Origin of the sequence: Novosphingobium acidiphilum DSM 19966, from assembly GCF_000429005.1 — a bacterium.
GTDB lineage: Bacteria > Pseudomonadota > Alphaproteobacteria > Sphingomonadales > Sphingomonadaceae > Novosphingobium > Novosphingobium acidiphilum.
In genome coordinates, this window is the sequence record NZ_AUBA01000001.1 from 1 (window position 1) to 56,222 (window position 56,222).

Sequence of the window (56,222 nt, forward strand, 5' to 3'; positions counted from 1 at the left end):
GTTTTCTTTGCCAAAGCCCAGACGCTTGCCGATCATCAGACAGCCGACCATGCCGGCGATCCCGGCGTTGATATGCACCACGGTGCCACCGGCAAAATCCAGCGCGCCCCAATGGTTCAACAGGCCCGCCTCGTTCGGGCTGTCCTTCATGAAATCGGGCCCGCCCCAGTACCACACCATGTGGGCGATCGGGTAATAGGCCAGCAACGACCACAGCACGGTGAACACGATCAACGGCGAAAATTTCACGCGTTCGGCAAACGATCCGACGATCAGCGCGGGCGTGATCATCGCAAAGGTCATCTGGAACACGAAATAGGCCAGTTCGGGCACATAGACGTTGTTCGAAAACGTGGTTGCCGCGGTGCTGGCGTCGATCCCGCGCATCAGCGCCTTGGAAAATCCGCCGATATAAGGCGTCAGGCCCGGGGTCATGCCGGTGGTAAACGCCAGTGAATAGCCGACCGTGGCCCACAGCAATCCGCACACCGACACGATCATGAACACCTGCATCAGCACGCTGAGCATGTTCTTGGTGCGCACCAGCCCGCCGTAAAACAGCGCCAGGCCAGGCACGCTCATCATCAGCACCAGCGCCGACGACAGCAGCAGCCAGGCGGTATCGCCCTTGTTGATCATCAGCGCCTGGTGCGCAGCGTCCGGCGCCTTGATCAATGCGGTTTGCGCGAAAGTCGAGGTGGCAAAACCGAGTGCCAGGCTCGATGCAGCGATACAGCTGCCAAATTTGCGGATCATTGCAGATTTCCTCCAAAGGCTGACACCGGTCATAGCGCGGCGTCCCCGGTCTCGCCGGTGCGGATGCGGGTGGCGCCGGCCAGGTCCAAGACAAACACCTTGCCGTCACCGATCGCGCCGCTGCCCGCGGCGTGCTGGATCGTTTCGACCACTTGCGCGGCCATGTCGTCGCTGATGGCGATTTCGATCTTCACCTTGGGCAGCAAGTTGGTGGTGTATTCGGCACCGCGATAGATTTCGGTTTGCCCTTTTTGCCGACCAAAGCCCTTGACCTCGGAAACCGTCATGCCCGCGACGCCCAGGGCGCCAAGAGCTTCACGGACCTCGGTGAGCTTGAACGGCTTGATGACGGCGATGACGTATTTCATCCCTACCCCTTTCTAGCCAATCGGCCGTGCGACCGATCCTATTTGGTTAAGCAATTTTTGTGCCGTTTTGGAACTGCATCAGAAATTCAACGAATTTTTAAATGCGATTAACCAAAAGTAACAAATTTGCCGAAGGAGTTTGCGAGAAAATTGCGCAGTTGCCCAATTTATGAGCAGATGCCGCGGGTGCCCGTCGCATCAAAAAGGGCGCCCGAACCGGTGGTTCGGACGCCCTTCGCGCGGCGCCTGTGCGGACGCCAGAGACTTATGCGCTATAGTACATGTCGAATTCGACCGCCGAAGGGGTCGTTTCCCAGCGCGACACTTCGGGCCATTTCAGTTCGATATAGGCTTCGATCTGGTCCTTGGTGAAGACCCCGCCATCCAGCAGGAAGTCGTGGTCGGCCACCAGACTGTCGAGCGCTTCGCGCAGCGATCCGCAAACCGTCGGCACCAGCGACAGTTCTTCGGGCGGCAGATCGTACAGGTTCTTGTCCATGGCTTCGCCCGGGTGGATCTTGTTCTTGATCCCGTCGAGGCCGGCCATCAGCAGCGCGGAATACGCCAGGTAAGGATTGGCCATCGCATCGGGGAACCGGAATTCCACGCGCTTGGCCTTGGCGCCCGCGCCATAGGGAATGCGGCACGAAGCCGAACGGTTGCGCGCCGAATAGGCGAGCAGCACCGGCGCTTCGAACCCTGGCACCAGCCGCTTGTAGCTGTTGGTGGTGGGGTTGGTGAACGCGTTCAGCGCCTTGGCATGCTTGATCACGCCGCCGATGAAATACAGGCACATGTCCGACAGGCCGGCATAGCCGTTGCCGGCAAACAGCGGCTTGCCGCTGTCCCAGATCGAAATGTGGGTGTGCATGCCCGACCCGTTGTCGGCCTTGATCGGCTTGGGCATGAACGTCGCGGTCTTGCCATAGGCGGCGGCGACCTGGTGGACGACATACTTGTAGATCTGCATGCGGTCGGCGGTCTGCACCAGCGTGCCGAAGGTCAGGCCCAGTTCGTGCTGCGCCGCAGCGACTTCGTGGTGGTGCTTGTCGCAGGGCAGGCCCATGTCGATCATCGTGCGCACCATTTCGGCGCGGATGTCGACCAGGCTGTCGACCGGTGCAACCGGGAAATAGCCACCCTTGGCGCGCGGACGGTGGGCCAGGTTGCCGGCTTCATACGTGCGGTTGGTGTTGGTCGGCAGTTCGATGTCGTCGATGCGGAAACCGTTGCCGTCATAGCCGTCGTAAAACTTCACGTCGTCGAACACGAAGAATTCGGCTTCGGGGCCGACATAGACGGTGTCGCCGATGCCGGTCGATTTCAGATAGGCTTCGGCGCGCTTGGCGGTCGAACGCGGATCGCGCGAATAGAGTTCGCCGGTCGAGGGCTCGACGATGTCGCAATTGATGATCAGCATCGGCGAAGCCGAGAACGGATCGACATAGACCGAATCAAGGTCGGGCTTGAGGATCATGTCGGATTCGTTGATCGCCTTCCAGCCTTCGATCGACGAACCGTCGAACATCAGGCCGTTTTCCAGTTCATCTTCACCCAGAACCGATGCGACCATGGTCAGATGCTGCCACTTGCCCTTGGGGTCGGTGAACCGCAGATCGACCCATTCGATCTCTTCGTCCTTGATCTGGGCGACAATGTCCTTAGCTGCTGCCATTGCTGGTCCTTCTTGAGTTGCCCGACAAGTCGGGGCTGTCACATGAATGTGGTGATGGTCGTCTTAAACTGGACTTGCCCGATGCCGGGCCGGTCAGATCGCGTCGTCGTCGCGTTCGCCGGTGCGGATGCGCAGTGCGCTTTCAACGGGAATTACGAAAATCTTGCCGTCGCCGATGCGACCGGTCTGTGCCGCATTGGCAATCGCCTCGACCACGCGGTCGACCAGCGCGTCGGGCACGACCACCTCAAGCTTGACCTTGGGCAGGAAGTCGACGACATATTCGGCGCCGCGATACAGTTCGGTATGGCCTTTCTGGCGCCCGAAACCCTTGGCCTCGGTCACGGTGATGCCAGAGGCACCCACTTCGTGCAGGGCTTCCTTCACTTCATCCAGTTTGAAGGGTTTGATGATCGCTTCGATCTTCTTCACTCGATCTGACCCCCGAAGGCCGATCCGGATTGCGCCTGCGGGGTGCATCCGGACCTGGCGTTATCTGCCCATGGCACGATCATCGCATGCGGTTTTACCGGGCGAAAGATCGCACGCGGTTTTGCTGCGCGAAGAATCGTGTCTTCTTCAAGTCATTGTTCCTAGGCCATCACCGAACGTCGCGAAAGCCGCAAATTCACCTAACGGGCAAGAAAAGAAGACAAGTTGTGCGCCGGGCATTGCGCAAATTGCGTGCGCATGTTGCAAAACTGCGCATTGTTTGTGCAGTTGCTGATTATAAATTAAGCACGCCGGCTTGTCACGCGTATGGCGGCTGATGGCGGCCAAGCGGACTGGCCGTGAAGATCTCGACACCGGTTTCGGTGATGCCGATCGAATGTTCGAATTGCGCCGACAGCGAACGATCGCGCGTGACCGCCGTCCACCCGTCGTCAAGGATCTTGCACCCGGGCTTGCCCAGATTGATCATCGGTTCGATTGTAAAGATCATGCCGGGGCGCAGTTCGGGGCCGGTGCCGGCCTTGCCCGCGTGCACCACTTCGGGGGCATCGTGGAACAGCCGTCCGACGCCATGGCCGCAAAATTCGCGCACCACGCCATAACGCTGGCGTTCGGCATGGGCCTGGATCGCCGCGCCGATATCGCCCAGCCGCCCGCCGGGGCGCGCCGCCTCGATCCCCAGCATCAGGCATTCATACGTCACGTCGACCAGCCGCCGCGCCTTGAGCGGCACATCGCCAACCAGAAACATCCGGCTGCTATCGCCGTGCCAGCCATCGAGCAGCGGGGTCACGTCGATGTTGACGATATCGCCATCGCGCAAAGTCTTGTCCGAGGGAATGCCGTGGCACACCACATGGTTGATCGAGATGCAGCACGAATGGCTGTACCCGCGATACCCCAGCGTGGCCGGTATCGCGCCCGCCGCAAGGGTCATGTCGCGCACCACCGCATCCAGATCGGCGGTCACCGCGCCCGGAACCACCAGCGGTGCCAGCGCGTCAAGGATTTCGGCAGCAAGGCGCCCTGCCTTGCGCATGCCGTCAAACCCGGCCGGGCCGTGCAGTTTGATCGTGCCGTCACGCGGCTGGATATCGGTTTCGTCGGCGATTACATAGTCGGTCATGGTGACCATGTAGCGATTGTCACGCGATCTGGCGAGAGGGGGCGATTGCACTTTCCTGTTGCATGGGGTTAGACCGCAGTGATGAGTGACCGGCACGCAGTGATCCAGCCCGACCGCGGGCAAAAGGCAATTTCGATCCATCCGGTGGACAAGGCGGGGCTTGATGCGCTGCTTGCATCGCTGGCCGAAGGACAACGCGCGGCATTGTCCGCGCAGAAATTCGAGGCCGCACCGGGTGAGGTGGCGATCGTGCCCGATGGGCAGGGCTGGTTCGCGCTGGCCGCGATCGAACCGCGCGAGGCGCTGGGCACATGGTGTCTGGCCCGGCTGGCCGAAACCCTGCCCGGCGGGACCTATCGCATCGTTGCCCATGCAGGCCAGCCTGCGGTACCCCGCCTGGCCGCCGCGCTGGTCGGCTGGGCCGCTGCGCATTACCGGTTCGATCGCTACAAGACCGACGGCGCCGGTTCCGAGCCGCGCGTGCTGCTGTGCACCGAGGTGCGCGCGATTAACCCGGCCCTGGCCGAAGCCGGCGCGATCGCCCTCGTGCGCGATCTGGTCAACACGCCGGCCGAAGACATGGGCCCGGCGCAGCTGGAAACCGAGGCGCGCGCGATGGCGCGCACGTTCGGCGCCGAAATCCATGTCGTGACCGGCGATGTGCTGGAACGCGATTATCCGATGATCCACGCGGTCGGCCGGGCGGCATCGCGCCACCACGCGCCGCGCCTGATCGAGATCGAATGGGGCGATCCGCGCCATCCGCGCGTGGCCATTGTCGGCAAAGGCGTGTGCTTTGACAGCGGCGGGCTGGATCTCAAGCCCAGTTCGGGCATGGCGCTGATGAAAAAGGACATGGGCGGCGCGGCGCATGCGCTGGCGCTGGCGCGGCTGGTGATGGAACACGCGCTGCCGGTGCGGATGCACGTGCTGGTGCCTGCCGTGGAAAACGCGGTGGCGGGCAATGCCATGCGCCCGGGCGACATCCTGCGGTCGCGTGAAGGTCTGTCCATCGAGATCACCAACACCGATGCCGAAGGCCGGCTGGTGCTGGGCGATGCGCTGACCCGTGCCTGCGAGACGACGCCGGCACTGCTGATCGATTTTGCCACGCTGACCGGGGCTGCGCGCGTTGCGCTGGGCCCCGACCTGCCGGCGATGTTTGCGCGCCACGATGCAACCGCTGCTGCGCTGATCAGCGCCGGGCTGGAACGCGACGATCCGGTGTGGCGCATGCCGTTGCACGACGGGTATCGCGAATATCTGAAGTCGGATGTGGCCGACATGGTCAACAGCCATGCCAACGGCTTTGCCGGGGCCACAGTCGGCGCGCTGTTCCTTGACCGGTTTGTCGATGCGGGCATCGACTGGGTGCATTACGACACCTTTGCCTGGCGCCCGGTGGCCAAGCCGGGGCGGCCCAAAGGCGGTGAAGCGCTTGGCTTGCGCGCGGCATGGGGCCTGTTGCTGGCACGTTATGGCGGGGTTTGACTTGAACGGCGCCGGCAATTCCCCTACGCGGCGCGCTTTGCCGTTGCGGGACACCGGACCCTTGAGCGTTGACCTTTTGCCTTATGATCCATCGCTCGCGCTGACCGAACGCGACTTTGCCCTGTCGCGGCCGTCCGAGGCGTTTGATCCGCTGCATCGACCGGTGCGCGGCGATCTTGCCCATATCCGCTGTGCCGGCCGTATTTTCGTGCCGCACTATGCCGTGCCGATGCCGCACCGGTTGCTGGCAGCGGCCGATCTGTTGCGCGCCGGCCGTGCCGATGGCGAAGTCCTGTTCAGTCTGCTGCAAGGCACGCTGTTCAACGTGCTCGACATGGCCGGTGGCTGGGCCTGGGGTCAGGTCGGCGAAGACGGGCTGGTCGGTTATCTGCCCATGGCAACCCTGGCGGCAACATGACCACAACGGTGTTCATCGACGGGGCGGCGGGCACGACCGGGCTGGAAATCGCCGCGCGGCTGGAAGGGCGCAGCGAATTTGCGCTGATCACGCTGACCGATGACCGGCGCAAGGATGCCATGGCCCGGGCCGAGGCGCTGAACGATGCCGACGTGGTGATCCTGTGCCTGCCCGACGATGCCGCGCGCGAGGCGGTCGGACTGATCGCCAATGATCGCACACGCGTGATCGATGCTTCGACCGCACATCGCGTGGCCGATGGCTGGACTTATGGTTTTCCCGAAATTGTCGGCCGCGATGCTGTCGCCGCGGCAACCCGCATCGCCAATCCGGGCTGTTACCCGACCGGGTTCATCGCGCTGATCGCGCCGCTGGTGCGGGCAGGGCTGCTGCCGGTGGCCTGGCCCTACAACTGCCATGCGGTTTCGGGCTATTCGGGCGGAGGCAAAGCGCTGATCGATCGGTTTGCGCGCGAACCGGGCATCGCGTGGCGTGGCTATGCGCTGGATTTCGGGCACAAGCATGTGCCCGAAATGCAGGCCTATGCCCACCTGGCCATCGCGCCGCTGTTTGCACCCGCAGTGGTGCCGGCCTATCGCGGCATGGTGGTCGAAGTGCCGCTGCCGATCGAGATCATCCCCGGCGCGCCCGATGCGGCGCGGCTGCGCGAAGCGCTGGCGGCATTTTATGCCGGGTCAGCCGTGGTGACGGTGGCGCAAACTGCGCCGGAAAGCGGTGAAATCGTGCTGCGCGAAGGCGTGGCGCCGTGGGATGGGATGCGCCTGCACGTGATCGGCAGCGAGGATGGCCGCCAGGCCCGCCTGGTGGCCGAACTCGACAATCTGGGCAAGGGCGCCAGCGGTGCCGCGGTGCAAAGCCTGAACCTGATCAGCGGGCTGCCCGAAACGGCGGGACTGTCGCTCTAGCCCGCCTAGACCCCTTCCAGCGCGTAACCTGCCGAACGCACCGTGCGCACCGGATCCGGCGCGCCGGGAATGGCGATTGCCTGGCGCAGGCGGCGGATATGCACATCGACCGTGCGCAGTTCGATATCGCTGCCGCTGCCCCACACGGCATCGAGCAGTTGCCCCCGCGAAAACACCCGCCCCGGGTGTTCCATGAAATGGCGCAGCAGGCGGAATTCGGTCGGGCCGATCTTGATCTGTTCGCCCTGGCGGCTGACCCGGTGGGCGGTGGGATCGAGCGACAGATCGCCCACGGTAATCGTCTCACCCGCCAGCGCCGGCCGCACGCGGCGCAGCACCGCGCCGACACGCGCGATCAGTTCGCGCGGTGAAAACGGCTTGGTAACATAATCATCGGCGCCGATTTCCAGGCCGCGCACGCGATCATCCTCGTCGCTGCGCGCGGTCAGCATGATGATCGGCACATGCGCGGTTGCCTTTTGCCGGCGCAGACGGCGGCAGACTTCGATCCCGCTGGTCCCGCCGATCATCCAGTCGAGCAGAACCAGATCGGGCGTGTCTTCGGCGGCCAGCAACAGCGCTTCATCACCATCATCGGTGGTGCGCACGTCATAGCCTTCACCGCGAAACCGGTATTCGACCAGTTCCGCCAGCGCGGTGTCATCCTCGACCAGAAGCAGCTTGGGCGCGGACATCGGATGTTCCCTTCAACCCGGGGCAGCGCGCCCCGCAGGCCCTTCGCAGACACGAGCAATGTTACGGTGTCATGACGACGGTTTCAGGCGGGTGGCGGCACGTCCTCGCGTTCGGGCAGATAGGTCCCGGTTGCGGCAAAGTGTACCATTTCGGCAATGTTGGTGGCGTGGTCGCCGATCCGTTCGATATTGCGCGCTACAAACATCAGCTGCGCAACGCTGCTGATCGTGGCCGGGTTCTCGACCATGTATGACACAAAATTGCGAAACACGCTGTCGTAAAAGGCATCGACCTTGGCATCGCGCTGGACAATTTCGGCGGCAGCGACGGGGTCCCGCGCGGCATAGGCGGTCAGCACGTCATGCACCATGTCGCCGGCCAGTTCGTTCATCATCGGCAGCAGGGTCAGGGGTTCGAACCGTTTGCGCCCTTCGATATGACCAACGCGTTTGGCAATATTCTTGGCATAATCGCCGATCCGCTCGATCACGCCTGCAATCTTGAGTGCGGCAATCACTTCGCGCAAGTCGTCGGCCATCGGCGCACGCAGGGCAAGCACGCGCACCGACAGGCGGTCAACCTCGCTTTCCAGAAGATCGATGCGGCGGTCGCGCGCAATCACGCCTGCGGCCAGATCCTCGTCGCCATTGACCAGCGCCTCCATCGCCTCGGCAATCGACAGTTCGGCCAGGCCGCCCATTTCGGCGACCAGGCCGCGCAGCCGGGTCATGTCTTCATCGAAGGCTTTGACGGTGTGTTCGGCAACCATGGGGCGGTCGATCTCCTGCGCGGGTGTCGCTGGCAAAGTGTTGCGGTGTTTTGACAGATTCGTGAAGCGGCTCGCCCGGTTTGTGATGCGCGTGGAACGGCGGTTTGACGCAATATCTGTTGGTAAGCCGGTGTCAGGCCGTCGCGCGGTCGGGTTGTGCGGCCAGGCCGGGCAGCGGCGAGGCGGCGACAATGCCAAGCCGGATGGTCACGGTGGTGCCGATGCCCAGGCGGCTGGAAATATCCAGCCGCCCGCGGTGGCGCTCGACGATGTGTTTGACAATGGCCAGGCCCAGGCCCGTGCCACCGGCCGCGCGGCTGCGGCCCGGATCCGTGCGATAGAACCGGCGGGTCAGGTGCGGGATGTGGTCGGCATGAATGCCTTCGCCATGGTCGGTCACGCTCAGCACGGCTTCATTGCCGATGCGCACCACGCGCAATTCCACCGCGCGGGCCGGATCGGAATATTTCATCGAATTGTCGACCAGATTGCGGATCACCTGGTCCAGCTGCTGCCGGTCGCCCTGCACCAGCACATCTTCTGCCTCGACCAGGATGCGGTCTTCGCCCGAGGTTGCGGCAACTTCGCCTCCGATCGAGGCGGCCATCTGCCCCAGATCGATATGATCGCGCGGCAGGTCGTGTTTTTCCGCCTCGATCCGCGACAGCGACATCAGATCCTCGACCAGGTGCTGCAACCGCTTGGCCTCGCGCAGGACGGTGTTGTGAAACCGCGCGGTGGTTGCCGCATCGATCCGCGCATCGGGATCGGCCAGGGTTTCGATATAACCGATGATCGACGCCAGCGGCGTGCGCAATTCATGGCTGGCATTGGCGACAAAATCGGTGTGCGCGCGGCTGATATCGGCCTCTGCCGTGCGATCGACCAGCTCGATCAGCGAAAAGCGATCGTCCACCGCGACCCGGCGCACCTGCCAGATGCTGCGTGGTCCGGTCAGTCCGCGCACTGTCACGCTGCCTTCGCGCGTGTCGAGCAGGGTAATCGCCTCGGGATGGCGCAGTGCGACGCGCGCGTCCTGGCCGATGATATGCCCGCCCAGCTCGTCGCGCGCGGCAGCATTGGCAGCCGCAATGCGCTGTCCATCCAGCATCATCACCGGCACGCCAAACGGCTCGATCAGGTCGATCATCGCCTGGCGCGACATTGCCGGTTCTTCGGCCACCCGCACCTCGACCGTGCGTTCGGGCCGCGCCAGCCACAACGTGCCCAGCCACAGCACCAGCACGATGCCGGCGGTGATCAGTCCGGCGCCCGCCAGGGCCATGCCGGCGGTGGCCAGAACCGCCAGCGCGGTGCCGGTCCAGGGCAGTCGGGGGGAAGGGGGTGCGGCGTGGATTGTCATGGCATCACGATCATTACAGGTGATCCCGCGTGGTACCAGTGCTTCATGACCGTATCGAGGCACGTTGCCGAATTGCAATCAAAGCCCGGCGCGCAAACCCATGGCAAGACACACAATTGCCGCGATCAGGGCGATGCTGGAAACCACGCCCCACGACACCAGCGAAACCTTGTCGAGGTCGGTCCGGCGGATCTGTCGCTGATCGCGCACGATGCCAAAGATCGCGATCAGCCCGGCAATCGCCGCGATGACCAGAAAGGGATGTCCGGCGATGGTGGTTTGCATATCCATGGTGGCGTGCCGCTGGGCCTCAAAAGGCGAATGGTGACCCCTACGGGAATCGAACCCGTGTTTCAGCCGTGAAAGGGCCGCGTCCTAACCGCTAGACGAAGGGGCCAAAATGGCGTGCCAATGCTGGTACCGCTGACCGGGCCGGCCATCGAACCGGACAGACAGATGGTGACCCCTACGGGAATCGAACCCGTGTTTCAGCCGTGAAAGGGCCGCGTCCTAACCGCTAGACGAAGGGGCCAAAGCGCGTGGCGCCGTTGGGCAGGCCGCGCCTCTATTGGCTCTGTTCTGGCGCGTCAACCCCAATTTGACAGCAACTGTCATCACTGTGCGCGGCCGCCCCGAGGGGTATGGTCAATCGGCGAACGCCGCATCCTCGACATGCAGTTCGGCGGCCGGCCGGCTGGCCCAGTCATCGACGCGCGCGCGCCCGGCCAGCCAGAACCGCCGTCCCTTGTGACCGTGCAGCAACGCCTGGCCCAGATCGGTGGTGGCCGCGCGAAACGCGATCGCCTTGAACGAGCGGCCGTCGTTGCCGGTTGCGACCATGCGCACATGATCCTGGCCCACCGTATCGCATTTGACCAGCCGCACCGGGCCGACGGCCACACGCGGGCCGGGCCATCCGATCCCGAACGGTCCGGCGGCATCGAGCATGGTCACCAGATCGGGTGTCAGCCCCCCCGGAGCCAGCGACAGGTCGATCAGCAGGCTTTGTGCAGTGCGCGCCTGGGCAATGTCACGCGCCAGTCGGTCATCGAGAAACCTGCGCAAGCCGTCAAGCTGCCCCGATGCGATCGTCAGGCCGCAGGCCATGGCATGGCCGCCACCCGCGATCAGCAGCCCTGCGGCGCGCGCGGCAATCACCGCCGCGCCCAGATCCACCCCGGCGATCGATCGTCCCGAACCCTTGCCGTTGCCGGCCTCGTCGGCGTCGAGCGCGATCACCAGTGTGGGCTTTCCGGTCTTTTCCTTGATGCGGCCGGCAACGATGCCGATCACGCCGGGATGCCACCCCGAACCCGCCAAGACGTTGACCGCGCAATCGCGCGCGCCAACCAGTTCGATTTCCGCGGCTTCCTGTACCGCGGCCTCGATGGCGCGGCGTTCGTCGTTGAGCACCGACAGTTGCGCCGCAATCGCTGCCGCCTGGTCGGGATCGAGCGTGGTCAGCAATTGCACGCCGAGCGAACTGTCGCCGATGCGGCCCGCGGCATTGATACGCGGGCCAAGTGCAAAGCCCAGATCGCTGCACGTGGGGCTGCGCGTCAGGCGGCTGGCATCGATCAGCGCGGCCAGCCCGGTGTTTTCGCGCCGCGCCATGACTTTCAGGCCCTGGGCCACCAGTGCGCGGTTCAGCCCGCGCAATTGCGCCATGTCGGCAACCGTGCCCAGCGCGACCAGATCGAGCAGGGCCATCAGGTCGGGCGGGGTGCCCGTGCCGAAAAATCCGCCGGCGCGCAGGACACGCGATGTTGCCACCGCCAGCAGGAACGCCATGCCGACCGCGGCAAGATGGCCGTGTGCCGCCGCCTCGTCGCTTTCATCCAGGCGGTTGGGGTTGACCAGCGCAACCGTGATCGGCAGCTGCGCCGAACACTTGTGGTGATCAACCACGATCACCTCGACATTGGCGCGCGATGCCATGGCCAGCGCGTCGTGCGCCATGGCGCCGCAATCGACGGTGATCACCAGTTGCGCGCCTTCGGCACCCAGCCGCACCAGCGCCTCGCCCGTGGGGCCATAGCCTTCGAGCAGGCGATCGGGAATATAGGCGCGGGCATCGCTGCCGCACATCCGCAAAAACCGGATCAGCAGCGCCGCACTGGTTGCGCCATCGACGTCATAATCGCCATAAACGGCAATCGCTTCGCCCGCGATGATCGCCTGCGCCAGCCGTGCCGCAGCGGTTTCCATATCGCGAAAGATCGCTGGATCGGGCAGGAAATCGCGCAAGGTCGGGCGGCGATGACGATCAAGTTCGGACCGGTCGATCCCGCGCGACAGCAACAGCTGGTCGACCATGTCGTCGCCTGCGGCCTGGGCGATGGCGCCGGGATCAGCGGGTTCGCCCATGTCCATATTCCCGCCGCGCCAACGCCAGGCCAGACCCGATAGCGATCGTTCGATGGTGGTAATGGATCTGTTCATGGTGCCGGTTGTCAGGGGTGAAGGCCACCGACTAGGCCAAGTTGCCGGCGCAGACAATTGGCGACGCCCGTTTTCCGGCAGATCGGCGCGTTGGCAGACCGCCCGGGCTTGTCAATGCGACGCGGCGATAGTGACAAGCGGGGCGCATGTGCTAGAGCACTGCCTGGCAAACAGCAGGGGGCGCCGCGGCATCGATGGCGAACAATCCGGACCAGTGGCGATCGAGTATCGACGGGCCCGCGTGGCCGTGCTGATCGTATGGCACAGCCGCACCGGCGCGGCCCACGCCATGGCGCACAGCGCGTGGCACGGCGCGTGCGCGGAACCCGGCGCCAAGGCACGACTGATGCCGGCGACAGCGGTGGGCCCCGACGATATTCTGGCTGCGCGCGCATACCTGTTTGTCTGCCCGGAAAACCTGGGCGGTTTAAGCGGCGAAATGAAAGCGTTTTTTGATCGTTGCTATTATCCCGTGCAGGGCCGCATCGCCGGCCGCGCCTATGCCACGGCGATTGCCGCGGGCAATGCCGGCCAAGGGGCCGAGACGCAGATCGACCGGATCGTGACCGGATGGCGGTTGCGCCGGGTGGCGCCTTCGCTGATCGTGCGCCTGGGTGCCGACACGCCCGAAGCGATCGCCGCGCCCAAGATCGTGTGCGGTAACGATCTGGAAAGCTGTCGGGATTTGGGACGGTCGCTCGCCACAGGCTTGCAACTTGGCATTTTCTGACCTTTTGATTGACAGTTCGCAGCAAGGGATTGCCCAGGCGTGGCGCCCCGAAGCGAAGGCAGGGCAGGAACGACACACGGTGGCAGCAGACAGACACGATCGCGACGGACGCGCGTACGCATCGGCGCTGGCGCCGGTCGTTGCGTTGCTGTTTGATCCGGGCCAGCGGCCAGGCGCAGACACGATTGTTGCGCTGTCGCAGGCCCGGGGCCGCTTTGCGGTGGCCCATCGGGATGCAGGCGCGGGGCAGGTCGAACTGCGATGCGACGGGCTGGGGTTTGATTGTCATGGTCTGGCGCCGACGCAGGCGCTGCGCATGGAGACGGCGCTTGCCCATCTGGCCCTGCCGGATGATTTTCAGGTTACCGAGCATGATCTGATCACGCTGGCGCCGGGCCAGGCGCTGGCCGGTGCGCGGCAATTGCTGCCGGTGGTGCGGATCCTGGGCGGACTGGTGATCGCGCTGGGCGCGTTGCCGGGTTTGCGTGCGGTGGCGTGGCTGCCGGCGCGGCTGGCGATGCCGCCGGCGTGGTTTGGGCAAGCGGTTGGCGCATGGCTGAATGGCGGCCCGTTTCCGGCACTGGCGCTGACCGGGCTCGATCGCGTGGATACCGGTTTTGCCAGTCGCGGGCTGGGCTTTTTTACCGGCCAGGAATTCCATTGGGCGGGGCACGGCGGGGCATTGCAGGAAAGCGACGCGCGCGGCGCGGTGCGGCTGACCGACTGGCTGGTGGCGCATGGCCGGATCGATACCGCGTGCGAGGTTGAACTGGCCGGTTTTGGCACGGTGCGCGTTGCACCCGATGGTCCCGATCGCCTGCAGGTGCACCGCCTTTAGAACCGATTTGGTATCAAGCCGTGCCCCGCGTGTTTCGGCAATGGTTTGTTTACGCCTGCACGGCAGCGTGGCCCCGGGACACTTGGGGTAACTTAGGGATGACCAGTCGACCAGCGGCGCCGCGCAAGGCACTGGCTTTCCGCGCGGTCAACGTGCCGGGAAGCGCAGGATACTGCGCAGGCTTGCAGCGGCATCATGTGCTGCCCCGGCAAGTGCTGGATACACCCGGCATTCATGCACTGATCGACGCCGTCGGGCCGGACAGCGTTGGCTTTCACGATTTTCGCCGCAACGGCCTGTTGCTGCCTGCCACCGATGAAGAAGCGGTGCGGTTGGGCCTGCCGCTGCACCGCGGACCACACCAGTGCTACAACGAACTGGTGATCGAACGCATGGGCCAGATCGAAGCCGGCTGGCGCAAGCGGCGGCGCGGTGGCCGGGATGACAGCGCGCTGGTCGAGGCGGTGCTGCGGATCGACCTGTTGCAGCGCGCGCTGCGCCGCCGCCTGCTCGATCCGGCACATTGGCGCAGCATGCCGCTGCACGCGCGCGACCCCGCGCTTGATTTCAGCCACCTCGACCGCATGGCCGAGGCGTTGTGGGCGGCAACCGAGACGCGGGCGCCCTATCCCTGAAACGGTGCCACATTGGCGGCAAGCGCTGCCGCCGCGGCATGATATTCCGCCTCGAAGCGATCGACCCTGTCGGCCACGCTTTCCACCTGTGTGATCGTGCCGATACCCTGACCCGATCCCCAGATATCCTTCCACGCCTTGGCTTCGGTATTTCCGCCCGATCCGAAATTCATCTTCGACGGATCGCTGACCGGCAGATTGTCGGGATCAAGCCCGGCATTGGCAATCGACGAGCGCAGGTAATTGCCGTGCACCCCGGTGAACAGGTTGGAATAGATGATGTCGTCGGCGCCCGAATCGACAATCGCCTGTTTGTAGCTTTCCGCCGCGCGCGCTTCGTTGGTGGCGATCCAGGCAGAGCCGATATAGGCAAAATCGGCGCCCAGTGCCTGTGCCGCCAGGATCGACCGGCCGTGGCCGATCGCGCCCGACAGCGCGACCAGGCCATCGAACCAGGTGCGGATTTCCTGCATCAGCGCAAATGGCGATTGTGCGCCGGCATGCCCGCCGGCACCTGCGGCCACCGGGATCAGTCCGTCGGCGCCCTTTTCGATCGCCTTGCGCGCAAAGCGGTTGTTGATCACATCGTGCAGCACGATCCCGCCCCAGCTGTGCGCCGCCTGATAGACATCTTCGCGCGCGCCGAGCGAGGTGATCAGCAGCGGCACCTGCCACTTGCCGCACAGTGCGATGTCTTCTTCCAGCCGGTTGTTGGTCTTGTGCACGATCTGGTTGACCGCAAAGGGTGCTGCGGGGCGATCGGGATGGGCGCGGTTGTGCGCGGCCAGTTCCTCGGTGATCTGGTGCAGCCATTCGTCCAGCTGGCTGATCGGGCGCGCATTGAGCGACGGGAAGCTGCCGACAACCCCCGCCTTGCATTGGGCAATCACCATTTCCGGCCCGGAAATGATGAACAGCGGCGATGCGATCACCGGCAGACGCAGATTGGCAAACAGCGGGGGCAGGGGCATCGGCGCACTTTCTTAATTGATCGATTAAATCGGGCGATAACCGCGACGGAGGTGGCTTGTCAATTCATCCCGGCAGGATCGCTTCGATGCCATATGTGCGTGCGGCAGTGCCCGCAAACAGCGCATGTTTCTCGTCCGCCGAGGCGCCTGCGCTCAAGCGTTTGAAGGCGTTCCACAATGTTGCGTAATCTGCGCCCCAGCGATCGACCGGAAAATTGCTTTCGTACATCGCCCGGGCCACGCCGAACGCATCGATGCAGGTTTCGATATAGGGCCGCCACAGCGTGGCCAGCGCCTCGGACCCGGTGCCGCCGGCGGGGCCCTGTTCGGGCATCGCGCAAAACGCCATGGCCAGGCCGCCCAGCTTGACCGATACATTGGGCAATGTGCCCAGAATGCGGATCTTGTCGCGCCAGGTATCGAACCGTTCGTGCAGCCGCCCGCGATAGCTGGCGATGCCCAGCGGCGTACCGCAATGATCGAGTACGATGGGCTGTTCGGGAAAGGCGCGCGCGAGCGAAATCAGATCATCAAGCTGCGGCTCAAGCAGCCAGGCATCGAACGTCAGGCCAAGCGCGCCCAGATGGCGGAACCCGGCGCGAAAGGCGTCGTCGCAGTAAAGCCCCTGCGGCGCGTGGAAGGGCGGGCCCAGCACGTCAGGATCGGCATCCCAGGCGGCTGCGTGGCGAATGCCGCGAAACCGGGGCGATGCGGCCTGCAGCGCCTCGAGCACGGGCCGCGCGGCATCACCGGTGGTCAGGTCGGCATGCCCCATGATCGCGGCACAAGGGCGGTAATTGCCGTAAAGCCCGCTGGCGCCCTGCGCCGCCACGCCGTTGACGAATGCAACCTCGCCCACCGTTTTGAACGCGGGATCGCGATCGGCGTCATAGAACGCGCCGCATTCCATATAGACCGTGCCGATCACGTTGTGCCCGGTGGTTACTTCGGAATGCAGTTCGTCAAAGGTGTAATAGGGCGACAGCTTGATCGCCGCGATGAACGGGTGATCGGGCTCGGGAAAATGCGCCAGCAGCGGCCGCAGATCCCACAGATGATGATGCGGATCGATGATCGGCAGATCGGGTTCGAGAATTGGTTCAGGCATGGTCACTCCCGCGGCATGGCCCTTGGGCTCTTGCACGGGGGTTATGGCTGAAATGGCGGGCGTCGCAAGCCGATTTAACTGCCTGATTGAATGGCGGCGCGGCGCGGCGCGCGCCGCCATTCATCGCATCATCCGTGCGCGGCGTTGGCGGCCGACAGGATCGCGCGCACGCTGGCGGTGGCAACATCTTCGTCGATGCCCACGCCCCACACCACTTTGCCGTCTGGCGTTGCGCATTCGACATAGGCTGCTGCGCGCGCATCGCTGCCACCGGCCAGCGCATGTTCGGAATAATCGCGCACGTCGATGGCAATGCCGAACCCGTCGTTAAGCGTTGCCACCACCGACGAGATCAGCCCGTTGCCGCGCCCGCTGACCGATTGCACATTGCCATCGACCGCGATCTTGCCGGCAAAAACGCGCGTGCCGTCGCTGGCCTTGGCCTCTTCGTAATCGACCAGCGTGAAGTGCTGCGGATCGTCCAGCCGATAAGCCTGGCGGAACACGCCCCAGATATCGTCGGCATGCAATTCGCGGCCCAGTTCATCGGCCAGCGCCTGTACATGGCGGCTGAAATGGCCCTGCATTTTCTTGGGCAGTTTCAGCCCCTGGTCCTGTTCCAGCACCCAGGCAAAGCCGCCTTTGCCGCTTTGCGAATTGACGCGGATTACCGCTTCATAGCTGCGGCCCAGATCGGCCGGGTCAATCGGCAGATAGGGCACCGCCCACAGCTGATCGTTGCGCTTTTCCTGCGCGGCAAAGCCCTTCTTGATCGCGTCCTGGTGGCTGCCCGAAAAGGCGGTGAACACCAGATCGCCGCCATAGGGGTGACGTTCGTGCACCGGCAGCTGGTTGCAATATTCCACGGTCTGGATCACATGATCGATGTCGGAAAAATCCAGTTCCGGATCAACACCTTGGGTGTACAAATTCAAGGCAACTGTGACCAGGCAGCAATTGCCGGTACGCTCGCCATTGCCGAACAGGCAGCCTTCGACACGGTCGGCGCCGGCCATCATGCCCAGTTCCGCCGCGGCCACGCCGGTGCCGCGATCGTTGTGGGTGTGCAGGCTGATCACCGCGCGATCGCGGCCGGGCAGGTTCTTGCAGAAATATTCGATCTGGTCGGCATAGATATTGGCCGTGGCCGCCTCGACCGTGGCGGGCAGGTTGAGGATGATCGGTTTTTCGACCGTCGGCTGCAGGATCTCCATCACCGCTTCGCACGCGGCCAGGCTGAAATCGAGCTCGGCGGTCGAAAAGGTTTCGGGGCTGTATTCGAAATGCCAGTCGGTCTGGGGAAAGCGTGCGGCCTGGTCGCGCAGATGCGTGGCGCCGGCCCGCGCGATATCGAGGATCTGCGCCTGGGTCATGCCGAACACCACGTCACGCCACAGCGGCGAGACGGCGTTATAGACGTGGACGATAGCCTTTTTTGCGCCTGCCAGGCTTTCGAACGAGGTCTTGATCAGATCCTCGCGCGACTGGGTCAGCACTTGCACGATGACATCGTCGGGGATGCGGCCCTGATCGACCAGGCCGCGGATGAAATCATACTCGGTGGCGCCGGCGCTGGGAAAACCGACCTCGATCTCCTTGATCCCGACTTTGAGCAGCAGATCGAAAAAGCGCGCCTTTTTCTCGGCATCCATCGGGTCGATCAGCGACTGGTTGCCATCGCGCATGTCGGTCGACAGCCAGCGCGGGGCGCGGGTGATCGTGCGGTTTGGCCATTGCCGGTCGGTCAAGGGCACTTGCGGAAAGGGGCGGTATTTGACCGAAGGGTCTTTCAACATGGACATGGGATGATGCTCTGGCACTGGAAGGATACGGATCTGTGCCGACGGGGCCTGTCACTCGGGCCGGTCTGGCGTTGCGCATGGAACCCCTGGACGCCGTCTGCGCCGCACACGACGCGTCAGCTCACGCCCAAGGGCGGATAAGTCGCAGGGTTAGGTCCAGCGTGCGCGTCATAGCGCCAAGGCTATGGTCAATCGCGCAACGCTTGTCCAGAATGAATGCAGCATAAAAACCGGGGAATGGCCTGATGACCGACGCGATCGAACCCTTCCGCTACATCGTGCCCGATGGCGCCATCGCCGACCTGCACGCCCGGATCGATGCCACGCGCTGGCCCGAGGCCCAGACGGTGGACGACTGGTCGCAAGGCGTGCCGCTGGCGATTTTGCGCGAATTTGTCGAGACCTGGCGGCACGGCTACGACTGGCGCCCGACCGAGGCATGGATCAACGCGCAAGGGCTGTCGACCACCACGATCGACGGGGTGGCGATCCGGTTCCTTCACGTGCGATCGCCGCGTGCCGATGCCGTGCCGCTGATCCTGACCCACGGCTGGCCGGGATCGATCCTGGAATTCCGGGGGGTGCTAGGCGCCTTGACCGATCCCGCCGATGGTTCGCCGGCGTTTCACTGTGTGGTGCCCTGCCTGCCGGGCTATGGCCTGTCGGGCAAGCCTGCGACCAAAGGGTGGGGCGTCGACGCGATTGCCCGCGCCTGGGGCACGTTGATGGCGCGGCTGGGTTATGCGCGCTGGTTCGCGCAAGGCGGCGACTGGGGTGCGGTGGTGACCACCCAGATCGGCCGGATGAATGTGGCGGGCTGCGCGGGCATCCACCTCAACATGCCGGTCGCGCGGCCATTGCCCGAAGACCTGGCCAATCCGACGCCGGCCGAACAGCGCGCGCTGGCCGCGCTGCAGCATTATCAGCAATGGGATTCGGGCTATTCCACCCAGCAACGCACGCGGCCCCAGACCGTGGGATACAGCCTGGTCGACAGCCCCGTCGGCCTGGCCGCGTGGATCTACGAAAAGATGTGGGCCTGGACCGACAACCAGGGCCGCCCCGAAGACGCGTTGAGCCGCGGCGCGATCATCGACAACCTGATGCTGTATTGGCTGACCGCCAGCGGTGCGTCGTCGGCGCGGCTTTATTGGGAAAGCTTTGGCAGCTTTGCCCCGTCCGACATCACGATGCCCGTGGCGTGCAGCAATTTTCCCAAGGAAATCCTGCCTGCGCCGCGCAAATGGGTCGAACGCCATTGCACCAATCTGGTCCATTGGGGCGAAATGCCCAAAGGCGGGCACTTTGCCGCGTGGGAACAGCCGGACCTGTTTGTGGGCGAGTTGCGCACGGCGTTTGCCTTGATGGGGTGAAGACGCGCGCCGCATGTGTCGGTGGCGCTTGCAAAAGATTGATTTGATTGGCGTGTGCGGCTGATTATGCTGCGGATGTAACCAACGGGGGATGCAATGGCTGGCAAGGGTTTTGTGCGCGGCGCTTTGGCGGCGTTGCTGGTGTCGGCGGCGGTGCCGGCAATGGCGGGTGACATCGCGGTGCATGCCGGACGGCTGATCGACGGCACGGGTGCCGTGCCGCTGCAAAATGTGACAATCGTGATCCATGGGGATCGGATTGTGGCGGTCGAGCGGGGGTTTACCGCGCCGGCCGGTGCGACGGTGATCGATCTTTCACAAGCGACCGTGTTGCCCGGGCTGATCGATTGCCATGACCATATCACGGCCTCGTTTCACAAGGGCGATCCGATCCGCAACGCGGTGACGCGCACCAGCTATGACGACGAAGTGGACGGGATCAACAACGCGCGGGCCGAACTGCTGGCGGGGTTCACCACGATCCGTGATGTAGGGGCGGTAACGCCGGTGGTGGTGGCCATCAAACGCGCGGTCAATGCCGGGTTGATCCCGGGCCCGCGCATGTGGGTGTCGGGCGAGGCGCTGGGACCTACCGGCGGCCACGGCGATCCTGCCAACGGGCTCGATCCCGAACTGTCGCACAGCCATTGGACCGATTCGGTGATCGACAGCCCGGAAGAGGCGCGCAGGGCCGTGCGCCGGTTGCGGCGCGAAGGGGCCGACCTGATCAAGATCATGCCGTCGGGCGGGGTGATGTCGATCGGCGATGACCCCAAGGTTCAGCTGATGACCGATGACGAGATCAAGGCGGTGATCGACACGGCGCATGGACTGGGCATGAAAGTGGCGGCGCACGCGCATGGTGAAGGGGCGATCAACCGCACGATCGAACTGGGCGTGGATTCGATCGAGCACGGATCGTTTGCCGATGCCAGGTCCTACGCGCTGATGCGGCAACATGGCACATACCTGGTGCCGACGATGCTGGTCGGTGCGCGGGTTGAGCAACACGCGCGCCTGCATCCAGAGGATCTGAACCCTTCCACCGCGGAAAAGGCGCTGGTGATCGGACCCTTGCTGAAGCACAATCTGCACGACGCCTATGCCGCGGGGGTAAAGGTGGCGTTCGGCACCGATACCTTCGGGATGAGCGCGCACGGCGAAAATGCGCAGGAATTCGGCATCATGGTGTCGGCAGGAATGACGCCGATGGACGCGATCCTGGCGGCAACGCGCAACGCGGCCGATCTGATCGGCGATACGGCGAATATCGGATCGATCCAGGCGGGACGGTATGCCGATCTGGTCGCGGTATCGGGCGACCCCTTGCACGACATCACGGTGCTGGAACACGTCGGGTTCGTGATGAAAGGCGGCACCGTCTACAAAGCTGACGGAAAGCCGGTGGCGAACTGAACCGAGGCAAGGACAACCGCGCCTGCCCGCCGGATGCCGGGCGCGTGACCAAAGCAAAAAGGGGGGGGCAGCCGGCCGGCCGCCCCCCCCCTTTTTTTGATGCACCGACAATCAGTTCTTGGCGGTGTCGACCAGCTTGTTGGCGCCGATCCACGGCATCATGGCGCGCAGCGCGGCGCCGGTCTGTTCGATCGGGTGCGCGGCGGCGGCCTTGCGCGCGGCCTTGAGCTCGGGCTGGCCGGCGCGGTTGTCGAGCACGAAGTTCTTGACGAAGCGGCCCTGCTGGATGTCGGCAAGCACGCGCTTCATTTCGGCCTTGGTTTCGGCGGTGATGATCCGCGGGCCGGTGGTGATGTCGCCATATTCGGCGGTGTTGCTGATCGAATAACGCATGTTGGCGATGCCGCCTTCATACATCAGGTCGACAATCAGCTTCACCTCGTGAAGGCATTCGAAATAGGCCATTTCGGGGGCATAGCCGGCTTCGACCAGCGTCTCGAACCCCGCCTGGATCAGGTGGGTCAGGCCGCCGCACAGCACGGCCTGTTCGCCGAACAGGTCGGTTTCGCATTCTTCCTTGAAATTGGTTTCGATCACGCCCGAACGGCCGCCACCGACGCCCGAGGCATAGGCCAGCGCGATGTCGTGCGCGTTGCCGGTGGCATCCTGTGCCACCGCGATCAGGCAGGGCACGCCGCCGCCTTTGACATATTCGCCGCGCACGGTGTGGCCGGGGCCCTTTGGTGCGATCATGATCACATCGACATCGGCGCGCGGCTCGATCAGGCCAAAGTGTACGTTAAGGCCGTGGGCAAACGCCAGTGCCGCGCCGGGGCGCAGATTGGCATGGATGTCGTCGGCATAGATCGCGGCCTGGTGTTCGTCGGGCGCAAGGATCATCAGGATATCGGCCCAGGCCGCCGCTTCGGCATTGGCCAGAACCTTGAAGCCGGCGCCTTGCGCCTTGGCCGCGCTGGCCGAGCCGGGGCGCAGCGCGATGGCGACGTTCGTGATGCCCGAATCGCGCAGGTTCTGCGCATGCGCGTGGCCCTGGCTGCCATAGCCGAGGATGGCGATCTTTTTGTCGATGATCAGATTGAGATCGGCGTCGGCGTCGTAATAGACCTTCATGTCGGTTCCGTTTCTTAAGGCAAGTTTATGATATACACGTAAAATCAGATGGCGGTGTTGCCGCGGACCATGCCGACGACGCCGGTGCGGCCCACTTCGACCAGGCCCAGCTCTTTCATCAGTGCGACAAACGTGTCGATCTTGTCGGGTGATCCGGTCAGCTCGAAGACAAAGCTCGAGGTCGTGGTATCGACCACTTTGGCGCGGAAGATTTCGGCCACGCGCAGCGCCTCGACGCGGAAATTGCCGGTGCCGGCCACTTTGATCAGCGCCAGTTCGCGTTCGATATAGGGGCCGACTTCGGTCAGATCGACCACCTTGTGCACCGGCACCAGGCGTTCGAGCTGCGCGCGGATCTGGTCGATGATCGACGGCGGCCCGTGCGTGACGATGGTGATCCGGCTGACTTCGTGGTTGTCGGTGATGTCGGCCACGGTCAGGCTGTCGATGTTGTAGCCGCGCGCGGTAAACAGCCCGGCGATCTTGGCCAGGATGCCGGCTTCGTTGTCGACAGTGATCGTCAGGACGTGGCGTTCTTGCGCCTCGGCGGTCTGGGTGTTCATGGGTTGGGGTTCTTTCAGACCAGTGCCTTGGCGGCATCGTCCATCGTGCCGGCAACGTCGTCGCCGTAAAGGATCATGTCGGTATGCGCCGCGCCCGACGGGATCATCGGGTAGCAATTGACTTCCTTGACCACCAGGCAATCGACAAACACCGGGCCGGGATGGTCGATCATCGCCTGGATCCCGGCATCGAGTTCATCCATCGAGGTGATGCGGATGCCTTTCCAGCCATAGGCCTCGGCCAGCTTCACGAAATCGGGCAGGCTGTCCGAATAGGAATTGGAATAGCGGCTTTCATAGGTCAGTTCCTGCCACTGGCGGACCATGCCCATCCATTCGTTGTTCAAAACAAACACCTTGACCGGCAGGCGATATTGCGTGGCCGTGCCCAGTTCCTGGATGTTCATCTGGATCGAGGCATCGCCGGCAATGTCGATGACCAATGCATCGGGCAGGCCGGCCTGCGCACCGATCGCGGCGGGCAGGCCATAGCCCATCGTGCCCAGGCCGCCCGAGGTCAGCCATTTGTTGGGGCCGTGGAACTGGAAATACTGCGCTGCCCACATCTGGTGCTGCCCGACCTCGGTGCTGATCACCGGGTCGCGATCGCGGGTCAGGTCATACAGCCGCTCGATCGCCTTTTGCGGCATGATCTCGTTGCCGCGATCGGGATAGGCCAGGCTTTTGCGCGCGCGCCAGCCATCGATGCGTGCCTGCCAGTCGGTCAGATCGGCCGCGCTGTGACCGGCCTGCAACCAGGCGTCGATCATCTGTTCCAGAACGATCGCGCAATCGCCGATCACGGGCAGATCGACGCGCACCGTCTTGTTGATCGACGCGCGGTCGATATCGACGTGGATCTTGCGCGAATACGGCGAAAAGGCGTCGAGCCGTCCGGTCACGCGATCGTCGAACCGCGCGCCCAGCGCGATGATCAGATCGGCCTTGTTCATCGCCATGTTGGCTTCATAGGTGCCATGCATGCCGAGCATGCCGAGCCACGCCGGATCGCCTGCCGGAAACGCACCAAGCCCCATCAGCGTCGAGGTCACCGGCGCGCCGGTCAATTTCTGCAATTCGCGCAACAGGCGGCTGGCCTGCGGCCCGGCATTGATCACTCCGCCGCCGGTGTAGAAGATCGGGCGTTCGGCCGCGGCAATCATGGCCACGGCATTGGCGATATCGGCCGCAGGCGCCATGGTCTGGGGCGCATAGCGCGTGCGGCGCTGCGGCGCCCGGCCGTTCCATTGCGCCAGCGCGATCTGCACATCCTTGGGAATGTCGATCACAACCGGGCCGGGGCGGCCGGCCGTGGCGATATGAAACGCCTCGTCGACGATCGCGGCGAGTTCTGAGGCGTCCTTCACCAGATAGTTGTGCTTAGTGCAGTGGCGCGTGATGCCAACGGTGTCGGCTTCCTGAAAGGCGTCGGTACCGATCAGCGCGGTCGGCACCTGGCCGGTGATCACCACCATCGGGATCGAATCCATGAAGGCATCGGCAATGCCAGTAACGGCATTGGTGGCACCGGGGCCCGAGGTGACGAGCACCACGCCGGGCTTGCCGGTGGCGCGGGCATAGCCTTCGGCGGCGTGGGCGGCGCCTGCTTCGTGGCGGACCAGGATATGGCGAATGCGTTCTTCGCCGAACAGTGCGTCATAGATCGGCAGCACCGCGCCGCCGGGATAGCCGAACACGAATTCGACGCCCTTGGCGACCAGGCTTTCAACCAGGATTTCGGCGCCGCTGCGCTCGGTGCTCACAGTACTCGTCCTCAATTGCGCGAACGATCGGGGCCGGCTGGTCCCGCGTGTCGCGATGGCATACCCTGCCGAATGAAAAAGGTGCGGCCCGGCACACTCTGTGGCGCACCGGGCCGTCTCTCCCACTCGGGCACCCGAAACCCAGCCAATACGGGGATTTCGAGCAATTGACGGCCTGCTACTTGACACAATCATTCATGTCAAGCGGCTAAATTTGAAATAATCCTGCTATATTGTCGTTGTCAATGTAATTTTCATTCGCAAGCCGCGGCCACGCGGCCGGCATCTGGTGCCGCAACCAGGTGTATTGCCGTTTGGCATAGTTGCGCGTGGCCTGTTGTCCGTCGGCGATCGCGGTGGGTGCGTCGCACGTGCCTGACAGGAACGCGGCCACTTCGCGCACACCGATCGCACGCATCACCGGCAGTTCGGGATCAAGCCGCCGCGCCAGCAACGCGCGCACTTCATCGTGCGCGCCGTGGTGCCACATCGTGGCAAAGCGACGGTCGCAGCGGGCATAGAGCCAGTCGCGGTCGGGCATCAACACCACCGCGGACAGGTCGATGGCCCCGGCAATACCGCCTTCGCGCACGTCGTGCCAAAACGCCAGTGACCGGCCGGTGGAACGGATCACTTCGAGCGCACGCGCCACGCGGGCCGCGTCGGCGGGCGCAAGGCGGCTGGCGCGGTCGGGATCTTCGCGCGTCAGCGCCGCCCACGCCTCGGCCACGGGCATCGCGCGCACGGTGGCGCGAATCGCAGGATCGATCGGCGGGATCGGGGCGATTCCGTCGAGCAGCGTGCGAAGATATAGCCCGGTGCCACCCACCAGGATCGGCAATGCACCCTGGGCATGCGCGGCGGCAATCTCGGCCCGCGCGGCATCGGCCCAGTCGGCGGCCGAGCAGGCCTGCGCCCCGTCCCACGCGCCGAACAGGCGGTGCGGCACGCCGCGCATGTCGGCATGTGTGGGGCGCGCGCTCAGCACCGACAGATCGGCATAGACTTGCGCACTGTCGGCGTTGATCACGACGGCCTTGTCCACGCTCTGCGCCAGGCGCACGGCACAATCGCTCTTGCCGCTGGCGGTGGGCCCTGCGATGAGCGCGACAACCGGCTTCGGTCCATCACGATGCGTCAAACGATGTAAGGAAATTTCGGTGCTCATTGCCCGCCTGATAGCAGACCCTGAGACACTTGGAGACCGGCTTGCGGTCGCCATGGAAGAAATCGAGGAAACCGGTGCCGAAGTGCTGGGCGCGGGCATGCTCGAAACCAACCCCGACGTGCTCGAACTGGAAATCGAGGATGGTGATGCCGGCGCGGTGCGCCGCGTGCTCGATACGCACTTTGCCGATGCCGACATGCTGTTGGCCGAAGGCCCGATCGCACTGCCGCGCCTGTTCGTGTCGGATATGGATTCGACCATGATCGGGCAGGAATGCATCGACGAACTGGCTGATTTTGCCGGATTGAAGGACCAGGTGGCCGCGATCACCGAGCGCGCGATGCAGGGCGAACTGGATTTTGCCGCAGCGCTTCACGCGCGCGTGGCGCTGCTGGCGGGCTTGTCCGAACAGGCGATTGCCGATTGTCTTGACCAGCGCATCAGGCCGATGGACGGCGCGGTAACACTGGTGCGCACGCTCAAGGCGCATGGCGCGCACACTGTGCTGGTTACAGGCGGGTTTCACCAGTTTGCCGACACGATTGCCGCCGCGTTGGGGTTTGACCGCGTGGTGGGCAACCGCCTGGCGGTGGACAACGGCCTGCTGACCGGTGCCGTGACAGGCGATATCGTCGACAGTGCGGTCAAATGCGCGGTGCTGGTGGATGAAGCGGCCCGGCTGGGCGAGGGGACGGTCAGCCTGGCCACCGGCGATGGCGCCAACGACATCGCGATGATTCGCGCCGCCACCCACGGAATTGCATTTCGCGCCAAGGCCAAGGCGCGCGAGGCCGCCGACGGGCGCATCGATCATGGCGATTTGACAGCGATTCTGGACCTTTACGGAATTTCGCGTGATGCCTGGGTCACACATTGACGATATATTTACATCAATGTTAGTATTGGCTTCGGAACCCCAAGGAAGAAGTCCGGCCATGAATGCGATCCCGTTTTCGGTCGAAGCCGACCTGCCGATCTATGATCACCGCCGCCCGGTGCTGCGCACGCGTCCGCGCAAGGCGTGGAAGCATTTCCGCGAACTGCTCAAGGACAAAGAGCGCACCGACGAGGTGTTCCGCATTTTCGAGGCGCTGCCATGGCGCGGCTTTACCGCAGCCGGCGTGAAATTCCTGTCGAGCGAACGCGGCCAGGCGCTGCGCGCGCGCGAACCCTATCTGCCGGCCATCCTGGATGACCATGCCGCGCTGCGTCGCATGCCGGCAGGATCGCTGGCGCACGCCTATTGCGATTTCATGGAACGCGAAGGGCTGAGCGCCGCCGGGCTGGTCGAGGAATTCGAAAAGTTCGCGCATGACAAACCGCGCTTTCAGGACCAGTTCCTGTGGTATCTGAACCGCGGCCGCGACGTGCATGATCTGTTGCATGTGCTGACCGGCTATGGCCGCGATGGTCTGGGCGAGGCCTGCGTGCTGGCGTTTACCTATAGCCAGCAGCCCAGTCCCGCGCATCTGTTCATCGGTTATATGGCCGGGCTGAACATGAAAAAGACGGTCAAAAGCAGCGCACCGGTGCTGCGCGCGGTGCGCGAAGGCCAAAAGCTGGGCAAGGCGTGCCCGCGCCTGATCGAAACATCGATCACCGAACTGCTGCCATTGCCCATCGACGAGGTGCGCCGCCGGCTGAACATTACCCCGCCGCGCCAGTATCACGAAGCGCACCGGGTGTGGCGCGCGATGGGGATTGATCCCTACGACATGCTTGGCAAAAACCCGCCGGTGCCGAACGTGGATATTGCGCAGGCCGCCTGACGCTTGTCCTGCCCCTGGCGGGCAGGGATCAGCTATCCATCCAGTCGCGGAAAAACGCGTCGTGGCGGGCCTTCAGCGTGGCGATTGCCACGCTGAACCCGGTGCCTTCGATCGCGTTGCCGCCGGTCGTGCCGATGCGGCGTATCGCGATACCCGCGGCTGACAGGTCGGCATCGGCCGGTGCGGTTACCAGATAGCGGCTCTGGTCTTCGCCAAACGCGCTGGACGCGTCGCTCAGGCCTGCGACGGTGCAGCCGATGCCGCCGGCCATGGCCATTTCCGCCAGCGCCACCAGCACGCCGCCATCGGCCACATCATGCACCGCGCTGACCCGGCCATCGGCAATCAGTTCGCGCACGAATTCGCCGTTGCGGCGTTCGACAGCAAGATCCACGGGCGGGGGGCTGCCCGCTTCGCGGCCCAGAATTTCGCGCAGATACAGCGATTGGCCCAAATGACCACCCTGTTCGGGCCCGCCAATCAGCCAGATCGTTTCGCCCGCGGCCTTGAACCGGATCGTGGCCATCGTTGCATGGTTCAGCATCAGGCCGACCCCGCCGATGGCAGGCGTGGGCAGGATCGCGCTGCCGCCACCGGTTGCCTTGGATTCGTTGTAAAGCGACACATTGCCCGACACGATCGGATAATCGAGCGCCCGGCAGGCATCGCCCATGCCGTTCAGCGCCTCGACGATCTGCGCCATGATTTCGGGGCGCTGCGGATTGGCAAAATTCAGGCAATTGGTAATCGCCAGCGGGGTTGCGCCCACCGCACAGATGTTGCGCCAGGTTTCGGCAACCGCCTGTTTGCCGCCTTCATACGGGTCGGCATAGCAATAGCGCGGGGTGCAGTCGGTGGTCATCGCCAGCGCCTTGTTGGTGCCATGAACTCGCACGACGGCGGCATCACCGCCCGATTTCTGCAAGGTGTCGGCGCCGACCTGGCTGTCGTACTGCTGCCAGATCCACGCTCTGCTGGCCAGATCGGGGCAGCCGATCAGCGCCACGAGGTCCGCGCCCAGATCGGTGCTGGCAGGCACTTCGCCCAACGCCGGCACAGCCGCCCAGGCCTTGTAATCGGTCAGCGACAGGTGCGGGCGATCGTACAGCGGCGCTTCGTCGGCCAGGGGATCGAGCGGAATGTCGCAGACCACTTCGCCGTTCCATTCCAGCACCATGTGCCCGGTGTCGGTCACTTCGCCGATGACGGCAAAATCAAGTTCCCACTTGCGGAAGATCGCTTCGGCCATCGGCTCTTTGCCGGGCTTCAGCACCATGAGCATGCGCTCCTGGCTTTCCGACAGCATCATTTCGTACGGCGTCATGCCGGTTTCGCGGCAGGGCACCATGTTCATGTTCAGCCGGATGCCCGCGCCGCCCTTGCTGGCCATTTCGACCGAGCTTGAGGTCAGCCCGGCGGCGCCCATGTCCTGGATCGCGACGATGGCGTCGGTGGCCATCAGTTCGAGGCACGCCTCGATCAGCAGCTTTTCGGTAAAGGGGTCGCCCACTTGCACGGTGGGGCGCTTTTCGTCGCTCTTGTCGTCGAAATCGGCGCTGGCCATGGTTGCCCCATGGATGCCGTCGCGCCCGGTCTTTGATCCGACATAGACGATCGAATTGCCAAGCCCGGTGGCGGCCGAATAGAAAATCCTGTCGGTATCGGCCACACCCACGGTCATCGCGTTGACCAGGATATTGCCGTCATAGGCCCGGTGGAAATTGGTTTCACCGCCCACCGTCGGCACGCCGACGCAATTGCCATAGCCGCCGATACCCGCAACCACGCCCTGCACCAGGTGCTTCATCTTCGGGTGGTCGGGGCGGCCAAAGCGCAACGCGTTCATGTTGGCCACCGGGCGTGCGCCCATCGTGAACACATCGCGCAAGATGCCGCCAACCCCGGTTGCCGCACCCTGGTAGGGCTCGATGTAACTGGGGTGGTTGTGGCTTTCCATCTTGAAGATTGCGGCCTGGCCATCGCCGATATCGATCACGCCGGCGTTTTCACCCGGTCCGCAGATCACCCAGGGGGCTTGCGTGGGCAGCTTCTTGAGGTGCAGCCGGCTCGACTTGTACGAACAGTGTTCGGACCACATCACCGAAAAGATACCAAGCTCAACCAGATTGGGCTCGCGACCCAGCGCGTTGAGCACGCGGGCATATTCGTCTTCGGTAAAGCCGTGGGCGGCGACGGTTTCGGCGGTGATCTGTGCTGACATGGGCGAGCGCTCTAGAGCAAAGCGCGCCAAAGTTGCACCCGGTTTTTTACGCCCCGCCGAACCTGCGTGCCACAGCCGTTGCCACGCTGGCGGCAACCGCCGTGGCAAAACTGCCCCAGGTGATATCAACCAGCGTCAGCCAGGTGGGCCAGCGGGCCAGCGTGGCCTGATTGGTCAGGTCATACGTCGCATAGCACAAGCCGCCCAGCAGCGCCGCGTTGAGCGCCGCTGTCCCCACGCCATCGGCCATCCCCGGACGCACCGCAAACCACACCATCCCGCAAAGATAGATCAGATAGAACACCGCAGCCGGGCCGCCGCGGAAATCGGCCGCGAGCAGATCGCCCAGCGCCGGGCGATAAACCCGCGATCCGGCAAACGACAGCCAGCAGGCATCCAGTGCGCCAAACGCCAGCGCGGCCACGCCATATGCGATCACCCATTTCATCGTCGCTTCTCCGCCTTGCGCAATTTGTGCGTGTGCATGGGCTTGACCGTGTCGGCACGGGGCGTCAATTGTCCCCTTGATGAACAACCCCACCGATATTGCCGCGCTTTCGTTCGAAGATGCGCTCAAAGCCCTTGAAGACGTCGTCCGGCGACTGGAAAGCGGTGAGGCGCCTCTGGATGAATCCATTGCGCTTTATGCCCGGGGTGATGCGCTGCGCGCACATTGCCAGGCGCGACTCGATGCAGCGCAGGCCCGGATCGAGGCCGTGGTGGCCGATCGCGACGGGCAGGCCGTGGCCACGCGGCCGTTCGACGAACAGAGCTGATCGCCATGGCACTGGACGATCGCTCTGCCACGCTGCTGCACGATGCGCTGGCGCGGATCGCACAGGAAGTGGACGCCTGTTTCGATACGGTTCTGCCGGTGCCGGGCGATCCGCGCGACCGCCTGATCGAGGCGATGCGCTATGCCGCCATCGGCGGGGGCAAGCGGTTGCGCCCGCTGCTGGTGGCATCGGTTGCGGGCCTGTACGGGGTTGATCGCAATGTGGCGGTGCGCGTGGGCAGCGCGATCGAGGCGATCCATGTCTATTCGCTGATCCACGACGATCTGCCGTGCATGGACAACGATGCGCTGCGCCATGGCAAGCCGACGACGCACCTGGCGTTTGATGAAGCCACCGCCGTGCTGGCGGGCGATTCGCTGCTGGCGCTTGCGTTCGAGATCCTGTCCGACCCCAATCTGATCGGCGATCCGTTTACCCGCATCGAACTGGTGCGCACTTTGGCACTGGCAAGCGGCGCGCAGGGCATGGCGGGCGGGCAGATGATGGACATCGTTGCCGAAACCACCGCGTTCGACCTGTCGACCGTGACCCGCCTGCAGCAGCTCAAAACCGGTGCGCTGCTTGGCGCGGCGGTGGAAATGGGCGCGATCCTGGGCAAGATTGCGCCCGAGGCGCGCACCCATCTGCGCGGGTATGCCCGCGATATCGGCCTGGCCTTCCAGATCGTCGATGATCTGCTCGATGCCGAAGGCGACGAGGCGGCGGCAGGCAAGGCGCTGCGCAAGGATGCCGACGCGGGCAAGCAGACCTTTGTGTCGTTGCTGGGGGTCGAACGCGCGCGAGCGCAGGCGCACCACCTGACCGATCAGGCGATCCAGTACCTGGCCTCGCACGGCGAAGAGGCCGACCTGTTGCGCGCCATCGCCCGGTTTATCGTCGAGCGCGACCGCTAGAAGCTTTTGCAGGCATCGCGCCGCCACAGCATTGGAGAGGATGTATCATGACCGTCAACAGGGAACGGGTCGGGGTCTATCCGGGCACGTTCGATCCGATCACCCGGGGGCATCTCGATATCATCCGCCGGGGGGCCAAGCTGGTCGACCGGCTGATCATCGGCGTGACCACCAACATGTCGAAAAACCCGATGTTCACACCCGAAGAACGCATCGCGATGGTTCAGCGTGAAGTGCTGCAACAGGGCATCGCCAATGTCGAGGTGACCGGGTTCAACGCGCTGCTGATGAAATTTGCCGAACATCAAGGCGCCAGCGTGATTATCCGCGGCCTGCGCGCTGTGGCCGATTTCGAATACGAATATCAGATGGCCGGGATGAACCAGCAGCTGAACAACCGTATCGAGACGGTGTTCCTGATGGCCGATGTCAGCCTGCAGCCGATTGCTTCGAAACTGGTCAAGGAAATCGCGCTGTTTGGGGGCGATATCACCCATTTCGTGCCGCCGGCGGTGCGCGATGAAGTCGTTGCGCGGGTCGAGGCGCAGGGCCGGCTGGGCGATTATTGACTCTGCCCGCAGGGCCAGGTTCGGGCAAATTTGTTCATTGCAGGCTCAGCCCGGCTCGCCTATCGGCAGGGGCACAGATTTCGACAGGATGGTTCTTGATGCGCTTTCGCCTGCTTGCCTCTCTTGCGCTTGGCGCCGCGATCGTTGCTGCACCGGCCTTGGCCCAGCAAAAGGAAACCAAGACCGAGGTCAAGCCTTACAAGGTTGATCGCGTCGTCTCGTCCAGCAAGGTCGATTACTCCATCGATCTGGATGAACGCCATGATCCCGAAAACGTGCTGGTGCTGTATCTGTCAAACGGCGGACGCATCGCCATCCGGCTCAAGCCGCAGTGGGCCCCGCACCATGTCGAACGGATCAAGACCCTGACCCGGCAGGGCTTTTACGACGGTCTGATCTTTCACCGGGTGATCGACGGGTTCATGGCCCAGACCGGTGATCCCACCGGCACGGGTTCAAGCGGGTCAAAGCTGCCCGATCTGGATGCCGAGTTCAACGATGTGCCGCATGGCCGCGGTACCGTGTCGATGGCGCGCACCGATGAACCCAATTCGGCCAACAGCCAGTTCTTCATCGTGTTCTATCCCAAATCGGCGCTCGACCGGAAATACACCAATTTCGGCCGGGTGATTTCGGGCATGGACGTGGTCGACCGCATCGTGCGCGGCGAACCGCCGGCGCACCCGACGCGGATCATCCAGGCCTCGATCGGTGCAGACAACAAGCCGGCGCCCGCGATCCCGGTTGAAACAACCGCACCTGCCAAGATCACGGCCGACATGCTCAACCGTTCGACGGCGCATTGATCGATCGCTGCCGGCGATAAGTCATGCGTGTTGACCTGTTCGATTTTGCGTTGCCGACCGATCTGATCGCGTTGCGTCCGGCGCGGCCGCGCGATGCTGCGCGGCTGTTGCATGTGCCTGGCACTGGCGATCCGGCCGATTGTGGCGTGCGCGATCTGCCGCGCCTGTTGCGCGCGGGCGATGTGTTGGTGTTCAACGACACCCGCGTGATCCAGGCGCAACTCGAAGGCCACCGGGGCGACGCGCGGATCGGTGCAACGCTGCACAAACGGATCGATCTGCGCCGCTGGCAGGCCTTTGTGCGCAATGCCAAGCGCCTGCGCGTGGGCGAAACCATCGATTTCGGGCAGGGCGTTACCGCGCGTGCCGAATCGCGCCACGATGACGGCAGTTTTACACTGGCCTTTGCCGGCGACGAACCGGTCGAAGTCCTGCTGGAACGCGCCGGGCGCATGCCGTTGCCGCCGTATATCGCGGCCAGGCGGCCAACCGATGCGGACGATGCGCGCGATTACCAGACGATGTTTGCCGCGCGCGACGGCGCGGTGGCCGCACCGACCGCGGCGTTGCATTTCACGCCCGATCTGCTCGATGCGCTGGCCCGGGCCGGGATCGGGCATGAAACGCTGACGCTGCATGTCGGCGCTGGCACGTTCCTGCCGGTCAAGGCCGACGACACCCACGACCATGCGATGCATGCCGAATGGGGCCGGATCGAACCCGATACGGCCGCCCGCCTGAACGCGGTGCGCGCCAATGGCGGGCGGATCATTGCGGTGGGCACCACCAGTCTGCGCCTGCTGGAAAGTGCTGCGGGCGATGATCGCGTGATCCGGCCGTTTGCCGGCGATACGTCGATCTTCATCACGCCGGGATATACGTTTCGCGCCATCGACGGGCTGATGACCAATTTTCATCTGCCCAGATCGACGCTGTTCATGCTGGTCTCGGCGCTGATGGGGCTCGACCGGATGCAGGCGGCCTATGCCCATGCCATTGCCGGGCGCTACCGGTTCTACAGCTATGGCGATGCCAGCCTGCTGATCCCCTGACCGGTCTTTTTTTGAATCCTGCCCCAGTTCGGATATGCCTGATCCCATGACCCGTTTTGCGTTCCAGATCCACGCCACCGACGGCAAAGCGCGCACCGGCGTGATCCGCATGCAACGCGGCGATATCCGCACGCCCGCCTTCATGCCGGTGGGCACCGCAGCCACGGTCAAGGCGATGAAGATGGAAGATGTGCGCGCAGCCGGCGCCGACATCATCCTGGGCAACACGTATCACCTGATGCTGCGCCCCGGCGCCGAACGCATGGCGCGGCTGGGCGGATTGCACAGGTTCGGCGGCTGGGACCGGCCGATCCTGACCGACAGCGGCGGGTACCAGGTGATGAGCCTGGCCAGCCTGCGCAAGATCACCGAACAGGGCGTGACCTTTGCCAGCCATCATGACGGCTCGCGCCACATGCTCAGCCCCGAACGCTCGATGGAAATCCAGCGTCTGCTGGGATCCGACATCGTCATGGCGTTCGACGAATGCCCCAGGATCGACCAGCCGCGCGATGTGATAGCCAGGTCGATGGACATGTCGATGCGCTGGGCCAGGCGCAGCCGCGATGCGTTTGATGCAGGGGGCGAACACGCGACGCGCGCGGCGCTGTTCGGCATTCAGCAGGGCGGGCTCGACGAACGACTGCGCGCCGAAAGCGCAGGCGCGCTGGCCGCAATCGGCTTTGACGGTTATGCCATCGGCGGGCTTGCCGTGGGCGAGGGGCAGGAGGCGATGTTTGCCACGCTCGATTTCGCGCCCGGCCAGTTGCCCGACACCGCACCGCGCTATCTGATGGGCGTGGGCAAGCCCGACGATCTGGTTGGTGCGGTCGAACGCGGGGTCGACATGTTCGACTGCGTGTTGCCGACACGGTCGGGGCGCAATGGCCAGGGCTTTACCTGGAACGGCCCGGTCAACATCCGCAACGCGCGTCACGCCGAGGATTGCGAACCGCTCGATCCACGCTGCGCCTGCCCGGTCTGCGCAAAATACAGCCGCGCCTATTTGCACCACCTGCACAAGGCTGGCGAAATGCTGGGCGCGATGCTGCTGACCGAACACAACATCTGGTTCTATCAGCAGCTTATGGCGGGCATGCGCGCGGCCATTGCCGAGCGGACATTCGCTGCCTTTGCCGCCGATTTCCGGCGCGACTACTTGTCCTGAGCTTGTTGCAGAACCGGCAGCGGCGGTTTTTCCGCGCCGGGCAGGGTTGCGCCCATGGCGCGGGCCAGCGTGGGCGCGATCGCGCGCATGTCGATTTCACCCAGATCGCGGCCCTTGGCAATGCCGGGGCCCGCGATCAGAAAGGTTGAGCGCATTTCCGGCGCAGCGGGGAAATAGCCGTGCATGCCCTTGTAGCCGTTTGACGGCAGCACCAGCGGCAATCCGCTGCTCAGGAACGGAGCGGCCACCGCGCCGATTTTCAGATTGACGTAGAACGCGGCCCGGGGATTGCCACCGGCGGCAACGATCGCCGGTTCGCTGATGACCTGGGCGATCTTGGCGCCCGGATCGGCCGCGAGCCGTGCCAGCAACGCGCCGACTTTGGCCCGCAGCGCCGCATCGTCGGGCCGCGCCAGCACGATCGCAAACGAGCCGCCGGTGGCCCAGGGCATCGCTTCCCAGCCGCTGATCTTGCCAGCGGCATCGATTGTGACCAGGCCGGCATCGATGAACGGGCGGAACAGGTTGATCGCGGTGTCGACGCTGGCAAAGCCGTGGTCGCTGACAACCGCAATCACCGCGTCGGGGTGGAACTGGCGTTCGATCGCGATGATTTCCCCGACCATGGCGTCGATCGCTTCGAGCGTCTTGTGCGCTTCGTTCGATCCGGGGCCGGTCAGGTGCTGCTGATGATCGAGCGCGGTCAGATAGACGGTCATGAAACCGGGCTGGTGGTGGCGGATCAGCGACTGGGCAAACCCGGCGCGCAGTTTGTCGGCGGGCAGGGTTTCATCCTTGCCGTCGGCATAGCCTTCGCGGCGCTGGCCTTCGAGTTCGACGATCAGCCCCGGCGTCGCCAGCGCGCGCACCAGCTTGCGATCGTCGGGATGGCCGGTGCGCCAGATCTGCGGCAGGTTCCAGGTGATGTGCCGCGCGCCGACCGAGACCGGCCAGTGCACATTGCCCGTGGTCATTCGCGCCAGAAACGCCGCGTCCCACAGCGTCTGCGCCTTGTCATCTTCGGCATACCAGTACCAGCCACCGTCGTTGATGTTCATCGGATCGAAGGTGGTGTTGGCAACAATGCCATGCCGGGCGGGCGAAACGCCGGTGATCAGCGTGGTGTGGCTGGGATAGGTCAGCGTGGGCAGCACGCCTGTCACCCCCTGGGCATAACTGCCGTTGGCCAGAAACGCGGTCAGATTGGGCAGGGTCAGCCCACGCTGGCGCGCCAGCAGCACATCGGCCGGGCGCAAACCGTCGATCGAGATCAGCAGCACCGGCCGGGCCAGCGCCGGCAGCGGACACAGCATTGCCAGCGCAAGCATGGCACGAACGATCAAACGGGTAAACGGCATCGCGAATCTCTCCCTGATCGACCGCTGATCAAACAAAAAGGCCCGCCTGCCAAGAGGCAAGCGGGCCTTTTGTGATTGTGTTGCCGCGCGCGATCAGTCTTCGGGTGCGATCGTGACTTTCAGGCCGTCAAGCGCATCGGTGATCGGCAGCTGGCACGACAGGCGCGACGTTTCACCGCGGTGCTCAGAGCTGTCGAGCAGGTCGTTTTCATCATCGCTGAGCGGGGCCAGCTTGTCGGCAAAGGCCGGATCGACAAACACGTGGCATGTCGCGCACGAGCAGCAGCCGCCGCACAGCGCCAGCAGTTCGTCAAAGCCGTTGTCGCGGATGGCTTCCATCACGGTGGTGCCGGTCGTGGCATCGATGGTCTTTTCCTCGCCCGCGCGATTCACGACAGTCAGCTTTGGCATGGTCCCAAGTCTCCGTTGTGTGGCCCGGCGTTTCGGCAAGGATGGGCCCTTTGCCGCGCGCGTGCTGTGTGCATTACCGGGCGCGGCTGGTATCGACCGCGCGTGACTTTGGCAAGACACCGCCTTACGCAGGGCAAAAAGGATGGCCGAATGGGAATAGCGATGCTTGAGAACCTGCCATGGGATTGACCGCCGACCAGATCCGCGTCGGGTTGGACCATGTCGCACGCCACAGCATGCCGATGGCAGCCGCGTTGCAGCGCGTGGGATATCCCGAACCGCGCATCCGCGTGCGCGGCTGGCACACGTTGTTGCGCACGATCGTTGGCCAGCAGGTCAGCGTGGCCGCCGCTGCTTCAGTGTGGAACAAGCTGGAAGGCCTGCTGGGCCAGGGGATGGACCCGCACGATGTGCTGGCCGCGTCGTTCGATGATCTGCGCGCCTGCGGTCTTTCGCGGCAAAAACAGGGCTATGCCCGGTCGTTGTGCGAACTGGTGGCAGACGGCGCGATCCGGTTCGATGCCTTGCCCGACGATGACGAGGCAGCGATTGCGCAGCTGACGCAAATCAAGGGTATCGGGCGGTGGTCGGCGGAAATCTATCTGCTGTTTGCCGAAGGCCGGCCCGATATCTGGCCGGCGGGCGATCTGGCGGTGCAAGTGGGCCTGGGCAAATTGCTGGGGCATGCCGAGCGCCCCGATGAACGCACCACACGCGATCTGGCCGAGATCTGGCGCCCGCATCGCGGCGCGGTCGCGATCTTCACCTGGCATTGTTACAACAACCCGGCGCTGTGACAGCGCCCGGAACCGACGGGACACGCGACATGACGGGCACAAAGGCCATTTTCATCACCGGCGGCGGATCGGGCATCGGCCGCGCCGTGGCGTGCAAATTCGCCGCCGAAGGCTGGTTTGTCGGGCTTGGCGATATCAGCGAAGACGGCATGGCGGGCACCCGCGCATTGTTGCCTGCGGGGCGCTGTTTCAGCGTGCAGCTGGATGTGCGCGATCGCGGGCAGTGGGACGATGCGCTGGGCGCCTTTGCCGAAGTGGCAGGCGGCATCGATGTCGTGTTCAACAACGCCGGCATTCCGATCGGCGGAGCGCTGGTCGACTGTTCGCCCGAGGAAATCGAGCGCACGCTGGATATCAATCTGAAGGGCGTGCTGTTTGGTGCGCAGGCGGCCTGGCCGTGGCTGAAAAAGCGCGCGCCCGGGTCGTGCCTGCTCAACACCGCCAGCGCGGCGGGGATCTATGGCGTGCCTGGCGCGTCGGTCTATTGCGCAACCAAGTTCGGGGTGCGCGCAATCACCGAATCGCTTGACGGGGAATGGGCCGCCGACGGCATCATCGTGCGCGACCTGATGCCCGGCTTCATCGAAACCCCGCTGCTCGACATCGCGCCAAACCGCAAAAGCAACGAGGCGATTCGCGATCGCGTGACCACTGCCGGGCTGGAGATCACGCCTGTGGCCACGGTGGCCGACGCCGCCTGGGCCGCGGTCCACGGCGAACGCCTGCACACGCTGGTAGGCAAGACCGCGCGGCAGGCCAGTTTCTTCGCCCGTTTCCTGCCTGGCATGATCCGTAGCCGCAACAAGGCGTCGGGTCGTCCGTTGGGCTAGGGTCAGATCAGGCCCTTCGCCTTCAGCGAGACATGGCCTTCGCGGCCGATGATCACGTGATCATGCACGGTGATGCCCAGATGGCGGCCCGCCTCGATGATCTTTTGAGTCACCTGGATATCGGCGCGGCTGGGCTGGGGTGATCCCGACGGGTGGTTGTGCACCAGGATCAGCGCGGCGGCGCCGATTGCCATGGCCTTGGCAATGATTTCGCGGGTGTAGATCGCCGATTCGTCGAGCGTGCCATCGCTGACCACCTGGTCGAGCAACAGGCGGTTCTGCACATTGAGATACAGCACGCGGACGCGTTCGTGCGTCAGATGCGCCATGTCGATATGCAGATAATCGATCAGCGCCTGCCAGCTCGACAGCACCGAATCCTGCTGCACCGTCGTCAGCGCCAGACGACGCGCGGCGATGCCGGCAATCTTCAGCGCGGCGGCGGCGGTTTCCTTGATGCCCGAAACCTGCATCAATGCGCGCGGTTCGGCGTTGAACACCCCCGCCAGCGATCCGAACCGTTGCAGCAGCACACGCGCCAGCGGCTTGACGTCCTTTTGCGGGATCGCGGTCATCAACAGGTATTCGATCAGTTCGTGATCGGCCAGTGCATCGTCGCCGCCATCGAGCAGCCGCTGGCGCAATCGCGCACGATGGCCCGACGGATCATGCCCGGTTTCGCGCAGGCGGTCGGCGCGTTGGCCTTTGTCGGGTGCTGGCTGGGCGCCGGATGCGGCAAACAGGCTGGGTTCATCGCTCATCGTCATGGTGATTGCCCAAGCCGGGCATCTGCGCAAGAAGGGGGACGATGGCGGACGATACCGATTTGGCGGATGATGATCGCAAACCGCATCGCAGTGGCCGTGTGCGGCGCATCGCGCTGGTCGGTGCGGGCACGGTGGCGCTGGTGCTGGGCGGGGTATGGGGCGCGCGTGAACGCATCGCTGCCAACCTGATCGACCGCGAACTGGCCAGCCTGCAACTGCCGATGCAGTATCGCATCGTATCGATCGGGCTGGGGCGCGAACTGCTGGGTTCGGTGGTGGTCGGTGATCCGATGCATCCCGATCTGACTGTCGACCGTGTCGAGGTGGTGCTGCGCTATGGGCTGGGCGGGCCACAGATCGATCGCCTTGCGCTGATCAAGCCACGCCTGCACGGCCGGGTGATCGATGGGCAGGTGCATCTGGGCGCGCTCGACCGCGTGCTTTACGCCCCGTCGTCGGGTGAACCGCTGCGCCTGCCCGAATGGTCGCTGGTGCTGTCGGATGCGCGCGGGCGGATCGACAGCGATTTTGGCCCGCTGGCCTTTTCGGCCGATGGCCAGGGGCGGCTGTCGGACGGGTTCGCCGGCACGGTGGGTGTGGTGATGCCGCAGGCGCATGCGGGTGCATGCGATGCCGTGCGCACAACGCTGTTCGGTCACGTCACCACGCAGGCCGGCAAACCGCGCATCGACGGGCCCTTGCGCAGCGGCGGCGTCCGTTGCGGCGATACGCGGCTGGACAGGGGGCGGATCGATCTGGCGATTGCGGGCGATACCGCGCTGTCCAGCTGGTCCATCGGCGGACGTCTGGCCTTGGGAAAAATCGACAGCGGCCACCGCGCCAGCCTGATGGCGCTGGGTGGCGAGGCGGGGCTGCGCTGGCAGGCCGGGCAAAGTGACCTTTCCGGGCGGATCACGCTTGACCTGCACGGGCTGACCGCGCCGCAGGTGCGGCTGGACCAGGCGCGGTTCGACGGGATGCTGCATGCCCGCGGCCTGGCGGGGATCGATCTGCGCGGCGATATCGATGGCAAGGGTCTGGCGCGGGGCACTGTCGCGATCGCTGCGATCGACCGGATGCGCGGCCGTGCCCGTGGCACGCCGGTTGCGCCGTTGCTCGATCGCGCCGCCATGGCGCTGGCCCGGCAAGAGCCCGGCAGCCGCGTGGCAGGATCGTTGGGCCTGCACGTTGATGCGGCGGACTGGCGGCTGGTCATGCCGATGGTGCAAGTGCATGGCGGCCAAGGCGGGCAGAGGCTGGCGCGGTTTGATCGCCTGGTACTGACCGGAGGTGCAGGCAAATTTGCGCATCTGGCCGGATATTTCACCACCGGTGGCGGCGGTTTGCCCGCCATCACCGGCGCAATGACGGCAGGTGGCGCGTCGGGCGCGCAGCTCCGGATCGCCATGGCGCCGTATACCGCCGATGCGGCCTCGCTTGCGGTGCCGGACATGGTGGTGACACCAGCCGCAGGCGGCGCATTCGGCTTTGCCGGCACCGTGGCGCTGAGCGGGCCGCTGGGGCAGGGGCGGATCGACCGGCTGGTTGTGCCGGTCGACGGCGCACTGACCGGCAACGGGCAGCTTGCGTTGCTGCGCCATTGTGTAACGCCGCGGTTTGACCGGCTGCGCACCGGTTCGCTTGATCTGGCGCATGGCGCCGTCAGGTTGTGCCCGGTCGGCGGTGCCATGGTCCGGGCCGGCGCCAACGGAGTAGCGCTGGCCGCCACCATGCCCGGGCTGGCAATGGCTGGCACCTCCGCGGATGCGCCGGTCGGCCTGCGCACCGGGGCGGCGCGGATCGCCTGGCCCGGCACCAGCACGGTCGATGCGCTGGATGTGACGATGGGGCGGGGCGCCGATGCGCAGCATGTGCATGTCGACAGCGTATCGCTGGGGTGGACCAACGGCGTGGCGGGCGGCACCTTTGCCGGCGGCAATCTGGCATCCGCCGCGTTGCCGGCAAAGCTGGGTGCGGCGGGCGGGGCCTGGCAACTGGATGGCGGGCATGTAACCGTATCGGGCGGGACATTGCTGATCAGCGATACGGCGATCCCGGCTCGGTTTGCCCCGGTTGGCGCGCGCGACGCGATGATGACCTGGGCCGATGGCGCGGTCACCGCCAGCGCGCGGCTGATCGCGCCGCATTCGGGCGATGGCCTGGCGCGCGTGACGCTGCGCCATGATCCGGGCAGCGGCCGGGGCCATGCCGAGGTGACGATACCCGGGCTGACCTTCCGCACGCCCGATCCCAAAACCGGCACAAGGGGGCTGCAGCCAACCGACCTGTCGGACCTGGCCAAGGGTATCGCCGCGCTGGCCAATGGCACGATCACCGGGTCGGCGAAATTTGACTGGAACACCGCCGCGCCCGGTGGCGGTTTGACCGGCAGTGGGCGCATTTCAAGCGACGATCTTGATTTTGCAGGCGACCTCGGGCCGGTCGAAGGCCTGGCGGGCACGATCGAATTCACCGATCTGATCCACCTGGTCACCGCCCCGCACCAGCATCTGAAACTGGCCAGCATCAACCCGGGGATCGAGGTCACCAATGGCGACATTGACCTTGATCTGCACGAAGGGCTGGTGGTGCGCCTCAACCGCGCACGTTGGCCGTTTGAAGGCGGCACAATCGATCTCGAGCCGACCGAGTTGCATTTCGGTGTGGTTGAGCCGCGCCGGTTTGCCGTGCTGGTGACAGGGCTTGAGGCGGGGCGTTTCCTGCAGCACATGAACATGTCGAACCTGTCTGCCACCGGCATGTTCGACGGGCGCCTGCCGCTGGTGTTCGACGCCAATGGCGGGCGGATTACCGGGGGGCAACTGGTCAGCCGCGCGCCCGGCGGCAATGTCAGCTATGTTGGCGCGCTGAGCTATCGCGACCTGTCGCCGATGGCCAATTACGCGTTCAAGATGCTGCGTTCGGTCGATTACCACACGATGACGATCGGTCTGGAGGGGGATCTGTCGGGCGAAGTCGTGACCAAAGTCAGTTTTGGCGGGATCAGCCAGGGCCAGGGGGCCGAACGCAACGTGATCACGCGGCAACTGGCACGGTTGCCCATCCGGTTCGATATCAACGTGCGCACACAGTTCTATCAGCTGATCAATACGTTGCGCTCGCTCTATGATCCGTCGCTGATCCCCGATCCGCGCGACAAGGGCCTGATCGATGCGCAAGGACGCCCATTGCACCACCACGGTGCGGTAACCGTGGGCTCGCCCACCGCCGCCGGGACAGGCGGCATCATTCAGCATCAAGCAAGCGGGGCCATGCCATGAATGCAGCACAATCGTTATGTTACGTCCGGTCCGATCGTCGCGGGTGGCGCCTGGCCTGTGCGATCGCGCTGATACCCGGGCTGGGCGGGTGCATCACGGTCAAGGCGCCGAACACGCCGATCGTGATCGAGCTGAACGTGACGATCAAGCAGGAAGTGCTGTATCGTCTGTCGGGCGATGCCGCCCAGACGATCGACAAGAATGGGGATATTTTCTGATGGTCCACACCACACGCCCGCTTCGTTCCGCGCTTCGCGTCGTTCCGGCGCTGCTGCTGGCGGTGTCCTGGCCCGCGTCGGCGCAGACGCGCGATCCGGTCTATGCCGCCGCCCGCGCCCAGGGGCAGGTGGGCGAACAGGTCAATGGCTATCTGGGATTTGTCACCCCGCCGTCGCCCGAATTGCGCAAGGTGGTGGAAGACATCAATATCAAGCGCCGCGCGTTGTATGCGCAAAAGGCCCAGGATACCGACGCCACGATCGAGGAATATGCGCTGACCACGGGCTGCATGCTGATCACGCACACCGTGCCGGGGGAAAAGTACCAGTCGCCGGCCGGCACCTGGGAGACGCGCGCCGCCACCCCTCCGCAGCGCGACCCGCGTTGCCCCTGAGCGCGATGCGGGCGGGTGCCCCGCATACGAATCGCCAACGGGTTTCTGCCGATCTTTTCAGGCCTGTGGCGTTTTGTGCAAATGCGTGAACGCCGACTTGGGTCGGGTTGACTCGCCTGTAACCCCCGTCTAGGGGGCAGGCGCTCTCGGCGGACTTGTGTCGGTCGTGCGCAGCATCCATCGGGGGGCACAATGCGGGTTAACCCCCGTGGCGTTCTCGAGGAATGAGGCAGCGCATGAACGACGACCAGTCTGACCAGGCACCCAATGGCGATCCTTCGCCCGACGATGGGGATGCGCGTGTCAAAGCGCTGGACGCACGGCTCAAGGCCGCGCGGCAGCAAGACGGCAGCCACCCTGACGCCCGGGTCAGCGACGGTGCCGACGCGAGTTATCGCGCCGGAAACCGGGTTCTGGCGGATCTGTTGGGCGGCTTGGCCGGGGGGCTGTTTCTCGGCTGGTTGATCGACCAGTTTGCCGGGACACGGCCTTGGGGACTGTTGGTGATGATGTTCTTCGGAATTTTCGTCGCTTTCAGAAACATCGTCCGTCATGCGGGCCAGACCGGGGGGTAATCGCGCAAGCAGGTTGCTTTCCAGCGGGCTGGCCACAGGCGGGCATCATTCGGTACGGAAGAAGCAGGGATCTGAGCGTGGCAGCCGAGGCGAAAGTCGATCCAATGCACCAGTTTGTCATCGAACCGTTGTTCGGTTCGAACAACTGGGCGATCGCTGGACACAATATCGCTTTTACCAATTCGGCGCTGTGGATGGCGCTGTCGACGCTCGCGCTGGTGATTTTCGTCAGCGGCGGTTTGCGTCGCGAGGTGATCCCCGGCCGCTGGCAGATGGCGGTGGAAAGCTTTACCGGCTTTATCGATGCCATGCTGGCCACCAACGTCGGCCCCAATGGCAAGAAGTATGTGCCCTACGTCTTCTCGCTGTTCATGTTCATCCTGTTTGCCAATTTCATCGGCCTGATGCCGCTGGGCCTGGTCGGCATCCACCCGTTCACCTTCACCAGCCATTTTACCGCGACCGGCGTTTTGTCGCTGCTGTCGTTCGGCATCGTGCTGGTGGTCGGCTTTGCCAAGCACAAGCTGCATTTCTTTTCGCTGTTCGTGCCGCACGGCACGCCGGTGGCGATGATCGTTCCGATCTTTTTCGTTGAAGTGATCTCGTTCCTGGTGCGGCCGTTTTCGCTTGGCCTGCGACTGTTTGTCGCGATGATGGCCGGGCACGTGCTGCTTGAAGTGCTGTCGAGCTTTGTCATCACGGGCGGCAACGCCGGACCGGTGCTGTTTGCCGTGGCAGGCCTGCCCAGCTTTTTGCTGATGGTCGGGATCTGCGCGCTGGAAATCCTGGTTGCCGGCATCCAGGCCTATGTTTTCGCCCTGTTGACCTGCGTCTATCTGAACGACGCGGAAAACCTTCACTGATCTCAACCATCCAGTCTTTCGCAAAGGGAGTTTTTACAATGGACGCACAAGCTGCAAAGCTGCTCGGTGCCGGCCTCGCTGCCATCGGTGCGGGTCTTGCCTCGATCGGCGTGGGCAATGTCTTTGCCAAGTTCCTCGAAGGCGCGCTGCGCAATCCCGGCGCCGCCGACGGCCAGCAGGGCCGCCTGTTCATCGGTTTCGCCGCGGCGGAACTTTTGGGCCTGCTGTCGTTCGTTGTTGCCGTCCTGCTCATCTTCAAGTGAGCAAACGGCCCGGGTGACCCCGGGGTGATTATGGAGGCGGCCCGTCGCGGGCCGCCACCTGACCCCGGTCGGTCGTTCCGGGCGCGCCGCCATGTTGCGGCGCCTCGCGTTTGTGCAACCGTGCCAGAGTAGACAAGAGCCATGCCTCAGATCAGCCAGCTAGCCGACACCTATTTCAGCCAGATTTTCTGGATGCTGGTGTTTTTCGGCCTGACATTCGTGATTGTCGGTCGGGGCATGGTGCCGCAAGTCGTGTCCACCATGACCGAGCGCAACCAGCGGATCGGCCAGGACCTGGCCGCTGCCGAAGCCGCGCGCAACGCGGCCGAAGCCGAACAGGAATCGTGGGACGAAGCCGAAGCCGCGCAGCGTGCCAATGCCCATGCCCTGATCGCCGAGGCCAAGCACAAGGCATCGCTGGCAACGCAGGCCAGCCTTGCCGAGGCGACCGCGCGGATTGAAGCGCAGGTCACCTCTGCCGAAGCGCGGATCATTGCCGCGCGCAATGCTGCGTTGGGCGAATTCGAAACCGTTGCCGCCGAAATCGCGCAGGATATTACCCAGCGCGTGGCCGGCCTTGCCGTCAGCACCGACGATGCACGCAGCGCCGTGAAGGGACCGTTTGCCCATGGTTGATCTCCAGGAAGTTGCCGAACCGCTGCTGCTGGGCACGATCCCGCCGGTGGCGATCATCAGCGCATCGATGGCCGTGCTGCTGCTGGTCATGGTGTGGAAGAAAGTGCCCGCGATGATCACGTCGGGGCTGGACAAGCAGATCATCGCGATCCGCGCCCAGCTCGATGAAGCGCGCGCGTTGCGGGCAGAGGCCGAACAGCTGCGTGCAGATTACGCCGCGCGCATCGCCAGCGCCGAAAAGGATGCGGCCGCGATGATCGACCACGCCCGGCACGAGGCAGAGGCGATCGTGGCGCGCGCCACGCAGGCCACGGCCGACGTGATTGCGCGGCGCGAAAAGATGGCCGCAGACAAGATTGCCGCCGCCGAACACACCGCAGTCGATGACTTGCGCAAACGTGCGGTGGCTGCGGCTGCCGACGCCGCAGCCCACCTGATTGCCATGCGCCACAGCGCCGCGGCGGATCAGGCATTGATCGACCGCACGATCGACACGCTGGTCAACTGACGCAGGTCTGATCGACGGTTTGAAAAGGGCCCCGCCGGAAACGGTCGGGGCCTTTTTCGTGTCGCTATTCCTCGAGCAATTCATCCGGTGGCGCGTTCAACCCGTCGATGATCGCAGTGCGCATATCGTTGGGCAGCACGCCCGGCGTCGCCAGCCAGCGGCGCAGGCGCCACAGTTTGCCGGGATCGATGCGACCATCCTGCCATTGGTCGACCAGATAGTCGCCCGCTTCGGGTATGCCGGCTTTTACCGCGACAAACAGATAGGCCAGAGCATCGTTGGGCACCTGGATGTCGCGGTTGGTGTCGATCAGCTGCACCGCCGCCCAGGCGCCCGCAGGCGAACCGCGATCGGCGGCCAGGCGATACCAGTGCACCTGGTGCCCGCGCCGGTCGATCAAGGGCATCGTGCCGGGCGCGTCGTGATAGAAATCGCCCAGCCGCAATTGCGCCGCCACGTCGCCGGCTTCGGCGCGCGCCGCCAGACAGCGTCCACCCGATGTTGCTTCGACGGGGATGCCGCGCTTGGTTGCATCGGCCGACAGCACGATATCGGCGGCGCAGGGCGGCGGCACCGGTGCCGCGGGCTTGGCGCATCCGGCAAGCGCGGTACACGCGCCAATCGTCAAAAGGCTGCGCGCGATCATTTGCCGCGCCGTTCGATCGCAGCTTGATAGGCAAAATCGCCGACCCCGCCGGCGCATGCCCCGGGGCGGACATAAATGCATTGCAACCGGTCCTCGACGTTCAGGTATTCCTCGCCACGGCAGGCGACACGGTGAAATCCCGAAGGAAGCGCAGGCCCGTTCAACTGAGAGGCTTCGACCACGTTATACCGCGCGACCATTGCCCGTGCCTCGGCCGCGGCTTCGGGCCCGTCGAACAGCAGCACCGGCACATCGCGGTTGAACATGCTCATCGCCAGTGCGGGGTGGGCGGGTTGTTCATAAAGGGCAAAACCGCAAACGCCGGGCTGTTCGCCGGCAATCACCAGCGACATGAACGGCACGTCGCCCTGGTTCCAGTAATCGCGAAAGATCGGCGCCATGCCGACCGCCAGGCTCAACAGCGCCCACGCCGCGCACAAGCCGGGCACGGCAAAGCGGCGCTTTGCCCACAGATCGACCGAGCCGATCGCAGCCAGCAGGACCAGCGTGGTCGTGCCCAGCAGGACAAAGCGGTATTCCTTGTGCGCGATCACCGAATGGGTGGCATAGATCGACACCGCAATGGCCAGAAGCATCGGCTGACGCCGCGCCCCGATCAATGCCAGCGGCACGATCGCAAGCGACGCCCAGCCCCAGGTGCGCAGCTGATAGGTAACAAACCACCAGGGCGGCTGCGTACCGAACAGATCGCTGCCACCCTGAACCACATTGAAGGCGATGCTGCGCCAGATCCACATAAGCGGGGGATGGCCGGTGATCACGTCGCCCAGCGCGCCCAGCGCCAGCCCGGCGAAAAATCCCGGCACCAGCCCCGACAGGGTGCGGCGCCAGCCTGCGCCCAGGCTCCACAGGCCGATCAGGCCAATCGCGGGCAGGTAGTGAAAACGCACGACAAACCCTGTCGCCAGCAGCAGGCCAAGCGCAAAGGCCGGGCGCCAGCGCGGATCCCGGCGCAGCCGCTGCGCCAGCGCCATCGCCGGGAACAGCAGCGACAGGCCGATCCCTTCGGCCGAAGGGCGCACGCCGAAATAGAACACTTCGCACCACACCGCCCCGGCAAACGCCGCCACCAGCGCGTGGTCGCGCCCGAACCGCCGCGCCAGGTCATACCAGGCGATCGGCACGCCGAGCGACAGCACGGCAAGCATGCCGCGCACCAGCCACAGATGCAGCTGGCTGTGCGGGGCAATCGCGTGGCCCAGCGCGATCGGCGCAGACAGGACAAGCGGCACGAACCAGCCGCGAATGCCCGCGTGGAATTCCCACGCCCGCACCCACGATCCGGTGACCAGGCCATAGGCGGGTTCCAGATATTGCCAGACCTCGTCGGCGTGGAACACGCTCATTCGGCTTGCCAGCACCAGTCGCAAGGCCAGCGCCAGGCCGATTACCGCCCACAAGGATCGATTTTTGGCCACCGGCGCCTTCGACGCGGCCGGTCGGGCCGGTTTATCCTGCAAGCGACGTCACCCCCAAAACCAACCCCCACCGATTGCATTATGCCGTTTTGCGCATATCGGTCGGTGGGGCCAGGGGCAAGCGTGTTGCGGTTTTCACTCCTCGTTGATCTGCCAGTGGATGGCGCTGTCGTATGTGCCTGCGCGGTCGGCGCCCGATGCGTCGCGCGCCGGGCTGAACCGGGCGCGCTGGCTGACCTTTTCGCAGGCCACCGCATCCAGCGCGTCATGCCCGCTTGATGCCACGACAGTGCAGCCGTTGACGTGGCCATCGCTGCCGATCACCAGGTGCAGCCGCGTCACCCCGCTCCATCCTTCGCGCAAGGCCCGCGACGGGTAATCGCGCGGTGTGATCCACTGGCTGCTGTCGCCCAGCGGCCTTGCGCCGATCGCGGGCAAGGTCGGGCCCGGCCGGGGCTCGGGGCTGTCGGAAACGATCCCGCGGTCATTGCCGCCAACCGGGGGCAGCGGTGCCAGCGGCCCCAGGGTCATCGTGGTGGGTGGCGCCAGGCCATCGATCGTGGGCGTGGGGGCTGCAACCGGGTCCTGGCGTTGGGTGGTGGGCGGCTTTGGCGGCACCGCGGGACTGGGCAGGGGGGGGACGGCCACCCAGTTGTTGTCCTTCAGCGTCTGGTGGATCACCGTCTGGATCGCCCCACCGGCAAAGGAGGCCAACAGGGCGGCGCCGACCGTCAACTGGATCGCCCCCACCATCAGCCCGGTGCCGACAACCTGGCGCGCACTGCCTGAACGGGATTGGTACATCACGTTTCTCCCTCGCTGCTAAGACCCTTTTCAATGTGATGTTGTAACATGACCAGAATTATTCGGACCAGCAAGGGAAATTTTCACACCCCGTCAAGGTGGCTGCACTAGGCTGCGCGATCACGCAGGCTTGCAGCGGGAGAACGCCTTGACACAGTTGCATCGTTGGATTGCCGCGCTGATCGCGCTGTGCGGCGCGGGGTTCATGTCTGTGCCGGTGGCATCGGCGGAACCGTCCGCGCTTGCTGCACATGATGCGACATATCCGTTCTACATGCCGATGAAGGCGCTGGCCAAACCGGCAATCCGCCTGTTCATCACATGCGAAGCCTCGCGCCGCGCGGGCAAAGAGGTCTATGCCGGGGCCGATGCGGCGTCGCTTTATGGGCGGGCGACCGGCGGGTTCGAATTTGTCTACGAAGCCACCGACCGTGCGGGGCACGCCTGCGTCTATCCGTTTTCGCCATGGATTCCGCAGATCGCCGGTCCCTTGCAGGGGACCCAATATATCCTTCGCTCGTCGGTGCCGGGACACCGCGTGATCTTTCGCAATGGCGGCGAATGGGCGACGATCGATCTGCGGCTGTTCGATATCGGCCGGCAGCGGATGCATTTCGAAATGCGCGATATCGAACTGGATTTTCCCGGCGCGGTCCAGCCGATGGGCGCGCTGCATCTTGAAGCGTTCGGCGGCACTTCCCCCGGCCTGTTCACGGCGGTGATCCGCCGGTGCCGCATCTATGGGGGCAAGAATGCTGTGTTTGTGCCGGGCGGGCAGACCATGCTGTTTGTCGAAGACAGCACCATCGCCGGCAATGTCGGCGGCAATGCCGATCAGGAACACACGACCTATATCAATGGCACGCTGGTCACGCATTTGCGCAATTCGTCATGGGCGGGGCAGCATGCCTGGTCGAATGTGGCAAGCGGTCACCAGCTGAAGGACAAGGCGTATCTGCGCATCTATGAAAATGTCACGGTGTCGAACCGGCCGGTGGGCACGCCAGCCTCGGCGATGCCGCTGATCGATGCGTCCGCCTTCGGCTTTACCTGGGCCAACAATCTGCATCTGGTGCGCCAGGCCCCGTTGCAGGCGCCGCGCGATGCCCTGGTCGATCTGCGCACCGAAATCCGCTATGGCGCCGCGGCCAATTATCCCTGGAGCGTGCTGGCCGGCCCGGGCTGGCGTATGCCGCCCGACCCGCTGGCGGCGCTCGACAAACTTTATCTTTCGGTGTTCCTCAACACCTCGATCGACAGTTTTCGAACAGAGCCCTATGTCTTTGCCCTGCGCAACCAGGGCACGGCGTTCGAACCCGGTACCGACCACATTGCCGGCAACGATACCGCCCCGCGCGCCTGGCAACGCGCGGTTTCGATTGCATTTCACACCACCGGGCGGGTGGGGCACGCCTATTCGCGCGATGGCTGGACCTTTTCCGATCCGAAACTGCCCAGGCAGTCCGAATGGATCATCGATCGCGATGCCTTCATCCGCCACGCACTGGGGCTGATCGGGCGCTAGCGGCCGGTCCGCTTGACCTTTGTGATCATCGCGCGTAATGGCCCGCTCGTCCAGGGCGGGTTGCGTTGAGCGATTCTGCCCCAGAACATATCGAGCTGAACATTGGCGGTGAACGAAGCACGGGGTAACCCGATCTTCACGACGCCGTCAAAGTAACCCGGCGCCGTGGCGCGGGTGGAGTGTTTTTCGGCTCGCGTCATGAACGCCGATCCTGCCCCTGGGGGCGGGCGTCGGCCTTTCCGGCGCGATCGTCCGCATGTGCTTCACCTTTGCGCGCGTTGCCAGAACCAAGGTGAAGTCTTCAACAATGCCTACGATCAACCAGCTGGTCCGCAAGGGCCGCGTTCCGCAGAAGGCCAAGAGCAAGGTCCCTGCGATGGAGCAGAACCCGCAAAAGCGTGGCGTTTGCACCCGCGTCTACACGACCACGCCGAAAAAGCCGAACTCGGCGCTTCGCAAGGTCGCCAAGATCCGTCTGACCAACAGCCGCGAAGTCATTTCGTACATCCCTGGCGAAGGCCACAACCTGCAGGAGCACTCGGTTGTGCTGATCCGTGGCGGCCGCGTACGCGACCTTCCCGGCGTGCGCTATCACGTGCTGCGCGGCGTGCTCGACACACAGGGTGTCAAGGACCGCAAGCAGAGCCGTTCGAAGTACGGCGCCAAGCGTCCGAAGTGATCCGTGCTGGCGCCCGGGGCCAGGCCCCGCACGCGCCGCATTGAAGCGATAAGGGCCCCCAGCGGTCCGGCCCAGTCAGAAGGAAGTTTCTATGTCACGTCGTCGTCGTCCGGAAAAGCGGGTCATCCTGCCCGATCCGAAGTTCGGTGATCAAACCCTGTCGAAGTTCATGAACAACCTCATGTACGACGGCAAAAAGTCTTCGGCCGAAGGTATTGTCTACGGTGCACTCGACACGATGCAGACCCGCGCCAAGGCCGATCCGCTGCAGCTGTTCCACGATGCGCTGAACAATGTGAAGCCGCAGATCGAAGTGCGTTCGCGCCGCGTCGGTGGTGCCACCTATCAGGTTCCGGTCGAAGTTCGTCCGGAACGTGCGCAGGCGCTGGCCATTCGCTGGCTGATCACGGCTGCGCGCAACCGTTCGGAAACGACGATGGCCGCGCGCCTGTCGGCCGAACTGCTTGATGCTGCCAACAACCGCGGCAACGCGGTGAAGAAGCGCGAAGATACCCACCGTATGGCCGACGCCAACCGCGCCTTCAGCCACTATCGCTGGTAAGCGCGTGTCATCGCCCGCGCAGGCCATTGCCTGTGCCGGGTGATCACGTCACAATACGGTCACGCAAGTGAACCAAGGGGCGTGTTGCGGTATTGAGCCGCGACACGCCCCAGATCCAAGCCCCTCGACCATAAGGGAACCTACCATGGCCCGCAGCACGCCGCTCGAGCGCTATCGCAATATCGGCATCATGGCGCACATCGACGCTGGCAAGACCACGACGACCGAGCGCATTCTCTATTACACCGGCAAGTCCTACAAGATCGGCGAAGTCCATGACGGCGCCGCGACGATGGACTGGATGGAACAGGAACAGGAACGCGGCATCACGATCACGTCGGCCGCGACGACCTGCTTCTGGGGCGATTATCGCATCAACATCATCGACACCCCCGGGCACGTCGACTTCACCATCGAAGTCGAACGTTCGCTGCGCGTGCTCGATGGCGCGGTGGCCTGCTTTGACGGCGTCGCCGGCGTTGAGCCGCAGTCGGAAACCGTGTGGCGCCAGGCCGACAAGTACGGCGTGCCGCGCATGTGCTTCATCAACAAGCTGGATCGCACCGGCGCCAACTTCAAGTATTGCGTGCAGTCGATCATCGATCGTCTGGGCGCTGTGCCGGCGGTGCTGTATCTGCCGATCGGTGCCGAAAGCGATTTCAAGGGCCTGGTCGACCTGGTGCACAACCGCGCGATCATCTGGCACGATGAAAGCCTGGGCGCCAATTTCGATTACACCGACATTCCGGCAGATCTGGCTGATGAAGCCGAAGAATACCGCGAACGTCTGATCGAACTGGCCGTCGAACAGGACGACGACGCGATGGAGGCCTATCTCGAAGGCAACCTGCCTGACGTCGCCACGCTCAAGGCGCTGATCCGCAAGGGCGCGCTGGCGCAGAAGTTCGTGCCCGTGGTCTGCGGCTCGGCGTTCAAGAACAAGGGCGTGCAGCCCCTGCTCGACGCCGTGGTTGATTACATGCCGTCGCCGCTCGACATTCCCGACGTGCAGGGCATCAACCCCGACACCGATCAGCCGGACAGCCGTCCGACTGCCGATGACGCGCCGTTCTCGGGCCTGGCGTTCAAGATCATGAACGATCCGTTCGTGGGCAGCCTGACCTTCCTGCGTGTCTATTCGGGCAGCCTGGTCAAGGGCACGTACCTGAACTCGGTGAAGAACAAGAAGGAGAAGGTCGGCCGCATGCTGCTGATGCACTCCAACAACCGCGAAGACATCGATGCGGCCTATGCCGGCGACATCGTGGCGCTTGCCGGGCTGAAGGAAACCACCACCGGGGATACGCTCTGCGCTGAAAAGCAGCCGATCATTCTCGAACGGATGGAATTCCCCGATCCGGTGATCGAACTGTCGGTGGAACCCAAGACCAAGGCCGACCAGGAAAAGATGGGCATCGCGCTGCATCGCCTGTCAGCCGAAGATCCTTCGTTTCGCGTTTCGACCGATCACGAATCGGGCCAGACGATCATCAAGGGGATGGGTGAACTTCACCTTGAAATCCTGGTCGATCGCATGCGTCGCGAATTCAAGGTCGAAGCCAACGTCGGTGCGCCGCAGGTGGCCTATCGCGAATCGCTCGGCCGTGAAGTCGAACTGGACTACACGCACAAGAAGCAGTCGGGTGGCTCGGGCCAGTTCGGCCGCGTAAAGGTGCGTCTGGTGCCGGGCGAGCGCGGTTCGGGCATCCAGTTCTTCGACGAGGTGAAGGGCGGAAACATTCCGCGCGAATACATCCCGTCGGTGGAAAAGGGCATGCGCGAAACCGCAGCGACCGGCAGCCTGATCGGGTTCCCGATCATCGATTTCAACATCTTCCTGACAGACGGCGCGTACCACGACGTCGACTCGTCGGCGCTGGCGTTTGAAATCGCGGGCCGCGCAGCGATGCGCGAAGCCGCGCAGAAGTCGGGCATCAAGCTGCTCGAACCGATCATGAAGGTCGAAGTCGTCACCCCAGAAGATTTCATGGGTGACGTGATCGGGGATCTGAACTCGCGGCGCGGGCAGATTCAGGGCACCGACAGCCGGGGCAATGCCCAGGTGGTCGAGGCGATCGTGCCGCTGGCCAACATGTTTGGCTACGTCAATACGCTGCGCTCGTTCACGCAGGGGCGTGCGCAGTACACCATGCAGTTTTCTCACTATGACGAAGTCCCGGCAAACGTCGCGACCGAACTCAAGGAGAAGCTTGCGTGATGTCGGTTTGCACCAGATCCGGCCTGTTCGGAGATGGTGCAGACATTCCCGCAAACGAGACGCTTGCTTGATCGGATCGATCACGCTAGGGGCGGCGCCTGAATTTCTGGCGCGAGTCCGGCTGGTGCCGCCTCCAACAGCAATCACCCAAGTTTGAAAAAGAAGGTTTGAACAATGGCCAAGGCTAAGTTTGAGCGGAACAAGCCGCACTGCAACATCGGCACCATCGGTCACGTTGACCATGGCAAGACCACGCTGACCGCAGCGATCACCAAGGTGCTGGCCGAAACCGGCGGCGCGACGTTTACCGATTACGCCAACATCGACAAGGCGCCGGAAGAGCGCGAACGCGGCATCACCATCTCGACCGCACACGTCGAGTACGAAACCGCCAACCGTCACTATGCACACGTCGATTGCCCCGGGCACGCCGACTATGTGAAGAACATGATCACCGGTGCCGCCCAGATGGACGGCGCGATCCTGGTCGTGAACGCTGCTGACGGTCCGATGCCGCAGACCCGCGAGCACATCCTGCTTGCCCGCCAGGTCGGCGTGCCGGCTCTGGTCGTGTACATGAACAAGGTCGACCAGGTCGATGACGAGGAAATCCTCGAACTCGTCGAACTCGAAGTGCGCGAACTGCTGTCGTCGTACGATTTCCCGGGCGACGATATTCCGATCGTCAAGGGTTCGGCTCTGGCCGCGCTCGAAGGCCGCAACGACGAAATCGGCAAGAGCTCGATCCATGCGCTGATGGAAGCTGTTGACAGCTACATCCCGCAGCCCCCGCGCCCAACCGACAAGCCGTTCCTGATGCCCGTCGAAGACGTGTTCTCGATCTCGGGTCGCGGCACCGTGGTGACCGGCCGTATCGAAACCGGCATCATCAAGGTTGGCGAAGAAGTCGAAATCATCGGCCTCAAGGCAACTGCCAAGACCGTCGTGACCGGCGTGGAAATGTTCCGCAAGCTGCTTGACCAGGGTGAAGCCGGCGACAACGTCGGTGCCCTGATCCGCGGCATCAAGCGTGAAGAAGTCGAGCGTGGCCAGGTTCTGGCCAAGCCCGGCACCTGCACGCCGCACACCGAGTTCTCGGCCGAAGTCTACGTGCTTTCGAAGGATGAAGGCGGCCGTCACACGCCGTTCTTCGCCAACTATCGTCCGCAGTTCTATTTCCGCACCACGGACGTGACCGGCGAAGTGGTTCTGCCCGAAGGTACCGAAATGGTCATGCCCGGCGACAACCTGACGCTGAGCATCAAGCTGATCGCACCGATCGCGATGGATGAAGGTCTGCGCTTCGCAATTCGCGAAGGTGGCCGCACCGTCGGTTCGGGGGTTGTCAGCAAGATCACGAAGTAATATAGGCGCCGCTCCGGCGGGAGATTCGTTCTCCCGCCGGACGGACTTTTTGCAATCAGTTGGCCCGTTTCTCCCCATGGGTGCCGCAAGGTGTCGGGGTGGTAGCGGCGGGGCGGCTGGTTTTTGTTTTCGCTCTTTCGCATCGGTAAACGGACATGGACGCCCAGAACATCCGCATTCGCCTCAAGGCCTTTGATCATCGTGTGCTTGACCAGGCCACTGGAGAAATCGCGGATACCGCCCGCCGCACCGGCGCGCTGATCCGGGGTCCGATTCCGCTTCCGACACGCATCGAAAAGTTCTGCGTCAACCGTGGTCCCCACGTTGACAAGAAGTCGCGCGAACAGTTCGAAGTGCGCACGTACAAGCGCCTGCTCGACATCGTGCAGCCCAATGCGGCCACTGTCGATGCGCTGATGAAGCTGGACCTCGCGGCCGGCGTAAACGTCGAAATCAAGCTGGCCTGAGCCGGCTTGTCGCCGCCCCGGTAAAAACCGGGTTGGCGTCACAAGTTTCGGAAGACCTTCGGGTTTTCCAAAGTTCCTTTCGGTCCTGCGGGGCCGGTTAAGCGGCCAGGGCCGCTCTGACAAAGGGATACCTCCGGCATCCGCCGTTCCTGCAAGGGAAGGGCACCTGGCCGGGAAAGCGTCCCCCGTTGGTTCTCGTGCTTGCGCATCATGTGCTGGCACGGGGGCATTCAGCCCGGACGGGGGCAGCTTCACAATACGGGCTGAACACGCCTGTGGGGAATGGGTCCTCGCAGGCCTCTGTTTAGGAGTATGGATCATGCGCACCGGCGTGATCGCGAAGAAGGTGGGGATGACTC

At 64.2% G+C, this 56,222-nt stretch carries 59 protein-coding genes and 2 tRNA genes (1 of these 61 running past the window's edge); 33 read left to right on the forward strand and 28 right to left on the reverse strand.

Features of this window, described 5'->3' with window-relative positions; translation table 11 throughout:
- The 5 genes from G404_RS17525 to map all read right to left on the reverse strand — a co-directional run.
- On the reverse strand, positions 1-756 hold a 756-nt coding region (locus G404_RS17525; protein WP_036519799.1), incomplete at its 3' end, for an ammonium transporter.
- Positions 757-785: 29 nt separating this feature from the next.
- Positions 786-1,124 carry a P-II family nitrogen regulator gene (locus tag G404_RS0100010; RefSeq protein WP_028639256.1) on the reverse strand — a complete coding sequence of 113 codons (339 nt, stop codon included), beginning with the start codon at positions 1,122-1,124 and terminating at the stop codon, positions 786-788.
- A gap of 265 nt (positions 1,125-1,389) precedes the next feature.
- Positions 1,390-2,799, reverse strand: coding sequence for a type I glutamate--ammonia ligase (gene glnA, locus G404_RS0100015; protein ID WP_028639257.1), 1,410 nt, complete (start codon positions 2,797-2,799; stop codon positions 1,390-1,392).
- Positions 2,800-2,892: 93 nt separating this feature from the next.
- Entirely contained in the window at positions 2,893-3,231 is a 339-nt protein-coding gene (locus tag G404_RS0100020; RefSeq protein WP_028639258.1) for a P-II family nitrogen regulator, read from the reverse strand.
- Positions 3,232-3,550: 319 nt separating this feature from the next.
- The gene (gene map / locus G404_RS0100025) at positions 3,551-4,378 is read right to left on the reverse strand and encodes a type I methionyl aminopeptidase (RefSeq protein ID WP_028639259.1); all 828 of its coding nucleotides are present in this window, start codon (positions 4,376-4,378) and stop codon (positions 3,551-3,553) included.
- Between the two features lie 81 nt (positions 4,379-4,459).
- Between map and G404_RS0100030 the strand changes: the two genes are divergently transcribed.
- From G404_RS0100030 to argC, 3 genes are all read left to right on the forward strand, one after another.
- Positions 4,460-5,869 carry a leucyl aminopeptidase family protein gene (locus G404_RS0100030; RefSeq protein WP_028639260.1) on the forward strand — a complete coding sequence of 470 codons (1,410 nt, stop codon included), beginning with the start codon at positions 4,460-4,462 and terminating at the stop codon, positions 5,867-5,869.
- Between the two features lie 61 nt (positions 5,870-5,930).
- On the forward strand, positions 5,931-6,287 hold the full coding sequence (locus tag G404_RS0100035; protein ID WP_051279987.1) for a hypothetical protein: 357 nt from the start codon (positions 5,931-5,933) through the stop codon (positions 6,285-6,287).
- The gene (argC, locus tag G404_RS0100040; RefSeq protein WP_028639262.1) at positions 6,284-7,213 is read left to right on the forward strand and encodes an N-acetyl-gamma-glutamyl-phosphate reductase; all 930 of its coding nucleotides are present in this window, start codon (positions 6,284-6,286) and stop codon (positions 7,211-7,213) included. The genes G404_RS0100035 and argC overlap by 4 nt, the downstream gene beginning before the upstream one ends.
- 5 nt (positions 7,214-7,218) lie before the next feature.
- Here the strand turns inward: argC and phoB are convergent, their stop codons facing one another.
- The 7 genes from phoB to recJ all read right to left on the reverse strand — a co-directional run bounded on the left by phoB (position 7,219) and on the right by recJ (position 12,483).
- Positions 7,219-7,908, reverse strand: a complete 690-nt coding sequence (phoB, locus tag G404_RS0100045) for a phosphate regulon transcriptional regulator PhoB (protein ID WP_028639263.1) — start codon at positions 7,906-7,908, stop codon at positions 7,219-7,221.
- Positions 7,909-7,991: 83 nt separating this feature from the next.
- Complete coding sequence (gene phoU / locus G404_RS0100050) at positions 7,992-8,678, reverse strand: phosphate signaling complex protein PhoU (RefSeq protein ID WP_028639264.1); 687 nt, start codon at positions 8,676-8,678, stop codon at positions 7,992-7,994.
- Positions 8,679-8,811: 133 nt separating this feature from the next.
- Positions 8,812-10,041, reverse strand: coding sequence for an ATP-binding protein (locus tag G404_RS0100055; protein WP_051279988.1), 1,230 nt, complete (start codon positions 10,039-10,041; stop codon positions 8,812-8,814).
- 78 nt (positions 10,042-10,119) lie between these two features.
- Positions 10,120-10,332: a hypothetical protein gene (locus tag G404_RS0100060; protein WP_028639266.1), complete on the reverse strand. Its 213-nt coding sequence runs from the start codon at positions 10,330-10,332 to the stop codon at positions 10,120-10,122.
- A 31-nt stretch (positions 10,333-10,363) separates the two neighbouring features.
- Positions 10,364-10,438: transfer RNA gene (locus G404_RS0100065), tRNA-Glu, on the reverse strand.
- A 60-nt stretch (positions 10,439-10,498) separates the two neighbouring features.
- Positions 10,499-10,573 (reverse strand) — tRNA-Glu (locus G404_RS0100070).
- Positions 10,574-10,686: 113 nt separating this feature from the next.
- Positions 10,687-12,483 carry a single-stranded-DNA-specific exonuclease RecJ gene (gene recJ / locus G404_RS0100075; protein WP_028639267.1) on the reverse strand — a complete coding sequence of 599 codons (1,797 nt, stop codon included), beginning with the start codon at positions 12,481-12,483 and terminating at the stop codon, positions 10,687-10,689.
- A gap of 289 nt (positions 12,484-12,772) precedes the next feature.
- On the opposite strand from recJ, the gene G404_RS0100080 reads away from it, so the two are divergent.
- From G404_RS0100080 to G404_RS0100090, 3 genes are all read left to right on the forward strand, one after another.
- Positions 12,773-13,213, forward strand: coding sequence for a flavodoxin family protein (locus tag G404_RS0100080; RefSeq protein WP_156906148.1), 441 nt, complete (start codon positions 12,773-12,775; stop codon positions 13,211-13,213).
- Between the two features lie 79 nt (positions 13,214-13,292).
- Positions 13,293-14,051 carry a hypothetical protein gene (locus tag G404_RS0100085; RefSeq protein ID WP_156906136.1) on the forward strand — a complete coding sequence of 253 codons (759 nt, stop codon included), beginning with the start codon at positions 13,293-13,295 and terminating at the stop codon, positions 14,049-14,051.
- Between the two features lie 98 nt (positions 14,052-14,149).
- A complete protein-coding gene (locus G404_RS0100090) occupies positions 14,150-14,686 on the forward strand; it encodes an AHH domain-containing protein (RefSeq protein ID WP_084600907.1) in 537 nt (178 codons plus the stop codon).
- On the opposite strand, the gene G404_RS0100095 is transcribed toward G404_RS0100090, so the two are convergent.
- The 3 genes from G404_RS0100095 to leuA form a co-directional block, all read right to left on the reverse strand.
- Positions 14,677-15,657: an NAD(P)H-dependent flavin oxidoreductase gene (locus tag G404_RS0100095; RefSeq protein WP_028639271.1), complete on the reverse strand. Its 981-nt coding sequence runs from the start codon at positions 15,655-15,657 to the stop codon at positions 14,677-14,679. The genes G404_RS0100090 and G404_RS0100095 overlap by 10 nt on opposite strands.
- Before the next feature lie 64 nt (positions 15,658-15,721).
- A complete protein-coding gene (locus G404_RS0100100; RefSeq protein WP_028639272.1) occupies positions 15,722-16,765 on the reverse strand; it encodes an amidohydrolase family protein in 1,044 nt (347 codons plus the stop codon).
- Between the two features lie 128 nt (positions 16,766-16,893).
- Positions 16,894-18,567: a 2-isopropylmalate synthase gene (gene leuA / locus G404_RS0100105; protein ID WP_028639273.1), complete on the reverse strand. Its 1,674-nt coding sequence runs from the start codon at positions 18,565-18,567 to the stop codon at positions 16,894-16,896.
- 245 nt (positions 18,568-18,812) lie between these two features.
- Here leuA and G404_RS0100110 point away from each other — a divergent pair, with 245 nt between their 5' ends.
- Both G404_RS0100110 and G404_RS0100115 read left to right on the forward strand, forming a co-directional pair.
- Entirely contained in the window at positions 18,813-19,940 is a 1,128-nt protein-coding gene (locus G404_RS0100110; protein WP_211230705.1) for an epoxide hydrolase family protein, read from the forward strand.
- Between the two features lie 96 nt (positions 19,941-20,036).
- Positions 20,037-21,356 carry a metal-dependent hydrolase family protein gene (locus tag G404_RS0100115; RefSeq protein ID WP_028639275.1) on the forward strand — a complete coding sequence of 440 codons (1,320 nt, stop codon included), beginning with the start codon at positions 20,037-20,039 and terminating at the stop codon, positions 21,354-21,356.
- A 111-nt stretch (positions 21,357-21,467) separates the two neighbouring features.
- Here G404_RS0100115 and ilvC read toward each other — a convergent pair whose 3' ends face one another.
- The 4 genes from ilvC to miaA all read right to left on the reverse strand — a co-directional run bounded on the left by ilvC (position 21,468) and on the right by miaA (position 25,981).
- Complete coding sequence (gene ilvC / locus G404_RS0100120) at positions 21,468-22,487, reverse strand: ketol-acid reductoisomerase (protein ID WP_028639276.1); 1,020 nt, start codon at positions 22,485-22,487, stop codon at positions 21,468-21,470.
- A gap of 44 nt (positions 22,488-22,531) precedes the next feature.
- On the reverse strand, positions 22,532-23,050 hold the full coding sequence (gene ilvN, locus G404_RS0100125; RefSeq protein WP_028639277.1) for an acetolactate synthase small subunit: 519 nt from the start codon (positions 23,048-23,050) through the stop codon (positions 22,532-22,534).
- Between the two features lie 14 nt (positions 23,051-23,064).
- Positions 23,065-24,813: a biosynthetic-type acetolactate synthase large subunit gene (gene ilvB / locus G404_RS0100130; protein WP_028639278.1), complete on the reverse strand. Its 1,749-nt coding sequence runs from the start codon at positions 24,811-24,813 to the stop codon at positions 23,065-23,067.
- A 208-nt stretch (positions 24,814-25,021) separates the two neighbouring features.
- Complete coding sequence (miaA, locus tag G404_RS0100135; RefSeq protein WP_051279989.1) at positions 25,022-25,981, reverse strand: tRNA (adenosine(37)-N6)-dimethylallyltransferase MiaA; 960 nt, start codon at positions 25,979-25,981, stop codon at positions 25,022-25,024.
- Here miaA and serB point away from each other — a divergent pair.
- Both serB and G404_RS17530 read left to right on the forward strand, forming a co-directional pair.
- Positions 25,974-26,858: a phosphoserine phosphatase SerB gene (serB, locus tag G404_RS0100140; protein WP_028639280.1), complete on the forward strand. Its 885-nt coding sequence runs from the start codon at positions 25,974-25,976 to the stop codon at positions 26,856-26,858. The two genes, miaA and serB, sit on opposite strands and share 8 nt — an antisense overlap.
- Positions 26,859-26,916: 58 nt before the next feature.
- Positions 26,917-27,750, forward strand: a complete 834-nt coding sequence (locus G404_RS17530; protein ID WP_036519805.1) for a Coq4 family protein — start codon at positions 26,917-26,919, stop codon at positions 27,748-27,750.
- Between the two features lie 28 nt (positions 27,751-27,778).
- Here the strand turns inward: G404_RS17530 and purL are convergent, their stop codons facing one another.
- Both purL and G404_RS0100155 read right to left on the reverse strand, forming a co-directional pair.
- Positions 27,779-29,971, reverse strand: a complete 2,193-nt coding sequence (gene purL / locus G404_RS0100150) for a phosphoribosylformylglycinamidine synthase subunit PurL (RefSeq protein ID WP_028639281.1) — start codon at positions 29,969-29,971, stop codon at positions 27,779-27,781.
- Between the two features lie 46 nt (positions 29,972-30,017).
- Positions 30,018-30,419, reverse strand: coding sequence for a DUF2177 family protein (locus G404_RS0100155; protein ID WP_028639282.1), 402 nt, complete (start codon positions 30,417-30,419; stop codon positions 30,018-30,020).
- Between the two features lie 79 nt (positions 30,420-30,498).
- Between G404_RS0100155 and G404_RS0100160 the strand changes: the two genes are divergently transcribed.
- From G404_RS0100160 to tgt, 6 genes are all read left to right on the forward strand, one after another.
- Entirely contained in the window at positions 30,499-30,747 is a 249-nt protein-coding gene (locus G404_RS0100160; RefSeq protein ID WP_028639283.1) for an exodeoxyribonuclease VII small subunit, read from the forward strand.
- 5 nt (positions 30,748-30,752) lie between these two features.
- A complete protein-coding gene (locus tag G404_RS0100165; protein WP_028639284.1) occupies positions 30,753-31,661 on the forward strand; it encodes a polyprenyl synthetase family protein in 909 nt (302 codons plus the stop codon).
- Positions 31,662-31,708: 47 nt separating this feature from the next.
- Positions 31,709-32,230, forward strand: coding sequence for a pantetheine-phosphate adenylyltransferase (coaD, locus tag G404_RS0100170; RefSeq protein WP_028639285.1), 522 nt, complete (start codon positions 31,709-31,711; stop codon positions 32,228-32,230).
- 98 nt (positions 32,231-32,328) lie between these two features.
- Positions 32,329-33,036, forward strand: coding sequence for a peptidylprolyl isomerase (locus tag G404_RS0100175; RefSeq protein ID WP_028639286.1), 708 nt, complete (start codon positions 32,329-32,331; stop codon positions 33,034-33,036).
- Between the two features lie 23 nt (positions 33,037-33,059).
- The gene (queA, locus tag G404_RS0100180; protein WP_028639287.1) at positions 33,060-34,088 is read left to right on the forward strand and encodes a tRNA preQ1(34) S-adenosylmethionine ribosyltransferase-isomerase QueA; all 1,029 of its coding nucleotides are present in this window, start codon (positions 33,060-33,062) and stop codon (positions 34,086-34,088) included.
- A 46-nt stretch (positions 34,089-34,134) separates the two neighbouring features.
- Positions 34,135-35,256, forward strand: a complete 1,122-nt coding sequence (tgt, locus tag G404_RS0100185; protein ID WP_028639288.1) for a tRNA guanosine(34) transglycosylase Tgt — start codon at positions 34,135-34,137, stop codon at positions 35,254-35,256.
- Here the strand turns inward: tgt and G404_RS0100190 are convergent.
- Together G404_RS0100190 and G404_RS0100195 are read right to left on the reverse strand one after the other, a co-directional pair.
- Positions 35,244-36,614 carry an alkaline phosphatase family protein gene (locus G404_RS0100190; RefSeq protein ID WP_028639289.1) on the reverse strand — a complete coding sequence of 457 codons (1,371 nt, stop codon included), beginning with the start codon at positions 36,612-36,614 and terminating at the stop codon, positions 35,244-35,246. The genes tgt and G404_RS0100190 overlap by 13 nt on opposite strands.
- 93 nt (positions 36,615-36,707) lie before the next feature.
- On the reverse strand, positions 36,708-37,025 hold the full coding sequence (locus G404_RS0100195) for a 2Fe-2S iron-sulfur cluster-binding protein (protein WP_028639290.1): 318 nt from the start codon (positions 37,023-37,025) through the stop codon (positions 36,708-36,710).
- A gap of 179 nt (positions 37,026-37,204) precedes the next feature.
- Here G404_RS0100195 and G404_RS0100200 point away from each other — a divergent pair, with 179 nt between their 5' ends.
- Together G404_RS0100200 and G404_RS0100205 are read left to right on the forward strand one after the other, a co-directional pair.
- Positions 37,205-37,822 (forward strand): DNA-3-methyladenine glycosylase family protein, encoded by a 618-nt coding sequence (locus G404_RS0100200; protein WP_028639291.1) that lies wholly within the window; start codon positions 37,205-37,207, stop codon positions 37,820-37,822.
- Between the two features lie 29 nt (positions 37,823-37,851).
- Positions 37,852-38,652, forward strand: coding sequence for an SDR family oxidoreductase (locus tag G404_RS0100205; protein WP_028639292.1), 801 nt, complete (start codon positions 37,852-37,854; stop codon positions 38,650-38,652).
- A 2-nt stretch (positions 38,653-38,654) separates the two neighbouring features.
- Here G404_RS0100205 and radC read toward each other — a convergent pair whose 3' ends face one another.
- Positions 38,655-39,413, reverse strand: a complete 759-nt coding sequence (gene radC / locus G404_RS0100210; protein ID WP_028639293.1) for a RadC family protein — start codon at positions 39,411-39,413, stop codon at positions 38,655-38,657.
- A gap of 47 nt (positions 39,414-39,460) precedes the next feature.
- Here radC and G404_RS17535 point away from each other — a divergent pair, with 47 nt between their 5' ends.
- The 8 genes from G404_RS17535 (at position 39,461) to G404_RS0100250 (ending at position 46,158) form a co-directional block, all read left to right on the forward strand.
- Complete coding sequence (locus G404_RS17535; protein ID WP_051279990.1) at positions 39,461-42,700, forward strand: intermembrane phospholipid transport protein YdbH family protein; 3,240 nt, start codon at positions 39,461-39,463, stop codon at positions 42,698-42,700.
- Complete coding sequence (locus tag G404_RS17540) at positions 42,697-42,918, forward strand: YnbE family lipoprotein (RefSeq protein ID WP_036519807.1); 222 nt, start codon at positions 42,697-42,699, stop codon at positions 42,916-42,918. Before G404_RS17535 ends, G404_RS17540 begins: the two co-directional genes overlap by 4 nt.
- Positions 42,918-43,313, forward strand: coding sequence for a YdbL family probable chaperone protein (locus tag G404_RS0100225; protein WP_028639294.1), 396 nt, complete (start codon positions 42,918-42,920; stop codon positions 43,311-43,313). The genes G404_RS17540 and G404_RS0100225 overlap by 1 nt, the downstream gene beginning before the upstream one ends.
- A 236-nt stretch (positions 43,314-43,549) precedes the next feature.
- Positions 43,550-43,888: an AtpZ/AtpI family protein gene (locus tag G404_RS0100230; protein WP_028639295.1), complete on the forward strand. Its 339-nt coding sequence runs from the start codon at positions 43,550-43,552 to the stop codon at positions 43,886-43,888.
- 77 nt (positions 43,889-43,965) lie between these two features.
- Positions 43,966-44,751: a F0F1 ATP synthase subunit A gene (locus G404_RS0100235; RefSeq protein ID WP_028639296.1), complete on the forward strand. Its 786-nt coding sequence runs from the start codon at positions 43,966-43,968 to the stop codon at positions 44,749-44,751.
- Between the two features lie 38 nt (positions 44,752-44,789).
- Complete coding sequence (locus tag G404_RS0100240; protein WP_028639297.1) at positions 44,790-45,014, forward strand: F0F1 ATP synthase subunit C; 225 nt, start codon at positions 44,790-44,792, stop codon at positions 45,012-45,014.
- A gap of 141 nt (positions 45,015-45,155) precedes the next feature.
- Positions 45,156-45,650: a F0F1 ATP synthase subunit B family protein gene (locus G404_RS0100245; protein WP_028639298.1), complete on the forward strand. Its 495-nt coding sequence runs from the start codon at positions 45,156-45,158 to the stop codon at positions 45,648-45,650.
- Positions 45,643-46,158, forward strand: a complete 516-nt coding sequence (locus tag G404_RS0100250) for a F0F1 ATP synthase subunit B family protein (RefSeq protein ID WP_028639299.1) — start codon at positions 45,643-45,645, stop codon at positions 46,156-46,158. The genes G404_RS0100245 and G404_RS0100250 overlap by 8 nt, the downstream gene beginning before the upstream one ends.
- Before the next feature lie 64 nt (positions 46,159-46,222).
- Here the strand turns inward: G404_RS0100250 and G404_RS17545 are convergent, their stop codons facing one another.
- The 3 genes from G404_RS17545 to G404_RS19705 all read right to left on the reverse strand — a co-directional run bounded on the left by G404_RS17545 (position 46,223) and on the right by G404_RS19705 (position 49,047).
- The gene (locus G404_RS17545; protein WP_051279991.1) at positions 46,223-46,804 is read right to left on the reverse strand and encodes an SEL1-like repeat protein; all 582 of its coding nucleotides are present in this window, start codon (positions 46,802-46,804) and stop codon (positions 46,223-46,225) included.
- Positions 46,801-48,243 (reverse strand): glycosyltransferase family protein, encoded by a 1,443-nt coding sequence (locus G404_RS0100260; RefSeq protein ID WP_156906138.1) that lies wholly within the window; start codon positions 48,241-48,243, stop codon positions 46,801-46,803. The genes G404_RS17545 and G404_RS0100260 overlap by 4 nt, the downstream gene beginning before the upstream one ends.
- A gap of 135 nt (positions 48,244-48,378) precedes the next feature.
- Entirely contained in the window at positions 48,379-49,047 is a 669-nt protein-coding gene (locus G404_RS19705; protein ID WP_051279992.1) for an energy transducer TonB, read from the reverse strand.
- 148 nt (positions 49,048-49,195) lie between these two features.
- Between G404_RS19705 and G404_RS0100270 the strand changes: the two genes are divergently transcribed.
- Entirely contained in the window at positions 49,196-50,572 is a 1,377-nt protein-coding gene (locus G404_RS0100270) for a hypothetical protein (protein ID WP_156906139.1), read from the forward strand.
- Here the strand turns inward: G404_RS0100270 and G404_RS20260 are convergent.
- Positions 50,569-50,772 carry a hypothetical protein gene (locus G404_RS20260; RefSeq protein ID WP_156906140.1) on the reverse strand — a complete coding sequence of 68 codons (204 nt, stop codon included), beginning with the start codon at positions 50,770-50,772 and terminating at the stop codon, positions 50,569-50,571. The two genes, G404_RS0100270 and G404_RS20260, sit on opposite strands and share 4 nt — an antisense overlap.
- A 107-nt stretch (positions 50,773-50,879) precedes the next feature.
- Between G404_RS20260 and rpsL the strand changes: the two genes are divergently transcribed.
- The 6 genes from rpsL to rplC all read left to right on the forward strand — a co-directional run.
- Positions 50,880-51,251, forward strand: a complete 372-nt coding sequence (rpsL, locus tag G404_RS0100275; RefSeq protein ID WP_028639302.1) for a 30S ribosomal protein S12 — start codon at positions 50,880-50,882, stop codon at positions 51,249-51,251.
- A gap of 91 nt (positions 51,252-51,342) precedes the next feature.
- Positions 51,343-51,813, forward strand: a complete 471-nt coding sequence (gene rpsG / locus G404_RS0100280) for a 30S ribosomal protein S7 (RefSeq protein ID WP_028639303.1) — start codon at positions 51,343-51,345, stop codon at positions 51,811-51,813.
- 145 nt (positions 51,814-51,958) lie between these two features.
- Positions 51,959-54,031: an elongation factor G gene (fusA, locus tag G404_RS0100285; protein WP_028639304.1), complete on the forward strand. Its 2,073-nt coding sequence runs from the start codon at positions 51,959-51,961 to the stop codon at positions 54,029-54,031.
- A 174-nt stretch (positions 54,032-54,205) separates the two neighbouring features.
- Entirely contained in the window at positions 54,206-55,396 is a 1,191-nt protein-coding gene (gene tuf, locus G404_RS0100290) for an elongation factor Tu (protein ID WP_028639305.1), read from the forward strand.
- 155 nt (positions 55,397-55,551) lie between these two features.
- Positions 55,552-55,863 carry a 30S ribosomal protein S10 gene (gene rpsJ / locus G404_RS0100295; RefSeq protein WP_028639306.1) on the forward strand — a complete coding sequence of 104 codons (312 nt, stop codon included), beginning with the start codon at positions 55,552-55,554 and terminating at the stop codon, positions 55,861-55,863.
- A gap of 319 nt (positions 55,864-56,182) precedes the next feature.
- Positions 56,183-56,222 carry the beginning of a 50S ribosomal protein L3 gene (rplC, locus tag G404_RS0100300; RefSeq protein WP_028639307.1) on the forward strand. The gene runs 686 nt beyond the window's last position, so only the first 40 of its 726 coding nucleotides appear in the window; the start codon lies at positions 56,183-56,185; its stop codon lies beyond the right edge, outside the window.

Coding starts and splice junctions, on each gene's coding strand:
- argC (WP_028639262.1), top strand. CDS start 6,284: ATGACCACAACGGTGTTCATCGACGGGGCGGCGGGCACGACCGGGCTG.
- rpsG (WP_028639303.1), top strand. CDS start 51,343: ATGTCACGTCGTCGTCGTCCGGAAAAGCGGGTCATCCTGCCCGATCCG.
- G404_RS0100195 (WP_028639290.1), bottom strand. CDS start 37,025: ATGCCAAAGCTGACTGTCGTGAATCGCGCGGGCGAGGAAAAGACCATC.
- G404_RS0100100 (WP_028639272.1), bottom strand. CDS start 16,765: ATGCCTGAACCAATTCTCGAACCCGATCTGCCGATCATCGATCCGCAT.
- G404_RS0100200 (WP_028639291.1), top strand. CDS start 37,205: ATGGGATTGACCGCCGACCAGATCCGCGTCGGGTTGGACCATGTCGCA.
- rpsL (WP_028639302.1), top strand. CDS start 50,880: ATGCCTACGATCAACCAGCTGGTCCGCAAGGGCCGCGTTCCGCAGAAG.
- G404_RS0100010 (WP_028639256.1), bottom strand. CDS start 1,124: ATGAAATACGTCATCGCCGTCATCAAGCCGTTCAAGCTCACCGAGGTC.
- G404_RS0100055 (WP_051279988.1), bottom strand. CDS start 10,041: ATGACAATCCACGCCGCACCCCCTTCCCCCCGACTGCCCTGGACCGGC.
- queA (WP_028639287.1), top strand. CDS start 33,060: ATGCGTGTTGACCTGTTCGATTTTGCGTTGCCGACCGATCTGATCGCG.
- tgt (WP_028639288.1), top strand. CDS start 34,135: ATGACCCGTTTTGCGTTCCAGATCCACGCCACCGACGGCAAAGCGCGC.
- glnA (WP_028639257.1), bottom strand. CDS start 2,799: ATGGCAGCAGCTAAGGACATTGTCGCCCAGATCAAGGACGAAGAGATC.
- ilvN (WP_028639277.1), bottom strand. CDS start 23,050: ATGAACACCCAGACCGCCGAGGCGCAAGAACGCCACGTCCTGACGATC.
- coaD (WP_028639285.1), top strand. CDS start 31,709: ATGACCGTCAACAGGGAACGGGTCGGGGTCTATCCGGGCACGTTCGAT.
- G404_RS20260 (WP_156906140.1), bottom strand. CDS start 50,772: ATGACGCGAGCCGAAAAACACTCCACCCGCGCCACGGCGCCGGGTTAC.
- G404_RS17545 (WP_051279991.1), bottom strand. CDS start 46,804: ATGATCGCGCGCAGCCTTTTGACGATTGGCGCGTGTACCGCGCTTGCC.
- G404_RS17535 (WP_051279990.1), top strand. CDS start 39,461: ATGGCGGACGATACCGATTTGGCGGATGATGATCGCAAACCGCATCGC.
- rpsJ (WP_028639306.1), top strand. CDS start 55,552: ATGGACGCCCAGAACATCCGCATTCGCCTCAAGGCCTTTGATCATCGT.
- G404_RS0100165 (WP_028639284.1), top strand. CDS start 30,753: ATGGCACTGGACGATCGCTCTGCCACGCTGCTGCACGATGCGCTGGCG.
- G404_RS0100190 (WP_028639289.1), bottom strand. CDS start 36,614: ATGCCGTTTACCCGTTTGATCGTTCGTGCCATGCTTGCGCTGGCAATG.
- G404_RS0100245 (WP_028639298.1), top strand. CDS start 45,156: ATGCCTCAGATCAGCCAGCTAGCCGACACCTATTTCAGCCAGATTTTC.
- fusA (WP_028639304.1), top strand. CDS start 51,959: ATGGCCCGCAGCACGCCGCTCGAGCGCTATCGCAATATCGGCATCATG.
- G404_RS0100090 (WP_084600907.1), top strand. CDS start 14,150: ATGACCAGTCGACCAGCGGCGCCGCGCAAGGCACTGGCTTTCCGCGCG.
- G404_RS0100080 (WP_156906148.1), top strand. CDS start 12,773: ATGGCGCACAGCGCGTGGCACGGCGCGTGCGCGGAACCCGGCGCCAAG.
- recJ (WP_028639267.1), bottom strand. CDS start 12,483: ATGAACAGATCCATTACCACCATCGAACGATCGCTATCGGGTCTGGCC.
- G404_RS0100060 (WP_028639266.1), bottom strand. CDS start 10,332: ATGGATATGCAAACCACCATCGCCGGACATCCCTTTCTGGTCATCGCG.
- phoB (WP_028639263.1), bottom strand. CDS start 7,908: ATGTCCGCGCCCAAGCTGCTTCTGGTCGAGGATGACACCGCGCTGGCG.
- G404_RS0100175 (WP_028639286.1), top strand. CDS start 32,329: ATGCGCTTTCGCCTGCTTGCCTCTCTTGCGCTTGGCGCCGCGATCGTT.
- G404_RS0100030 (WP_028639260.1), top strand. CDS start 4,460: ATGAGTGACCGGCACGCAGTGATCCAGCCCGACCGCGGGCAAAAGGCA.
- G404_RS17540 (WP_036519807.1), top strand. CDS start 42,697: ATGAATGCAGCACAATCGTTATGTTACGTCCGGTCCGATCGTCGCGGG.
- G404_RS0100160 (WP_028639283.1), top strand. CDS start 30,499: ATGAACAACCCCACCGATATTGCCGCGCTTTCGTTCGAAGATGCGCTC.
- G404_RS0100205 (WP_028639292.1), top strand. CDS start 37,852: ATGACGGGCACAAAGGCCATTTTCATCACCGGCGGCGGATCGGGCATC.
- purL (WP_028639281.1), bottom strand. CDS start 29,971: ATGTCAGCACAGATCACCGCCGAAACCGTCGCCGCCCACGGCTTTACC.
- ilvC (WP_028639276.1), bottom strand. CDS start 22,487: ATGAAGGTCTATTACGACGCCGACGCCGATCTCAATCTGATCATCGAC.
- G404_RS0100155 (WP_028639282.1), bottom strand. CDS start 30,419: ATGAAATGGGTGATCGCATATGGCGTGGCCGCGCTGGCGTTTGGCGCA.
- G404_RS0100250 (WP_028639299.1), top strand. CDS start 45,643: ATGGTTGATCTCCAGGAAGTTGCCGAACCGCTGCTGCTGGGCACGATC.
- G404_RS0100230 (WP_028639295.1), top strand. CDS start 43,550: ATGAACGACGACCAGTCTGACCAGGCACCCAATGGCGATCCTTCGCCC.
- radC (WP_028639293.1), bottom strand. CDS start 39,413: ATGAGCGATGAACCCAGCCTGTTTGCCGCATCCGGCGCCCAGCCAGCA.
- tuf (WP_028639305.1), top strand. CDS start 54,206: ATGGCCAAGGCTAAGTTTGAGCGGAACAAGCCGCACTGCAACATCGGC.
- map (WP_028639259.1), bottom strand. CDS start 4,378: ATGACCGACTATGTAATCGCCGACGAAACCGATATCCAGCCGCGTGAC.
- G404_RS0100240 (WP_028639297.1), top strand. CDS start 44,790: ATGGACGCACAAGCTGCAAAGCTGCTCGGTGCCGGCCTCGCTGCCATC.
- miaA (WP_051279989.1), bottom strand. CDS start 25,981: ATGAGCACCGAAATTTCCTTACATCGTTTGACGCATCGTGATGGACCG.
- leuA (WP_028639273.1), bottom strand. CDS start 18,567: ATGTCCATGTTGAAAGACCCTTCGGTCAAATACCGCCCCTTTCCGCAA.
- G404_RS0100115 (WP_028639275.1), top strand. CDS start 20,037: ATGGCTGGCAAGGGTTTTGTGCGCGGCGCTTTGGCGGCGTTGCTGGTG.
- G404_RS19705 (WP_051279992.1), bottom strand. CDS start 49,047: ATGTACCAATCCCGTTCAGGCAGTGCGCGCCAGGTTGTCGGCACCGGG.
- G404_RS0100225 (WP_028639294.1), top strand. CDS start 42,918: ATGGTCCACACCACACGCCCGCTTCGTTCCGCGCTTCGCGTCGTTCCG.
- phoU (WP_028639264.1), bottom strand. CDS start 8,678: ATGGTTGCCGAACACACCGTCAAAGCCTTCGATGAAGACATGACCCGG.
- G404_RS0100110 (WP_211230705.1), top strand. CDS start 18,813: ATGACCGACGCGATCGAACCCTTCCGCTACATCGTGCCCGATGGCGCC.
- G404_RS0100095 (WP_028639271.1), bottom strand. CDS start 15,657: ATGCCCCTGCCCCCGCTGTTTGCCAATCTGCGTCTGCCGGTGATCGCA.
- G404_RS17530 (WP_036519805.1), top strand. CDS start 26,917: ATGAATGCGATCCCGTTTTCGGTCGAAGCCGACCTGCCGATCTATGAT.